The following is a 41,504-nucleotide window of genomic DNA, read 5'->3' as shown; positions in this document are numbered from 1 at the left end:
CTTGCCTCCCCACGCTGCGCTTCCACGACTGATTCCACGCGATGTGGAGCCCTTCTGTCCCGGCCGGAGATGCTACGAAGTCCTTACGATGCGGCTCGGGCACGCCATTGCGGCCGGCATAGCCGAGCAGGCGTTGATCGTGCCGCAGCATCGCGAGCAACAGCGCGGCGATCCGTCCTGGAGTCAGTGAGCGCACACGGGGGACGGGATCGCTTCAAGCGCGTCCGCAGCACGTCACAACTCTGTCTCCGCTGCAGCCCAAGCGCCCCGCCTGTCGCAGCATGTTCCTACTCGCATCACACCAGGGGGGATCATGCGCATCCGCGCCACCACCGCGGCCATCGCCGCCATACTCGCCGTCACCGTCGTTGGCTGCAGCAGTGACAAGGACAGCGACAGCAGGGCCGGCACCAGCAAGAGCGCCACATCCGAGGCGTCGAATACCGCGGACAACAGCGATGCCGCCAAGAACGCCGGCATGCCACCCGAGCCCACCGGCGCCAAGCGTGACGCCGTCCTCGCGGCCGTCATGGACGTCAACAGCAATCTCACCCATGACGAGGACAAGGCCATCAACGCGGCCCGCAACCAGTGCGCGGCCCTCGACGGCGACGCGACGAACCCGGACCACAGTGCTGCACAGCGGTTCTCCTACGACGGCGTCACGCTGACCGATGACGACGGACGTCACATCAACATCGGGCTGCGCAGAACGCTCTGCCCCGAATCCTGATCAGCCACCAGCTCTGGCCCGGCCGCGGGGTCTCGGGAACGTCCGCCGTGCCCCGTCGGGCATGGACTTCAGCCAGCAGACGACGCAGGGTGACACCCCGCAGGGGCCCTCTCTAGTGGCTTGTCACGCAGCCTTGGCCGGGTAATCGGTCCAGGTGCGGATCGGTGAGTCGGGGGCGAAGTTGGTTTTCGGGTCGGCGCGGGCGTTGTGCCAGCGGGGCCAGACCCACAGGAGGACTGCGCCGTACGAATCGCCGGGCCGATCGCCCCCGCTTGACACCCGAGGGCGGCCGAGTCGCTCAACTCCGAGCGACTCGGCCGCCCTCGGCGGGCTAGTACCTGCAACGGCCTTTCGCTTTAGCGCAGCGAGCGCAGGCCGGTGCGGAGCTCATCGACGAGGAGCTCCGGCTGCTCCCACGCGGCGAAGTGACCGCCCTTGGGAAGCCGGTTGTAGTGGATGAGGTTCGGGTACGCCTGCTCCGACCAGCTCTTAGGTGCCTCGTAGAGCTCCTCGGGGAAGACGCTTACCGCGACCGGGAGGGTGACACCCTTGGCCCCGAAGAAGGAGATCCCGGCCTTGATGTCCTCCCAGTACAGACGGGACGCGGAGATCGCTGTGTTGGTCAGCCAGAAGAGCGTGATGTTGTCCAGGACGTCGTCACGTGTCAGGCCCTCGGTGTGCCCTGCGAAGGAGCGGGTGATCAGGTCGAGGCTGTCCCGGTCGTGGTCGAGCAGGAAGGCCGCCAGACCGACGGGAGAGTCCGCGAGGGCCGTGAGCGACTGGGGACGCGACCCCATGATGAAGGCGTAGTAGGCGTGCCGGTACACAAAGTCCAGCTGGGCGACCGCGGCCTTCTCCTCGTCGTTGGCGAGGACGATGTCGGACGGCAGCGGGTTTCCGGCCGCGATCGCGGCCTCGACGGCGGGCGGGAAGATGCCGGGCATGTTGGTGTGGAGGCCTACCAAGCCTTCGGGCTGCTGAAGGGCCATGAGGTCCACGACGATCGAGCCCCAATCGCCGCCTTGGGCTGCGTACTTGGTGTAGCCCAGGCGCTGCATCAGCTCGATCCAGGCGCTGGCGACGCGTTCGGGGTTCCATCCGGAAGAGGTCGGCTTGCCCGAGAACCCGTAACCGGGCAGCGACGGAATCACCACGTGGAAGGCGTCCTCGGCGTTACCTCCATGTGCAGTGGGATCGGTGAGCGGCTCGATGATCTTCAGCTGTTCGATGATTGATCCCGGCCAGCCGTGCGTCACGATCAGCGGCAGCGCGTTCTCGTGCTTCGAGCGGACGTGGATGAAGTGGATGTCCAGCCCGTCGATCTCGGTGATGAAGTGCGGTACGGCCTTCAGCTTCGCCTCGACCTTGCGCCAGTCGTACTCCGATGCCCAGTAGCGCGCCAGTTCCTGCATCGTGGCCAGCTGCGTGCCCTGCGACTGGTCCGCGACTGTCTCCCTCTCCGGCCACCGCGTCGCCACGATGCGGGCCCGCAGATCCTCGAGCGCCGCGTCCGGGAACTCGAACGTGAACGGCCTGATCGCCGTCGATGCGGAAGTGTCAGACACTGTCCGTCTCCTTGTTTTCTCAGCCTAAAGCGGATTAAGAGCCACCTGGTATCCAGGGGTTCTTCACCGGGGGAATACCTCGCCCCGGTCGGCCGACACAGGGGCGTGCAAGCCGTCCTGCGCCGACGCCGTCAATGATGTTGCCGGGACGGGAACCTTGCGATCTGCTACATGACTTAGTTTTTCGTCGGGAGACTCCGATATTTCTAAGTAAGCTCGCACGGAGGTGACGCAAACAAGGAGAATCGCATGGGATTGTTGACTGAGAAAGGTAGATGAGGTGACCTAGTCGCAGCCGCATCGCGACCTTTCCCACGTGTCCGCGACTCTCCGCTGCCGCGAGGAGCATTGCGCGTGACGACCCCCAACGTCAGTTACAGAGTGTTCCCGCGGGCGGACTCAAGGTGGCCGTTCCCGTGGCTCTTACCTCGTCAGCGACTGTTCTGGCGCATACCGGAATAGGGGGCTTCACGTGGCGGCGCAGGACCGTGCCTCCGCTGCGTTCGGCCGTCCCGGCACCAGTGCGGGCATACCGGCACGAATAATGCGCAATACGATGGAAAAGTGCCTCGAGAGCCATCTCTCGGTGATCGTCAGGGACGGGAGCGACAGGTGGACGCCCTGGACGAACTCATTCGAAGGACTGATCCGTCGGCACTGCTGACTGCGGAGGGCGCTATTCGCTCCCTCAACGCCGCCATGGCCACAGTCCTGGCCAGGCCGGCGGAGCAGTGCCTGGGGCGCAGCTTTTGCGATCTGCTACCCGAAAGCCAGCGGGCTACGGCCGCGAGCCTTCTGGCTTACGGGGCCACGACGGAGACGGTGGCCATACGGGCGCTGGAGTTTGCAGGAGTGGGCTCGGCGTCGGTGGTCAGCCTCATCGAGGCTCGGCCGGTGAACGATCCTGCAGATGGTAAGCGGCTGGTGTGGCTGTACTCGGTGGACGCGCGCAACGACCTTAATGGCCTGCTCATTCCGTTCCGGCTGGCGGCCGAGGCCGCCGAGCTCGCCCTGTGCACATACTCACCCCTGGAGCACCGCTTGACATGGGTAAGCGGTCCACCAGCGCTTGCCGCGCTCTTCTCGGAGGCATCGGCTTCCATGGTCGGGGCGGTCCGGCGGGTTCACCCGGCCGACCGGGAAGCGTTGGGGCGGCTCCTGCGATCGACCGCCGCCCAGTCCCCGTGGGTCACATTGCGGTTCCATTCCGAGCAGGGCCGATGGCACCATTTGGCCTGCCAGGTCCGTCGGATTCAATTGGGCTACGGGGGGCCCGAGCAAGCCTTCGGGGTGATCCGCGATGACACCCGATTCGAGGCGCGCCGGCAAAGAGCACTGACCACGCTCATGGCCGAACGGCAGCGCACCGACGAGATCGCAGCCTTCGCCTCCGCCCTGATCACCGCCGCCACCGAGCAGGAGCTGAAGCAGGCCGTCCTCACACGGGTCGCCGCGACCTTCGGCGGCACTGGTGCCTATCTCGCACTCGTCGACGACCGCACGCGCCGCTTGCAAGTCTCGTCCGATGCCATGGTCGGTCCACAAGTGGCCGGTGCCATGCACGGCCTCTCACTGGACGAGTCGCATCCGCTGACCGACGTGATCGTTTCCGGTACGCCGCAATTCGTCGGCAGCCGGGAGGAGCTCATACGCCTCGCCCCCCAGGTTGTGGGTGCTCCGTGGCTCAAGTCCGTAGCCGCCGTGTCCATGGTCCCGCTCACTCCGGGCAGCGCCCAGCCGCTCGGCGCCTGGGGGGTCATCTACGACCGCCCGCACGAGTGGTCATCGGACGACCGCGCCCACATGAGTACCCTGGCCGACCTGGCCGGCCAGGCCCTGAAGCGCATTCGGCTGCAACAGGCCCGCGCCGAGTTGGCCGCGGCAATCCAGCAGAGCATGCTCCCCACTCTTCCCCAGCACCTCCCAAACCTGGAAGTCGCCGCCTGCTACCAGCCCAGCCGGGACGGGCTCGACATCGGTGGAGACTGGTACGACGCCTTTGTGACGTCAGACGGATGGGTGGCGGTGGAGATTGGTGACGTCCAGGGGCATGACGTTGATGCCGCCGCCTTCATGGGACAGGTGCGCGCTTCCCTGTGCGCGATCGCGGCCCACGAGTCGGACCCGGCGGCTGTGCTGACGCGCGCCAATGAATTGCTCGTCACGATGGACGCGACACGATTCGCCAGTTGCACCATGCTGTACATCGACCCGCACCACGGACAGGTCACCGGTGCCAGCGCCGGCCATGTGCCGTTGCTGTGCGTGCGCACCGACGGAAGCCACCGTGTCCACGAACTACCGGGCGGTCCGGTATTGGGCGTCCTGCCCGGCAACGACTATGCCGAGGAGACCTTCGCACTGGACCGGGACACCGCCCTGGTTCTGGTCACCGATGGTGTCGTTGAAGGACCATGTCTGACGCTGGAGGCGGGACTGGAGCGAGCAGGAACAGTCGCAGCGCAAGCGCTCCATGCCGGCCTGGACGCCGAGGCGACCGCCCACCAGATCCTCAACGCGGCGGTCGCAGTGGACCACCTCGACGACGTGGCCGTACTGGTCATCAGGCGCACATGACTCCCCCATCGGCTTCCTGTTTCAACGCCAGAGACACACAACGCCCAAATCAACTGGGCCGATCCGGCTGGCGGCCTCTTCGCCGAGCACTACAAAGCAGTCGGCTTCGGCAGGTCCACGGCTTTCGTCAGCCGAAGCGAACGTATACTCTACTACTACAAACAACATTATGCACTAGTGCAAAAGGACACCATATCTCTGCCCCGCCTTCGTCCTGTGGCGCCTACGCCGCCACCGAGCGCACCGTCCCGACCCGCAGCCGCGAGCGCGCCTCCTACGACCGCGACCTAATGCACGCCATCCTCGACGCGGACTACCTCTGCCACCTCGGCTTCGTCCGCGACGGAGCACCCGTCGTGCTGCCGACCCTCTACGCCCGCGTCGGCGAACGGCTGTATGTGCACGGCTCCACCGGCTCGCGTCCACTGCGCGGCGCCGGCGAGGACACCGGGCTCCCGGTGTGCCTGACCGTGACGCATCTGGACGGGCTCGTACTGGCCCGCTCGGCCTTCAACCACACGATCAACTACCGATCCGTGGTGGTGCACGGCGTCGCCCGCCAGGTCACCGACCCCGCCGAACGCGCCACCGCGCTGGACGCCCTGGTCGACCACATCGTGCCCGGCCGCTCCGCCGACGCGCGCCCCGCCAACGCCAGGGAACTCGCCGCCACCGCCGTGATCGCCCTCGACCTCCACGAGGTCTCGGCCAAGGTGCGCACCGGCGGCCCCGGCGACGACCCCGAGGACCTCGCGCTCCCCCACTGGGCGGGCGTGCTGCCGGTGACGCGCTCCTACGGCGCGCCCGAGCCCGCCGACGACCTCGATCCGTCCCTCCCCGTCCCCGGCTACCTCACGGCGCGCTGAAGGGATACAGCGCATGCTCATCCACCCCTGGGACGCCGCCCACGACGACGGCGCCCAAAGTGCCACGCACGACTTCGGCCGGCTGGCGCCAATGGCTGTCCGCTAGGAAAGCCGCTCTTCGTCCAGACGCTGCGCCCCTCCGGAGCTTGGTAGCGCGTCGTTGTCTTTCCTTCTCGGTCTACGCTCTCTGGCCGACAAACAGTAATGAATCGTGAAGTGATCGGTAGTACATCCCCCACATGCGGCACCGTCGGCTCTCTGATCGGTCGTGGAGGCGACCTGCAGCAGATCCGTGACCTTCTGGGCATGGGAGCTGGGGGTGGAGCGCTGCTGCTGTCGGGGGAGGCGGGAGTCGGCAAGACAGCGGTGCTGGACGCACTTGCCCAGCAGGGCCACGCGGAGGGGATCCGGGTTATACGGGCTTCCGGAGTGGAGTTCGAGGCGAACTGCACTTACTCGGGTCTCAATCAGGTCCTGTTTCCGTTCCAGGACGAGATTTGCGGGTTGGAGGAGCCCTTCCGGGATGCCCTGCGTGTCGCGCTCGGGTTCGAAAGCGGCCCGCCGCCGGAGCGGCTGGTGGTTTCCAACGCAGTGCTCCTCCTCCTACAGGCCATGGCCGCCGGTGGCCCGCTGTTGCTGGTGGTTGATGATCTCCCCTGGTTCGATCGGGTGAGTGCGGCCGTGCTGGGCTTCGTCGCGCGGCGAGCGGCTGGCATCCGCATGAGCTTTCTCGCAGCGTCGCGTTCCGGATCGCGGTGCCTGTTGGACGGCGGTGCTCTGCCCGAATACCGGCTGCAGCCGCTGGACAAGGAGTCGGCGACTCTTTTGGTCAACACAAGGTTCCCGGACCTTGCCGCCAGTTGTCGTCAGCGCCTGCTGACGGTGGCGAGCGGCAACCCGCTGGCTTTGCTGGAGCTACCGTCCGCGCTACCCAGGACAAGCGGTCCCGCCCCTGAGCAAGTCCCCACCGTACTGCCGTTGAGCCAGCGTCTGGAGGCAGTGTTCGGCTGCCGGGTCACCGGGCTGCCCAGACCGTCGCAGCGTCTGCTCCTGTTGGCCGCGCTGGAGGGCACGGGCGATCTCGGGGTGCTGCAGGCGGCCTCGCGGCAGGCGAACGACGGGTACGACTTGGAGGACCTGGCGCCCGCTGAGCGTGACCGACTGGTGGACGTTGACGAAGGGGAACGGCGACTGCAGTTCCGTCATCCACTGATCCGTTCCGCGGTGGTGGAGAACTCCACCAGCTGCGAACGGCGCGCGCTGCATGCAGTACTCGCCCGGGTGCTTGTGAACCAGCCCGAACGCCGGGCCTGGCATTTGGGCGAGGCAACGCTGGAACCGGATGAGGATGTGGCCGGCCTGCTGGAGCAAGCGGCGCGGATCACTTTGCGACGCGGTGACGCCGTGGGCAGCATGCGGACACTGATCCGCGCCGCAGACCTCAGCCCCGACGGGTCGGACTGCGGCCGCCGACTCGCCGAGGCGGCCTATATCGGTGCCGAGTCCACCGGTGCGCTGCCCAGCGCCCAAAGGCTCCTGGACGAAGCCAGGCACACAGCCACAGACCTGAAGGACTCCCTGCACTCGGCGGCAGCCGCCGCCCTGCTCGTTCTCAACGGCGACGGTGACGTAGACGCCGCGCACCGCTTGCTTGTCTGTGCGATTGAAACGGGAGCCCACGCGTACGACGCCCACGACCCGGCGCTCGTAGACGCTTTGCACACGCTTGCGCTGGTCGGCTTTTTCGGAGCCCGACCCGACCTGTGGCGGCCATACTTCCGGGCCGTGGAGCAGCTGAAGCCAAAGACGCCCCTGCTCCTGTCCGCGCTGGGCAAGACATTCTCCGATCCGGCGCGGACGGCAGCCGCAGCATCGGAAGAACTCGACGAGCTGGTCGCGGAACTGGCCGACACCACCGACCCCGTCCGACTCACACGTATCGGTACCGCAGCTGTGTACCTGGACCGTCTCGGCAGCGTCCGCGCGGCGTCATGGCGGGTGGTTCGCATGGGGCGCGATGGCGGCCCTGCCCGCCAATACCTGGCAGGGCTGATCCTCCTCTGCCTGGACGACTACCTCACCGGAGTATGGGACGAGGCAACGCAACTGGCGGACGAGGGAGCCCAGCTGTGCGAAATGCACGGCTACAGCGCATTCGCGTGGTACTTCCAGTACATCCAGGCCATCCTTGCTGGTGCCCGCGGGGAAGCGGACCAAGCAAGAGCAATAGCCGAGCGGATCATTCACTGGGCTACACCTCGCGGGGCATCCAGCGCCGCACACTACGGTCACCACGCGGCAGCAGTGGCGGCCTTGGGAAGCGGTGACTTCACCGGCGCCTACGAGCACGCATCTGCAGTCAGCCCGGCGGGGAGTCTTGCCTCGCACGTACCGCATGCCCTGTGGGTGGCGATGGACCTGGTTGAAGCTGCGGTACGGACGAACCGCCAATCCGAGGCGGCGGATCATGTCTGCGCGATGCGGGACGCCGACGTGGCCGCGATCTCATCACGACACGCCCTGCTGATGGAGGCCTCCGCCGCCCTGGCAACGACGGACGACGACGAAGCTCTGCAGCTGTTCACACAAGCCTTGGCGGTACCCAGTGCAGAGCGATGGCCGTTCGATTTCGCCCGCGTGCAATTGGCCTACGGCGAGCGGTTGAGACGCATCAAAGCAACCGCGCAATCCAGGAAACCGCTGGGCGCAGCGCTGACCACTTTCGAGCAACTCAAAGCTCAGCCCTGGGTGGAACGAACTGAGGCGGAACTGCGTGCCGCCGGCCTCGGCAGGCGGCACGACGGAACGCCAAGGGCTCATACCCTCACAACCCAGGAGCTGGAGATAGCCCGGCTGGTGGCCTCGGGACTGACAAATAAACAGGTTGCGGAGCGCATGTTCCTCTCCCACCGGACTGTCAGTGCCCATCTCTACCAGATCTACCCGAAGCTCGGAATCACCTCCCGCAGCATGCTGGGAGACGCTCTGAAATCCTGACACGGCCGGGTAACCATGTGATGCCCGCTGCTCGGCAAGCCCCCGGAGCCTTCCTCCAGGGGCCAGGAAGCGGAGGCGACTTCGAATCCGCGTCGGCGCCCATCCGGTTGGCAAGGTTGCGCAAGGCTACGGAAGAGGATGAGCCGGGTTCGGGTGTGCTCACGAACAATCACTGGTCCGGGTCGCAGGAAAGGCGAGAGTCTCGTAGTCCAGGCGACCTCGCTCGGCAAGGTATGCCGGCAGTGTCTGGTGCCGTGGGAGAATTCTTCCAAAATCGCCGAGCTTCTTGTTGCATTCCGAACGGGCCGACGCCTTGTCCATATGTCGAGGCTAACCCTCGACGCCCGATTCGGAAAGGCTCACGAAGACCGGTTTGGGGGCTCAATAAGATGAGCCCTCGAAGCGGTGGCCGAATCGGCATATGGGGTGCCATCGACTGCCGCTCCTTTTGATGTCGACACATATCTATGCTGAAGCTTTCACGGTCGCGGCATGGCCTGCACATGTCGAGGAATCGGGTCTGTGGAAGTTCCCGGGGAATCTCATACATTATTCACTGTGCCAGGCTGTGAAATTTTTTTGCAGTTCGCGAGTGTCGCCCGTCGTCGCATAGTCGAATCCGCTCTGCCGAAATCCAGGGTCAGTACATACCGCGACAAGCATGGGGGGCCTGGCAGTACCTGTACCAGCAGGCCAGGACCCAGGGAGGCCTCCATGACCGCCCCCACACGCCTCTGCGGCTGGTTCTCTGGAACTCACGAGACTCCACCTTTCCCGCATCGTGCATATGATGGGACAAGCTGCGATGACAACTACTGGCGAAACCGCAGTCGTTGAGCCGCTGAGGCCCTGCGAGATCACCGACGCCGCAATGGCGATGATCGACAACCAAGGGTTGGTGGTCGGGTGGACGCCAGCCGCGCAACGACTTGTCGGGTACTGCGCCAAGGAGGTGCTGGGCCGGTCCGCCGCGCGCGTGCTGCCATCCGTCGAGGAAGCGCTGGGAGTGTCGGCGTTCGGCGAACAATGCCGTGCCCGGGGTGGCTGGTCCGGTACCGCGGCGGTCCCCCACCGCGACGGCCGGTCACTCAACCTCAGCGTGCGTCTCTCGCTGCTTCGGGGGCCGGGCGCCACCCTCCGGTGGCTGGTATTCCTGACCGACATGGACGCGGTCTCCTCGGGGATGGCGAACGGACCGATGCGGCAGTCGCTGCTCATTCGCGCACCGATCGGCATCATCGTTCATGACCCGCAGCTACGTTGTACCTGGGTGAACGACGTCATGGAGCGCCACGATGGCATTCCCCGTGACCGTCGGCTCGGACATCGACTCACCGGTTCCATGCCCGGCTTCGAGACCCAGGCACTCGATGCAGTCATGCGGCAGGTGCTGGAAACCGGCACCACCGTGATCCACGAGTACCGGACGTGGCCGGCGGAGAATCCACGCCGCGAGCACGCATACTCCGTGTCCCTCTTCTGTCTCCAGAACGCAGACGGCCAGGCGGCGGAAGTGTGCTCCGTGATCGTGGACGTCACTGACACCCAGAACGTTTGCGAGCGCCGCGCCGTCCTCAACGAGGCCGGCACACGCATCGGCAACACCTTGGACCTCATGCAGACCGGGCAGGAACTGGCCGACGTTGCCGTGCCTCTACTGGCCGACCACGCAGTCGTCGACCTCGCAGATTCGGTTCCTTTCGGAGAAGAGTCCGCTCGTCGTAGCGACTCCACAAGCGGTCGCCCCTCCATATTGCGCCGTGTCGGTTTGGCCTCGGTTCATCCCGGTATCCCTAAGTCGCCGTGGATGCGTGGCGAGCCCGTCCTGGTTTCACCGACTTCACCGCTCGCAACAGTCCTGGGCACCGGCAGGTCTCACCTGGAGCCGGTGCTGGACACCTCGCCTGGGACGTGGATCGACCACGATGCGAGTCGGGCAGAGATCCGTGAGAACGGGGTGCACTCTTTGATGGTCGTGCCCATCCGCGCGCGACGCTCGGTGCTGGGCGTGGCGGTATTCGCACGTACCAAGAACCTGGTCCCGTTTCAGGAAGGCGACCTGCTCCTGGCCGAAGAACTGGTCAGCCGGGCCGCACTGTCATTGGACAATGCCCGCCAGTATGCTCGCGAACGCACCGCAGCCCTGACACTCCAACGCAACCTGCTGCCCCACCGGTTGAGGGGCGGAGTCGCGGTGGAGGCGGCCTCGCGCTACCTGCCGGCCGACATGGACGCCGGCGTCGGGGGCGACTGGTTCGACGTGATCCCACTGTCCGGCGCCCGGGTAGCCCTCGTCGTCGGCGATGTGGTCGGACACGGCATCAACGCCGCCGCAACCATGGGCCGACTCCGCACCGCCGTCCACACCCTCGCCGACCTGGAACTGCCCCCGGATGAACTGCTCGCTCACCTCGATGACACCGTCCGCAGGCTGACCGAGGAAGACGCCGACGCTACACAGGAGACACCCGCGGTGGTCGGTGCCACCTGTCTGTACGCCGTCTACGACCCAGTCACCCGAAAGTGCACCATGGCACGAGCCGGGCACCTCCCACCCGCAATCATCGACCCAAAGGGCCGGATCTCCTTTCCCGACCTGCCCACCGGAGCCCCGCTCGGCCTGGGCCTCGGGCTTGTTCCCTTCGGAGCCGTTGAAGTAGAGCTGCTCGAGGGAAGTCTGCTCGCGCTCTACACCGACGGCTTGGTCGAGTCCCGTGACGACGACATCGACGTCGGCATCCACCGCCTGGGCTCCGCCCTCACGCGGGCCGGCAGGCCCCTGGAAGACCTGTGCTCTGCCGTGATCGAAGCCTTGCCGACTCAGACACCATCGGACGATGTCACCTTGCTGCTCGTCCGGACCCGCACACTCAATGCGACCCAGATTGCCTCCTGGGACCTCCCCACCGAGCCGACCGCCGTGCGCACTGCCCGGCACATCGCCGCCCGCAAGCTCAGCGAATGGGGCCTGGATCATCTCGTGCCAAACACAGAACTGATCGTCAGCGAGCTAGTCACCAACGCCATCCGCCACGGCGCGGGCCCCATCCGTCTGCGACTCATCCAGCACCAAGTCCTGACCTGTGAAGTCTTCGACAGTGGAGGCTGCCACCCACGCCTGCGCCACGCTCGCACCGTCGACGAAAACGGCCGGGGCCTGTTCATGGTTGCTCGCCTGTCCCGCAGGTGGGGCTTCCGGTCCGCGCCCGGCGGCAAACTTGTCTGGGTCGATCAAGACCTGCCGTGTAAACCCCCGACAGACATGTGAGCCGCATAGGGGAACAACAAGCCGAAAGTCGCCTCAACTTCAAAGAACCCGAACTCGCCGCGGCTGCCGCCCGTGAATCCCTCCAACTCGCCCGCCGTATCGGCGCACCGTACTGCGTTTCCAACTCATCCAGACCTCGTCCCCGCCCTCCGCAGCTACCGCGAGCCCGAACTTGCCTATGCCCCGGGACCGTGAACGAACAGCATGGCGAAGGATTCCGGCGTGCCCTCCAGGGCTGAGCGGAACAGGTCCAGTTCGCGGGCGCGGCGGTCCATGAAGCCGCTCTCGCGGGCCTGGTCGAGTCGCCGGCCGAGGCTCAGCGGCGGGTTCATGGGGCCGATCATCCGCCGCAGGTTCGCCGGGTGTCTTGTTCTGGCAGGGCGCGTAGGGCGATGTCGACGACGCGGGCGAGGTCCTCCGCGGTGGAGCCGGCCGCGGCGTGCACGGCCAGGCCCTCGGAGACGACCATGATGTAGCGGGCCAGGTCGTCCGGAGTGATCCCGGGGACAAAGTCGCCCTCGTCGGCAGCGCGCCCGACGCCGGGTCGCCGCCGAGCACCGTGGACCTCTAGGTCGATGCCGCGGCCGCGCGCCGGATCCTCGAGGAGTTCCTCGCCGCGGCCGAGTCGGGGCGCACCGAGCGGCTGGTGGCGATGCTCACCGCCGACGTGACGGCGGTCTCCGACGGTGCCGGACTGGCCAGGCAGCTGCTGCGGTACCGGACGCGCGAGCGGGTCGCGTCCTTCGTGCGGGCCGGCTTCACACCCACCGCGGCGAAGCTGCGGTGGGTCGGCGGGCACCCCGCGTTCCACCTCGCCCAGGTCAACGGCTCCCCCACGGTCCTCGTTGCCGGACTCGATCGGCGAACTCCGACACGTGCGCGAGCTGTGGCTGCGCGGCAACGCCATCGAGCACCTCCCGCCGTCGACCGCCGAACTCCGCGAACTGCGCCACCTGGACCTACGGGAGAACGCCGTCGCCGAGCTCCCCGACCCCCTGGCCCGCCTTCCTCTCCTGAGGCAGATCGACCTGCGGAGCAACCGGCCCGGTCACCTCCCGGACCGGCTCACCGGGGATGCCGTCGCTGGAGAAGCCCGACCTGCCCTGGAACGACATCGACCCCGCCCTGCCTGTGCTGAAGCAACCGGACCGACAGGGATGCGCGGTCCTGGTGTAGGAGCTGATGCGGCGAGCTGCTCGGCTCCTTCGAGCCAGCCGCCGAAAGCACGCCAGGACGCGCCCGCGGCCGGCGGAGCACCCGCTGTGTATGCCTCGCTCAGCCCCCACCGGCCCCGGCCACGCCGCTCCTTGCAACCCCCTGCGCTCGCCGCGGCCGCGCGACCTGCCGGCGTACCCCGCCGGGTACGCCGCAGGCCCCCTGGAGCCAAGCGCGCACCGGCCCGGGCGCGGAAAGCCGAGTTTCGCCGCCGGCCAGGATCGGCGAGCCGCAACGGTGCATACGGTGCGCCACAACCATGTGAGTGCTTCGCGCGTCATACAGGTGCCCGTTCCTGTTTTCCCCTAGTGCTCCCTGGAGACACTCCGTGCGCCGCTTCCTCCCCCTCGCCGTTGCCGTCGCCTCCCTCGTGATCGGCCCCACGTTCACCGCGGGCGCGGCCGGAACCACTCGCGAGCCCGAATCGGTCACGGACTTCAACGCCGACGGTTACGCCGACCTGGCCATCGCGGCGCCGGGCGCCACCGTGGGAGGCAAGGACGACGCGGGCTACCTGACCGTCCTGTACGGGTCCCGGGCCGGCGTCCAGACCTCGCGCGCGCAGATGATCAGCCGTGCGACAGCGGGCGTCCCCGGGGCCCTGGAGAGCTACGACGCCTTCGGCCGCACCACCGCGGTCGGCGACTTCGACAGCGACGGCTACACCGACCTCGTCGTCCGTTCCGACAACGGGCCCACGATCGCGCTGTGGGGCTCGCCGACCGGACTCAAGGGCTCCGTGGCACTGTCCCTGCCCGCGCACAGCGGCCCACTGGCCGCCGGTGACATCAACGGCGACGGCCACGACGACCTGGTGCTCGGCACCGGCCTGGTGGGCGTGGAGTTCGGCCCGATCACCCGCGCGGGCGTCTCCGCCGGCCGCACGGTCGTCCCCTTCGAGGACGCGCCCACCGAGGAGCACAGGCAAGCTCGCTACGAGTTCATCGTGGGCGATGTGACGGGCGACGGAGCCGACGACATCATCACCACCCACGGCGCCGAGGACACCCTCTACGGCAGCCGCCTGTGGAAGGGCGGCAAGGACGGATCGGTCACCCGCGTCCCCGGGACGACGGCCCCGTCCTCGGGTGGTGTGATCGCCGACTTCGACCGCGACGGTCACGGCGACTACGCGACGCTCACCTTCGGCAGCGGAACCGCGGACACCCGGGCCGGCACCGTGGAAATCCACTACGGTACGGCCTCCGGCCTCTCCAAGCGCCGGACGACGATCACGCAGAACACGCCCGGCGTACCGGGTGCCGACGAGGCCGGGGACCAGTTCGGCCGGTCGCTGGCCGCAGGCGACGTCACCGGCGACGGCTACCCGGACCTCGCGGTGGGCGTGCCGGGAGAGGCCATCGGCAGCACGCACAGCGCGGGCAGCGTGGTCTTCCTCAAGGGCGGGCCCAAGGGCCCCACGGGCAGCGGGGCACTGGCGTTCTCGCAGTCCACCACCGGTGTGCCCGGGGCCTCGGAGACCGGCGACCACTTCGGTCAGCAGGTCCTGCTCGCCGATGTCAACGCCAACAACCGCGCGGACCTGATCGCCGCCGCCCCCTACGAGGACGCCCCGCAGACCGACTCCGGCGCCGCCTGGGTCCTGCGCGGCTCGAAGAACGGCCCCATCACCGGCAACATCGCCAACTTCACCCCCGGCAGCCTCCACACCCCCGCAGACGACGCCAACTTCGGCGCCGCCATCACCCGCTGACAGCAGGCAAGGGGTGGAGCTGGAAAAACCGGCGCGGACTGCCGAGTGCCCCAAGCGGAGCCCGGCGGTCAGCCCAGGGCCCCGGCAAGAACTGAGGACCTCGGCGTACTACGGCAGCCACGAGCCGCACAACGCACGGGACCGGCGACAGGCTCGCCGGTCCCGAACGCGTTTGCGGTCCGGTCCGCGTTTTCCCCTTCGCGTTTTCCGGTCAACGGCTCCCCGTCACCGGCCGCCAGTCACCGGCGCCAGTCCTCGGCCGGCAACCCGAGGATCATGTCCTGTCTCAACGAAGTCAGCCGACGCCGAGCATCAGACCAGGTGCGACCAACTTCGCTGAGACAGTCGCTCGCGGGCCGGGGCCGGAACTCCGTCCCGACGACCTGCGTCGACTGGGTTCGTTGAGACGAATCGGACGGCGACTCGGTTGGTTGAAACAGGACAGATCACCTCGACGCCCGGGGGCTGCCTGACCGTCAAAGCGCCCGACGCCGCCGGACTCGTACGCCACTGGAACCCGCACGAACCGAACCAGTCCTTCTGGATCGACGACCCGACAGCGGGAAGTACGCCGCGACCATGGCCGGCGACCGTGCCTTCGGCAACTCCGCCACCAGCGGCACCTCACCGACAACCGGGCCCGGCACATCAGGGAAGTCACGACCACCGTCCACGGCGAAGCAAAGGTCGACCTCACCTCACGCGACCACATCTACCGCGATGCCCGCCGCTACGTGAAGGAGTCCGCCTACCCTCTCCCGCACGAACAACAGATCGTCGCGGACGCCGCGCTGCTCTCGCCAAGTGACACTTCAGAGAAGCCGCCGAGCAGCGTCGATGCCGGCCGGGTGCTCACTCCGGTCAGGCAGGTTGATCTTGTGTCCTCCGCCCGCCGCAGCCCTCGGACAGCCTGCTTCGCGAAAGCGCAAGGTTGGGGCACCGTATGAATCCCGGGAGCTTCGTCGGCCGCAAAGGCATCGGTGCGTAGCGGAGATCCGCCGGCCGGAACAGCATCATGTACGACTGAGGGATTTCGGCAACTCCAGGCCGCCGACTGCGGCCTGCTGGCCGTAGCCGTGCACCGCCCCATCGGCGTCCGCCCGGTCCGCTGGGAAGCAGCGGGGCGCGCAGCCGCCGGAACCCGACTGGGCGGGGGCGAAGAGAAGCCCAGCCGGGTCCGTTTCGGCGGGCTCGGGGTCTTCGTCGTACACGTAGAGACACATGGCTGCTGTTCTTCCTGGAGCGCGGTGGACAGGCGACCCGGGCACGGCCCGCGTCCGGCCATGAGGCTATGCCCACAGGTCAGGCCGCGATCTCGCTCCACGGCAAACCCTGACGCCGCCCTGACAGTGAAAAGCCGCTCGCGTGGTCATGATGGAAAGCGCAGGACTCCGCCGGGCGTACGGGACCCCGGCATCGTGCCCGCTCCACCGGCCCGCCGAGGCCGGTTCCGGCCGGGTCTGGCGCTTGCCGCAGCCCAGTGGTGTAATAGCTGCATGCTCGGTTCATCACTTACATATGCGCCCGTCGTGAAGGACTGGGTGTCCGGCTGGGTGGTCTCGAGAGGGGCGTCCGATCCCGTGGCCCGACCGTGGGGCTGGACCATCGACGTAGGGCAGCCCGCGCAGGTGGCGCGGCATGTGGTCGTCGACGCGAACGAGGCACGCGTGCGCGAGGCCGCCGCGCAGGCGCGAGGGGAAGGCTGGTGGCTCAAGATCTTTCTGCCTGAGCCGTGCGATTCGCCGGAGGCGCAGGTCGGCACGTGGCTAGGACCGGAGTGGGTGTCCAACGGGGCGGCATTCCTGATGTCCCTCGAGCTGACGCCGGTCACGCTCGGTACGCTCCCGCCCGACTACACGCTGCGCAGCTGGACTCGGGGCGACGTCGTCCGCGTTTTGATCGCGGCTCCCGATGGAGCGCTTGCCGCGCGCGGGCAGATGAGCGTGGTGGGGAAGGTGGCGGTGGCGGACCAGATCCTCACCGCCCCGGCCCACCGGCGTCGTGGCCTCGGCTCCGTCGTCATGCGGGCGCTCCAGCAGCAGGCTCTGGCCTCGGGCGCCACCCGCGCCGTCCTCGGCTCGACGGCCCAGGGCCGCGCACTGTACGAGTCCCTCGGCTGGCGCACCCACACGGCCTTCGCCAGTCTCTATCGCACCACAAGGCCGGCGCAGGCCTAACCGTGCCCGGTCAGCGACGGTGTGACGGTGGATACGTCACGGTGGCAGATGAGGCAGGCACCGGCCCAGTTCACAAGCAGGGCCTGCAGATCACGGACGACCGTCGCGGATCTCGAAGTAGTCCTGCGCGCTGAGTCCTTCGGCCATACGGGTCTTGAGCGGCGCGTAGAGCGACGTTCTCCGCCTCCAACTGCATGGGCGGCTCGGCGGGCACCTTCACCCGGTAAAGTTCCCTCTGATCTTGGACAGCGGGTGCCTACGCTGCGGGGGTAAAGTCTTCCTGCAGCCTGGCTCGGGTTTCGAGCGGAGTGAGGTACCCGAACTCGGGATGCCCGCGGGGCCTGGTGCGGTTGTACTCGACCTCGATGAAGCGGAAGACGTCGGCGCGGGCAGCCTCGCCGCTCTCCCAAACGGTGGTGCCGATCTCACGGCGGACGCGGCGCAGCTCTTCCCGCTCATCGCCGGTCAGCGCACCGGCGGGCCCCTCGCCCCGGCCGGCTTTCACCTGCTTGACCCAGCCGCGCAGGCCCTCGGCACCGACGCCGAGCTCGTGGGCGACCTCGGTCACGGTCCGCCCGGACGACCGGACCAGCTCCACCGCGTCCCGCTTGAACTCCGCTACGAACGAAATCCCGGCAACTACCTGGCCTTTCTCGGACTCACCGCAGCACTCTGCTGCTACAAACGACTCGTGCGCCTCACCCTGGAGGACACGGTCTTAGGTGTATTGCCCGGTGAGGTTGGGGACGCGGCTGGCGGGTGGCTTGCCTGCGAGCGCGGTGTGTCCGCGGTGGTGATTGTGGGTGTGCAGCCAGGCGGGGAACGCGGCTCGTCGTTCGGTCTCTGAGCGGTAGGGCTGTGCGTAGGCCCACTCCTCGAGCAGGGTGCGGTTGAAGCGTTCGACCTTGCCGTTGGTCTGAGGCCGGTAGGGCCGGGTTCGCTTGTGGGCGATCCCGGCCGCTGCCAGGGCCTCGCGCCAGGCGCGGGAGCGGTAGCAGGATCCGTTGTCGGTCAGGACCCGCTCCACGGTGACACCGGCAGCGGTGAAGAACGCCTGGGCGCGGGCCCAGAACGCGGTGGCGGTCTCCTTCTTCTCGTCGGTGAGGATCTCGCTGTAGGCGAGGCGGGAATGGTCGTCGACGGCGGTGTGCAGGTAGCTGTAGCCGGTGCCGGACTTGTTCTTGCGACCCGCTGGACGGCCCAGCATCTTGTGGCCGCCGCCGTCGGGGATGTTGCAGAGCTTCTTGATGTCGACGTGGACCAGCTCGCCGGGCTTGTCGCGTTCGTAGCGGCGGATCGGGTGGCCTGTGGCGCGGTCCAGATGCGTCAGGCGGGCCAGTCCGAATCGAGTCAGCACGCGGTGCACGGTGGAGGGCACCAGGTTCAACAGGTGTGCGATGCGGGCTGGTCCCCAGCGGCGGGCGAGGCGGACCTTGATGATTCGGCGTTCGGTGCGGGTCGGGGTCCGGCGCGGGCTGTGGTGCGGGCGTGAGGAGCGGTCGGTCATGCCGGCCTCGCCCAGGGCGCGGTAGCGGTCGGCCCAGCGCTGGGCGGTGGTGGGCGAGAACTGGAAGCGTTCGGCGGCCCGGCGCAGCGGCCAGCCGTCCTCGACGACGCAGCGGGCCAGGCGCAGCCGTCCGGTCTCGGTCAGGGGTGCATTACGGTGTGGCACGAGGGCCTTTCTGGTCGCCGGTGCAGATGTCGCAATCCACACCAGGCCAGAAGGCCCTCACCCATTTCAAGATCCCTCAACCGAGACCTGCATCACCCGTCCACAACCTCCCCGGACAGAACACTTAGGTCGGACTACCCTGTTCCCTCGGAGTTGGAGCAGGCTCAACGAAAGCCCGCGTGTCGGACTCTCACCCGCCGATCCCGAAGGGCAGTCCATTTTCATCATTACTCAACGACCTGCGTATGGCATTGACCAGCTTCACCTGCGCCTGGGCGGGTGCCTGTCTGGCTTGCTCGAACTCCTCCGGACTCACCGGGTCACGCAGCGGGTCACGCGCCCGCGCCACTTGGTCCAGGAAGGAATTGATGGCGCTCCCGAAACGATCGATCTCGTTCGCGACTTCCGTAGGAGCGACCAGGCTCACGCGCATCAACGCCGCGCTCCACTCGCCCCAGTCGTAATCCCAGCCACGCCTGTCACTGTGCGCCCGCCTGAGTTCCATCGTGAACCTGGCGTAGTGAGTGAACAATTCGTCGTAGGCCGCAAGCTGCCGGTCCCGTAGCCACTGCCGGTCCTGGGCGCGGCGCGTGACGATACCTCCGACCAACACACCTACCGTGGCGGAAAGAGCCCCCGTAGCCGTCGTCACCAACGTGTCCAGCATCAGCCCCCCACACGCCCCGACCCTCGGCGAAACGAACGTACTGGCCATCAGCCCTTGACGGCAATGATCAGCCTTCGCTGACACCGAGTGGAGGTTGAAGAACAAGCCAAGACCGACCGGCGAACGGTGGGCTGCCTGGCGGCTGGTGGCTGGTGGCTACGAGACAGGCACGGGCCTGAGTGATCACGGAGTTCTCTACGCTCAGTGATCACCGCAGGGCCCATGCCTGCTGCTGCTCGAACCCCTGTGGGACCAGTTCGCCGCCCTGCTGCCCGCGCGCGATGACCATGCGCCCACCCGTTGGGCGCTCACCCACGCCGGGTCCCGGACCGGATCGTCATCGAGCACATCGTGCAGGCCCTGATCCACGGCACCGGATACGAACGCATCGCCGCTCCGGGCTGCTCCGACCGCGCCATCCGACGCCGCGTCACACTCTGGTCGCAGATGGGCATATCAAAGCAGGTCCACGCCCTGGCGCTGCAGGCGTACGACCAGATGATCGGCCTCTCACCGGCCGAGATCTCCGTGGACGGCTGCATCACGAAAGCTGTCTCGGCAGGCGGGAAAGCCGGACGCTCCCCAGCCGATCGGGGCAAACCGGGACTGAAGCGATCGGTGGCCTCTGACGCAGCCGGGGTCCCGCTGGGGATCGTCTCCGCAGGCGCCAACCGGCACGACTCACCACTCCTCGGCGCCACCCTCGAAGCCACGAAAGCCCAGGCAGGAGCACTCCCTGAGCAAGCGGACATCAACCTCGACCGCGGCTGTGACCGCGCCAAGACCCGTGCCCCGCCGGACGAGTTCGGCTTCACCGGCAAGATCGCCCGCAAGGACGTGCCCGCACCGATCCAGGCCGGCAAACGGTGGGTGGTCGAGCGGTCCGCGCTCGTGGATGAACGGCCACGGAAAGCTGCGGCGCTGCACCGAGAAGGACGGCAGCGCCGTGGACTTCCACCCCTGCCTCGCCGCTGCATTCGTCACGCTCCGCATGCTCATCCGACACTCAACGAGCCGCTACCGCAGCAACAGCCGCCCCACCACCCGACGCCTCAAGTGATCCACTTGCCGGTCGGTCTCAAGCCGACGGCTTCCGGTCGGTGCAGGCCCTGCGCTCTACTTCCTGCCCGAATTCCCCCAGAGGTTGCTTGAGCCCGCACTGGAGGCTTTCATGGGTGCGGCCCTTGTCCCAGGTCGTCACCGTCCCGCGGACCGTGCCGCCCGCGCAGGTGGCAGTGAACTCGCCCGTCTCGAGCGTGATTCCCACCGCCTCCACGAACCGGCCGCGAAGCGGGGCGTCCGTGTCGTTGGTCATCCTCGACGTGACGCGTGTGCCCGTCCCTGGAAGCGTCAGGTGCGTGCCGATCGGCTCCACACCAACCGCGATCTTGTCTTCCAGCGATGCCAGGACGTCGGCGGGGCGCACCCCGGCCGCGACGGCCGCGGCAGAAAGGCGAGCCGACATCGGGCGGATCAACCTCGGCTCGGGGGAACGTGCCGAGCCGTGTGCCGGAACCTCGATCTCCTCTGTGTCCGAGAGCCCCACCAAAACGGTTCGGTGCACAACGGACTGCCAGACATACCCATCGGCCTCGCACCTGGCCGGAGTCGAACGCGCCGGGGACGGTTCCCGGGCGCCGGCGGCGTGACGGGGGGATTGCCCCTGCGCAGCGCACGCAGTGAGCAGAACGACGGCACACGCCACCGACACGGCAGATCTCAACACGATTCCTAGCTCACACGACGGCCCATCGAGCCCGATGGCCACCTAGTCTGACAGGACGGACACCCCGCTCTTCGAGAGGACCCGGCACCGTCCCGCTCACGACAGCCCGCGCCTCCGCGCGCCACACCGGATGGTCGGTACGGCGCCCCTACCGGATGCGGTTGCAGCTACGCGCCCGTTTCGACTCCGTCGAGACTCGGAGCGTCCCGGTAGCGCACCACGGGGTGGCCCTGGGCGAGGTTCTCCAGGGCGACGTCCGCGGCTTCGTAGCGCAGGTCACCGCCTTCTGGGAGGAAGACCTCGGTGAGGTTGCGCACCAGGACCTGCTGCGGGCACTACAGGCTCTCGTTGTTGTCCTCGTCCACGTCGATCGGCATCGCGTGGCCGGCGATGTAGAAGCCGCCCTCGCTGTGCGGGATCGGGTCGCCCGCCAGGACTTCCTCCAGGTCCCAGTCACGGAACAGGCGCACCCCGAAGGTGTCGATCGTTCCGGCGCGCTGGCGCTTCTCGACGTAGGCGCGAGGGTGCTTCTCCAGCACGATGCAGCCGACGCCGTTGCCCGGCAGGAAGTTGCCGAGGGTCAGACCGGCGACGCCGGCCCCGATGATGACAACGGCCGTGTCGTCGCGTGTCTCAGTCATGCGTTCAGGCCCTTCATGATCCGTACGGTGGTCGGTACGCGCCGAACGCGTACATCGCGGCGCCAGCCATGAGGTCGGAGGCCGGCGCCCGCTCGCGTCCACTGTGAAAGACCCGACGGGCCGCAAACCGCTGGTAAGTCGACACTCGATACCGGAAACCCGCCAAGCCGATTCGGGCCGCGCTCACTGCACGCTCGATCAGCACACATCCGCCAGGACGGCTGAGCGGCTAGCGTCCGTGAATGCGGAGACCAGCCTGGTAACGGCCGGGCGTCTGACCGACGACCTCGGTGAAGGCGTCGATGAAAGTGGACGGGTTGGACCAGCCGCATGCGACCGCGGTCTCCGTCACCGTCATCCCATCGGTCAGGTGCGCCAGAGCGTGGTGGATGCGCAGGGTGGTCCGCCAGCGGTGGAAGCTCATGCTCAGCTCGGTGTGAAACAGGCGGCTGAGCGTGCGCTCGCCGGCTCCCACCGCCCGGCCCAGCTCGGCCAGGGTGGAAGGCCGGGCGGGGTCCGCGCGCAGCAGGTCGGTGGCGGCGCGGAGCCGGTCGTCACTGGCTTCGGGAAGGTGAACGGAGGTCTCGGCAGCGTCGGCCAGCTCGTCCACGATGACGGCGAGCAGGCGCCGGTGGGCGCCGGCCCGCCGTTCCGGTTCGTCGGTGAGCGCCAGAAGGGCCTCGCGCAGCAGCGGGCTCACCGCGAAGACGCTGGGGTGATCGATGAGCTCGGCGCACAGGTCGAGCGGTACGGACACCAGCCGTACGTCGGTCTGGCCGTAGAAGCGGTGAGAGTGGGCAAAGCGCGGGGGCGTCCAGGTGATCCGGTCCGCCGGGGCGACCCAGGTGCCGCGCTCCGTCGCCGTTGCCAGGGCGCCGGCGGCGGCGTAAACCAGCTGGCCCTGGACGTGGCTGTGGGGGTCGAGCCGGAAGCCGTGCGGCAGCCAGGCACCGCCTTGCAGGATCTCATCGTCTGCATCGGCGGGCGTCGGTGAAGGTTGGCGGGTTGTCGGCATCAGGCGTCAGTTTACCGGTGGTCTTGCACGATGCGCTGCGCCGACAGTGGTCGCATGACCACGATGAAGCTCAAGTCCCGTCCCCGGGGGAGGTAGCGGTGGCCTCCCGGATCCAGCGCCCGCGCAAGCGGCGGATGCTGTCGTTGACCGTGCGGGGAAGCGAGCAGCCCAGTGCGCACTTCATGACCGTCACACTGGGCGGCGAGGATGTCCAGCACCTTCAGCGGTCGGGCTTCGACCAGGCCGGACGTCTGTTCTTCGCCGACCCCGACGACGACGCCAAGAAGGTGTTCCTGCCCAGCAGCGAGCGGTGGATTCTCCAGCTCACGCTCCAGGGCGGCAAGCAGCGTCCGCGGGTGAGGACCTACTCGATCCGGCGCTTTCGGCCCGAGGCGTCGGAGTTCGACATCGAGATCTCGCTCCACGCTGCCGACAGCACCGGCGCGGCCGGCCCGGGCACCCGATGGGCGCGGGCCGCCGAGCCCGGCACCAGGGTCGCGTTCCTCGACGAGGGACACAGCTACGCGCCCGCCCCCGGCGCCGCCTGGCAGCTCCTGGTCGGTGACGAGAGCGCCCTGCCGGCGATCCTCGCCATCCTGGAGCAGTCCACAGCGACTCTGCCCGCCGAGGTCTTCCTGGAAGTCCCGTCACCCGAGGACATCCGCAGCCACGTCACGGCACCGCCGGGCAGCATCGTCCACTGGCTTCCCCGCACCGACACCGATGCGAAACCCGGTGCCCTCGCCCTGGACGCGGTGAAGCAGGCACGGCTTCCCGACGGCCCCTTCTACGCCTGGACAGCTGGCGAGTCCTCGATGGCCACCGGCATCCGCCGCCACCTCGTCAGTGAGCGCTACCTACCGAAGTCCGATATCTCCTTCCGCGGCTACTTCAGTCACGGGCGCGCCGGCCTCTAACCACCCCACCACACCTCATGGACCTCACCTGCCGTCAAGCGATCGTTTGACGACAGGCAGGCGGCGCGTCCGATGAACCCGTGCAATCAGGGGGTTCACGGCGGCGCGAATCCAATCGGATCCGATGGTGATTGCTGACAGGGTTTGACGACAGACAGGGTCCGATCCTCCGTACGGAAGGGGCCCCACGGTGGCGAACCTGGTCTACAAGCGGGTCTCGACCGACCAGCAGTCCACCGCCCCGCAGGACCTCGTCCTGGAGGAGGCCGGAATCGAGGACCCGGTCGTCTTCGAGGAAGACCCGGGCACCTCCGGCCGCCTCCACCCTCTCCAGCGGCCGAAGTTCGGCGAACTGCTCACCTACTCGCGGCCGGGCGACACCGTGCACATCTCCGCGATGTTCCGCCTCGTGCGCGGCAACCAGCACATCCTCGACGTGCTCGACGTCCTCCGTCGTGACCGCCTCGCCCTGCGCATCCACGACGGCGCGTTCCCCGCCATGGACCTCACCGCCCGCCACCCCGCAGCGGCGAGCTGTTGTCCACCGTGAAGTTCATGGTGCAGACCCTCGCCGCCGCCGGCGAACTCCAACGCGACCTCCAGCGCGAGCCGACCTACTACGGACTGCGCGCCGCCGAGGCCAAGGGCGACAAGGGCGGGCGCCGCCCCGCCGTGGCGGCCGCGAAGACCCCCGACGTACGCACCGCGTACCTGGAAGGCCGCTCGATCGCCGCCCTCGCCCGCGACCACCGTGTCAGCCGCGGCGCGATCCGCACAGCCGTCGCCGACCACATGCCCGACCACAACGCGGCCGCCGAAGACGTTCCGGCGCCGGAGCTGCCGGTCACCCTCGACATGCCGGGCAAGGTCGCCGCCGACTACCTCCGCACCACCGAGGTGGAGCCCGCCCAGCGCGCCGCGCTCGACCAGAAAACGACCGTACGACGCGGCCAGGGCTACACCCTGCGCGTCAGCGCCGTCCCCGCCGTACACCGCCAGCTCCTCGCCCGCCGCCGGCCGCTCGACGGCGGCCAGGGCGTCCCCGCGGTCCCGGCCCAGCGCAAGGCCCGCCGCGAGTAGGAGAACCGGGTCAGCGCACCCACACCCTGACCATGATCGTTCTCAGCGCCAACCGCTGTACCGATGTTCCCCGAGGCCGCTGAGGCCCGTGGGTTCAGGGGAACTGAAAGTTCCTCGTTGGGAACCCGAGGGTCTGGTGTCCTGATTCCCGGGTGTGGCCCCTTGGGTTCGTTGTGAACCCGCGTGTGTGACCTCGCTGATGTGGGGTGTTCCTGTCGTCCGGAATCGGTTTCACGCCTCGTCGCGGTGTATGAGGTGGCCGTCGGTCAGTCGCCAGTAGTGCTGGTGGTCAGTCAGTTGCCAGGTCTCGTCGGCGGCGATCGCCTGCGTGATCCATTCGTGGAGTTGCGGGAGGGCCTGCGCCCGTAGAACAGCGCGGGTGGCTGCACGTTCAGTGGCATCGACGGGGTGGACGTCAACGCGGAAGCCGACCGTGTCCGGGTGGATGCCACGGCCGTAGTTGCGGGGGTTCGGAGCGACCCACGCTGCTCCCAGGACGATGGTCCCGCTGTCATGCCCGGTGAGGAACCGCAGGTCCCTGACACGGGCCGTGTAAGAGCCGAGACACTCGTTGATGTCGGTGGTGGTCAGGGGCCAGGCACGATGCCGGGGCAGCCCTCGATTTCGTGCGGACATGGCCAGCAGAATGACAGAAGGTCACTGTCAGTTCTCGGGAGTTTGTTCGGCGGCCTGTTCCAGCAACGCCCGTGCGGAGTCCGCGTAGCGCATCGCGGTCTTCTCGTCGAGCCCGAAGACCTCGGCAAGGTGGAGCGAGTCAGGGCCTCTGACCATGGCCTCTTCGAGTTGCCGGTCGACGCGGAGTCTCTCCAGGGTCGCTTCCTGTCCCCGCATCGGAGCGCTGATCCAGTGATTGCTGGCCCGGCTCGTCGTGTTGGCGGTCTGGTTGTTGATCAGCAGGTGGAGGTTCGCGGTGGTCGGCCACCGGCGGCGCCGGTGCTCCAGCCAGTCCAGCAGCAGCTGCAAGGTGAGGTCGTCGAGTGGGCGGGCGCGTCCGGCGATGGTGAGCCGGCGGTGCCGAGGTCGAGGTCGTCGAGCATGAGGTCGGCGATCTGGGCGACCCGGGCGGCGTGGACCGCCGCGAGGGCGAGGATGAGCCGAGTCGCCGGGGTGGCGGCCGCCGCGACGGAGCGGTCGACCTGCGCGGGGACCAGCGGTTGCAGCACGGCGTACTCGTATTGCCCGACCTTGATCCGACTGGTGGGGTTGCGGAAGATCATCCCGTTCCGTTTGGCCCAGTTGAACAGCGAGCGCAGGGCGACGAGTTGGTCGTGGCGCTGGTGCCCGTGCAGTGTCGTGATGTAGGTGAGGACGTCGTCGCGGGTCACTTCGCGCAGGTGGTCGTAGGGGTTCGACCATTCCAGCAGGGCCGGGCGGACTCGGTTGAGGTAGAGCCAGACCGTGCCCTCCCGTCGCGGAAGGCTACGGGGACCGCCGTAGCGCAGGACGCGGGTCCAGCGCTCGGCCTCCGAGCGGATGCCGGGTGCGAGACCCTCCAGCCTCCCGGCGAGCCAGCGTTCGAAGGAGGGTTCGCTCGACGAGGCCGGCGTGGGCGTCGGAGACGACGAGCTGGACGCCTTTCAGGCCGCGGGCGATGAGTGAGCGCAGGAATGCCAGCCAGCCGGCTCCGTCCTCGGCGGTGGCGACGTCCAGGCCGAGGATCTCGCGGTGGCCGTCGGCGTTGACACCGACCGCGACCAGTGCGTGGACGTTGATGATGCGGCCGTCTTCGCGGACCTTCTGGGTCAGTGCGTCGACCCAGACGAACGCATACGGTCCGGCGTCCAGGGGCCGGTTGCGGAACGCGGCCACCTGTTCGTCCAGGTGCTTGGACATCGCGCTGACCTGGGACTTGGACAACTGGGTGACGCCGAGGGACTCGGCGAGTTTCTCGACCCGGCGGGTGGAGACCCCGAGCAGGTAGGCGGTGGCCACCACCGAGATCAGGGCCTGCTCGGCCCTGCGGCGTCGTTCCAGCAGCCAGTGCGGGAAGTAGCTGCCGCTGCGGAGCTTGGGGATGGCGAGCTCGACGGTGCCGGCCCTGGTGTCCCACTCGCGCGGGCGATATCCGTTGCGCTGGTTGACGCGTTCGTCGCTGACCTGCCCGTATTCGGCGTTGCACAGCGCATCGGCCTCCGCGGACATGAGCGCGTCGGCGAACGTCTTGACCATCGCGCGCAGCAGATCGGGACTCGCCGCAGCGAGGTTCTCCTCGGCGAGGGCGCGCAGGGGCAGACTGTCAGGTGCGGTCATCGTGCTGATCCCCTTCGAGGCTTCGACACTTCGAAGATCAGCCGGTGGCCGTTTGCCTATGCGGGCACCAACCCGGACGCCGGAGCAAACCCCCGCATCAGGTCCAACCCGCTACACCACTTCCAAGGACGCAACCGCTGAGGCAGGAGGAATGGGATCCCCTGGCGTCCGGGCGAAGTCCTGCTCTCCGGGGGACGGCGAGTGATCCCGGGCGGTCCGCCCCCGTTCGGCCGACAGCGCGGGCGGCGCCTGGCTCGTTGTGCGGAGGCGAACGACGAACCGAGGTTCCGGGACCGGCCGCCGTACCGGGCGGGACAGCACCGTCGCACGCTGAGGCTTGGCACCGATACTGCCCTCGCCCGGCGTCTGGGGGTGATAACCAGGCCGTCAGCGTAGCCCGATCCGGCGAACTTCCGGCGGGACCAGGCCGCGCGACGACTGGTGCCCGCTCGTAGGCTGCCGCCATGACCGAGATCCAGAACCCGATGCCTCGCGACGCCTTCGATCTGCTCATGGCCGGTAACCAGCGCTTCGTCTCCGGAACCCCCGAGCACCCGAACCAGGACGCCACCCGCCGCACCGAGATCGCACCGTCCCAGCAGCCCTTCGCCGTGCTGTTCGGGTGCTCCGACTCCCGGCTGGCCGCCGAGATCATCTTCGACCGCGGCCTGGGCGACCTGTTCGTGGTGCGCACCGCAGGGCACGTCGCCGGTGCAGAAGTCCTCGGTTCCATCGAGTACGGCGTGAGCGTGCTCGACGCCCCGCTCGTCGTTGTGCTCGGCCACGACTCGTGCGGGGCCATCGCAGCCGCCCGTGCCGCAGCCGACGGCGGCAGGGTGCCCGGCGGCTTCGTCCGCGACGTCGTAGAACGGGTCACCCCGAGCGTGCTGGCAGCCCGCGCGGCCGGACGCGACCAGGCCGACGAGATCCTGGCCGAGCACATCGAGCACACCGTGGACCTGCTGATGGAACGCTCCCGCGTCCTGGCCGAGCGGGTGGCCGCCGGCCGCCTCGGCGTGGTGGGGCTGTCCTACCGGCTGGCCGACGGCAGTGCACAGCTCGTCGCCACCCGCGGCCTCCACACAGCAGTCCCCGCCGCGTCCTGACCATCCCAGCCGTGGCTGCCCCCGATGTGCCCCGGTCGGAGGAGACCCGTATGCGTGGATAGGGAACGCACCGGGTTCACCGCTCGATCACCCCCGGAAGGGCAACCGCCCGATGGGTCACGGAGCCGACCACGCGCCCAGCTGTCGGCGTTCGCATGAAAACCGACGCCAGCACGGCCCTCCGCTCCAGCCTGGCGCGGGGGACGGGCTGCGAGGTGCCGAGGATGGGGAACGGTCGTCACCGACGACCGGCGGCACGAGCTGTGCCCGGCCCGCCAGACCGAAAAACTCAGCCGAACCCGTCACCGCACCCGGGATCAGCAAGGGCAGGGCGTCGGCTCTGGTCACACGGTGCTCCGGGGCCCCGCGGCACGACGGAGCCGGTTGGCGATCGCCAGCCCCAGTCCCTCCTCCGCCGGCAGTGACGCGACGATGAGGTCGCACCCCTTCTGGTCGAGCTCGCGCAGGAACCCGTACAGCCCCCACGCAAAGGCGGCCATCGAACCGGGGACCTGCACCACCGCCTGCGCCTTCACCTCAACACCCGCGAAAGCCGCAGGAACAAAGACACCCACCCGGTGCCCCAGCTCCTGCGCCAGCTCCGCCTCGGCGACCACCTTCTCCGGCTCGACCAGGACCACCCGCGCCCGCGGCGCGTAGTGCGACGGATGCTGGCCCGGCACCGGGATAGGGCTGGTCGAGGGCACCGCGAGCGGGAACCGCAGCACCGCTTCGAGATCCTCGCGCGTCACCCCGCCAGGCCGCAGGACGGCCGGGATCTCGCCCGTGGCGTCGACGATGGTCGACTCGACACCGACCTCGCAACGGCCGCCGTCCAACACGAAGTCGACGGCGCCGCCGAGTTCGGCACGGACGTCGTCCGCGGTCGTGGGGCTCACCGAGCCGAAGCGGTTGGCGGACGGGGCCGTGACACCGCCCCCGAAGACCGCAAGCAGCGCCAGTGCCACGGGGTGGTCCGGCACGCGCACCGCCACCGTCTCCAAGCCACCGGTCGCCTCCAGGGGCACCCGGCGACCGCGCCGCAGGACCAGCGTCAGCGGCCCCGGCCACAAGCGTTCGGCCAACAGGCGGGCCGTCGCGGGCACCTCCTGGACCCAGTCCTCCAGCAGCTCCACGCCGCCGATGTGAACGATCAGCGGATGCGAAGGCGGGCGTCCCTTGACCCGGAAGATACGCGAGACGGCCGCAGGGTCCTCAGCGTTGGCGCCCAAACCGTAGACGGTCTCAGTCGGAAGACCCACCAGGCCCCCGACACGCAGCACACCGGCCGCCTTCTCGATATCACTGGTACTCGCCGTCACCCTCACAATCCTAAGTGCGCCAAAGACCGGCGACGGTCTTGATCAATCTCAACACCAACCACGGGTCCCTTGACCCCCGGAGCCATTCAAGAACAACCGCTTGACACTGATGACTGTCCCGCTCTTCCCCGACGCCGAAAGACAGCTCCGCCCAGACACAGCAGCCCTACCCCAGGAAGGGAACTGCCGTTGAGCACCGAAGACATCCCTTCACCAAAAGCCAACAACCTTGGAAACGATTGAGGTCCGGGCATGCTGGCCTGGCGGTTCGGCTGGTGGTTGATCAGCAGGCGGTCTGCTGGACGAGCACCAGTTCGGTGCTCGGCTTGCGGTGAGTGAGCCGCCGGGCGGAGCGGTCGGAGACCAGGTCGGCAATGGCCAGGCGAGTCTCGGCGTAGGTCTCCCGGCGACCGGTGAACCGCTGCAGGGGTCGCCATTGCTTGTACTCGGCGTTGGCGTGCTCCACGAAGATCCTGGCGGAGGACTGACGGCGGCGCTGCTCGCGCCCGCCTCGGCCAAAGTGATGGCGACCGCCGTTGGAATGAAGGTCAGCCCCGCCCTGCCGCGCCCTCCCGGTGACCACCATCGACGACCACCCGTCCGTCCAAGAAGCCCTCCAGGCCGCCGAACTGGCCGAACACGACGCGCTCGCGCTGCTGGACCGGGCCCTTCGCCTGGCACGCCGGCTGACCTGTACCAAGTTGGGCAACCTTCGCCGGCCCTGGCCGCCGCTGGCCAACCGCGCGGTGAACCTCGCCCTCAGCCTCCACTACCGGGCCGAGCGCGCCACCCGGACCGTCGAGGACATGCTCGCCCACCTGGAAGGGAACGCGCGATGATCGACGGCGTCCAAGCGTTCTACGGACTCGAACGCCCGCCGTTCGGCCGTGCGCTGGCCCCGGGCATGCTGCACAAGCACGCCGTATCGAGCTGCTGCGGCGACAAGACGCAGACGAGGCTGAGAGCGCCTATCGGGCCTGCTACGACTTGGTGCTCGGACGCCCGGTGCGGAGCCGGCACCTCTTCGGCCTCGACGTCAGAGCCCTTGACCGTGCGCGCGGCAAGGTGGTGCAGCGAGCGCTTGGGGTGCTGCGGTATCGCTCGCAGGCGGCGCTGCTCGGTCTTTCGGTCGATGCAGCCGGCCCGGTCGGTGCGCTCGCCTTTGCTCGGGAAGTCGTCGCCGACTTCCCACGGTCGGTAGCCGCCGGGATGCTGCAGGCCGCAGAGATACTTGCGGCCGTAGACCCCGAAAACGCCTACCTCCAGCGGTTCGACGTGACCAGCCCTCTGTCCGAGGGCGATCTCATAGTCCTACTGCGGGTGACAGCAGCATGTAAACGCGGGGCCGGGTCGACGACCGTGCCGTCGAGTGTGCAGGGCTTCGCGGCGGCGGTTTCGGCGTTCCGTGAACGCACTCCGCTACGCAATCCGCGCACGCCGGTTCTGTGGATGCTCTTTCATGCTGTCGCTGGCGACCGGGGCGAGGGGGAACTGGCACGGATGGTGGAGGAGCTGGTTCGTGAGTGCTCACGGCACGGGGACCAACGGATGTACCGTGCCGTAACTGCCGTCGCCGCGGGCCGGGTCACGATACCGCCGATGCTCCCACCCGACGGCTGGGAGATTGCCGAGGTCCCTGACCCCGGGCAATTGATCGCCGGATTCACGGCGCTCGGCGAGGCACTGAAGGAAAAGAAGATCGGCCAAAGGCAGCGAGAGAGTATATGAAAATGAGAGTTCTCGACGCGATACGGATGCCCCCTGCCTTCGGGCTGTTCTACGCGTCCTTCGCGGTCTCGATGATGGGCGACTCATTCCGCCTTCTGGCCGTCAACGTCTGGCTGTTTGAAACGACCTCCGGCTCGATCGGTGCCCGGCTGCTCGTCGTACTGCTCGCCACTCTGCCCGGGATGCTGCTCGGCGGGGTCTCCGGTGTCATCGCGGACCGCTACGACAAGTATTCCGTGCTCGTGGTGGCGGATCTCATCCGCTTCGTCGTCGGCCTCGGCCTGGCCGGGTGCGCCGTTACGGGGAACGCCGCATGGGCGCTCGTGCTGGTCGCGTTGGGCAACGGCATCGGAGTGTTCTTCTCCTCATCCTCCTTCGCACTCCTGCCCAGGCTCGTACCGCAGGACCGACTGCCGCGCGCCAACGGTCTGATGGAGACCGGCCAGTGGGTGATGCAGATCGCCGGGCCCTCGCTTGCCGCGGTGACGCTGGCCTTCGGCGGGGCCAGTCGCGCTTTCCTCATCGACAGTGCCACCTTCGCCGTGTCGGCAGTCATCCTGTGGGTCCTGCGCCGGAAGCTGACCGCCGCCCCGGCCGAGGCCGCTGCGGGCGTCGATGGGGGCGGCGCCGTCGAGGACGGCGACGGAGACGGGACGCCAGACGCGAAGCCCTGGGCAGCCTTCGTCGACGGCACCCGGATCATCCTGCGCAACCCCCCGATCCGCTCCCTGCTGCTCGCCTCGTACGGCGTGGCCTTCCTGACCGCCTGCACCAACTACGGGCTGATCTTTTTGATCGCCCAGAGCCTGTTCCTAGGCCCGTCCTCGCTCGGCTACATCTACTCGCTCAACGGTGCTGTCGCCGTAGTGGCGGCCCTCGCGGTGACAGGGCTGGCAAAATCCACCCATCTCGGAAGGATCATGGCCCTGTCCATGCTGGGGCTCTGTGTGGCCCAGGTGGTCATGGGCACCGCTCCAAACGTCTATGTACTAGGCGTCGGCGTCGCCATTAGCGCTCTGTCCAACGCGCCCTACAACGTCGCGGTCAGCTCGCTCTACATGAGCAGGGTCCCGGCCGCCTACCTCGGCCGGGTCGAGGGCATCGACACGATGGTGGACAACTTCGCCAACATGCTCGGCTTTGTCGCGGCCTCACTGGCCGTCCTGTGGTGGAGCCCGCGCGGGAGCTTCCTGATATCGGCACTAGTCGCGGTACCGTGCGTGGTTCTTGCATTCACGAGCGTGGCCCGGAGTGGAGCCCCCGATGCGCCGCCCCACGGGAACGTCGAGGACCTCAAGGTCAAGGCATGACCATGTGAGCGGGCACGCTGGCGGCATCGGTTGGAGCTGCTGCAGCGCGCCGGACGAGTCGCCGGCGAGGCCCTGCACGAGGGCGTCAAGGATGATTGCCGGAGTGGTCATTCCTGGTCTCTCCGGTAGGTTACGGGAAGCCCGTGCGGTGGTCATTCCTCGTCGGATCCGACGGGGCGGGTGGCGCCGCAGCGGCAGGTGTCCCGGTCCGGGTACTGGTCGCCCCGCAGCCGGGGCAGCGCCACAGGAACCCGGCGCGGCAGGCAACGCGCGACAAGGCGTCATCTCGGTGGTGGTTTCGGCTGCGCCGAGCAACAGGGCGATTGCCCTGCTGCGGGTCTCGTCGTCCACGGGTTCTCCTTGGGTCGGTTCCGGCCGTGGCCGGTCGCGGTCGCCTAGTTCGTCGTGGCCGAACCGGAACACCGCGTATCCCCGCAACCTCAGGTCACGGTCGCCGGCCATGGTCGCGGCGTACTTCCCGCTGTCGGGCACGGCCGAGTTGTCGCGGGTGCAGTGCCGGCTGCCGTCGACCTCCAGCACCACGCGCCTGCTACCCGGCAACAGCAAGAAGAAGTCCATGCACAGGTTCTGCAGGGCGCTCTCACCGCATTCGCGGACGGTCTTGGGGTCCCAGTGCATCCGGATCTCCGGCAGGAGCGCCGACACCTCGTCCAACTGGTCGCATCATGCTCACCGCGTACAAGGCCTCCTGCGACCTCGCCGAGCGCCACGGCCCGCAATCGGCCTGGCCGCAGACCCGCCCGCCGCCTACCTTGCCGGCCGCCCGGGCATCAGCGCGCAGTCCATCGCCGCCATCCGCGACCAGCCACGCGCCCACCTGCGGACCCCGTCGACCCAGACATCCAGCCGCCTCCACCCGGAACTCGCCGCCACCACCCCGGCCGCGACCGGGATCCCGCCCGGTACCACCGCCCGCGCTCCCGCCTACCACCAGCACCGGCACCGGCACCGGCACCGGCACCGGCACCGGCACACCATCAAGCAGTCGCCAGACACGACGGCCCGACGTACGGACCGGGCAAGTGCGGGCCGCCTCCCCGCGGCCCGCCCCTTACGGGCCGCCATCCCACCGCCAGCCCAGCGCAGCGACTCCCGGGCCGCCCCGCGACGGCCAAGGGGCGGGCGCACCCGCGCAAGGGCCAGCCACGCCAGGCCAACGACTCCCCCCCCCACACAGGGAGAAGTCAGACCGGCAAGCACCCGAAAAAGCGGCTGTGACCAGGGCGAATACAGCTCGGCTCCCGGATTGTGTGCAACAGCTTTCGCAACGCCCGGCGCAACGGCCTTCGCAACGGCCTTCGCAACCCCTGCCGCAACGCCAAAGTCACCCGTTCGGCGTACAGGACTCGCCGCCTGGCCCACGCCGCCGTGTCATGGCTGTGACCGCATCCGCGTTCGAGTGGGAGGTGGCCGATGTACCACATGTGGGCCGAACCCATGGCAACCCAGACCGGGACCTGGCAGCGGTGGCACGTCATCAACCGCGACGGCAGCGCCCTGTGCGGACAATCCCTGAACGTGAAGACACCCCAGACACCAGACGCCGTACACGAGGACTACTGCCGCCCCTGCATGAACGCCGTGGCGGCCGCCACAGCAGCCGGCCGCACCTGAACCGACCAACAACCAGGAGACCCGCCCACCCCCCACTCCCCCGCCCACGCGCCCCCGCCCCGCGACGCGCGGGGCGGGGGCGGGGGCAGGCACCAGCTACGGGACCTCGCCCTCCAGCGCGTGGAGGAAGCTGCCGTGTTCGCGGCGAGGCTGCCGCAGTGCGCCGCCGCCCTGTACGAGGACGAGGTGTCCGCGTACGCGCTGACCGAAGCAGACGCCCGCCTGGCGTCCGCGATCGGCACCGAGGCCGGCGACCTCCCGGCGCCCCGGACCGGGTCCGGACTGATCGGCTGCGCGGGGGCCATCTGGTGGCAGGGCGGTGTCATCCCGTCAGCCTCTGCCCCACACAGCCGCACCAGCCCGCCCGTGCCGGGCCGGCAGGCCCGGCACCCGGCGGCGGTCCGTCCTGCCTGCGCGCAGGCGTCCTGACCCAGGCATCAGCCCATCACGCCACCACGGCTTTGTCGCTGCGGACTGCTGGGCCTCGGCTACAGGACTCCGGCTTGTGTCGCGCGGTCGCGCAGGGTCCGCAGGCTGACGCGTGCTCCTGTCTCGTCTTCGACGTGCCATTCGTTCATACCCTGGCAGGTCTTGGTGCCGCGGGCGATGGCACCGGCTTCGTCGACCCGGCCGTAGGGGGTGCCTCCGGTCGCGGCAAGGACGATGCCGCCGTTTTCGTCGATGGTGGCCCAGTGCTCGGTGGAACGGTAGGTCAGGACAATCTGCGTGCCGGCCTTCAGCACCTGAGCGTCGAGCATTCTGGCAACGTCCGTCCGCCGGCCGCCCGTAGGGGATCTGCGCTGCGTCGGCGGCGGACGGAGGAGACCGGCTGTCGGCGCCGTGGCGTCCTGCTCGGGTGGCGTGGTGGTGGGCAGGCCGAGGCGGTCGGGGTGCCAGATGTGTTCGAACAGGCGCAGGTACAGCTCCTGCCGTGTCTGCACAACGGTGGTCATGGTCTCCCGAGGGGAGAACGGCCTGAGGATCTTGTCGAGTCGGTGGGTCTTGATGAACTCGCGCAGCACCGGATTGCGGTGGTCGTAGCCGGGGGCGATGATGCCCAGCAGGACATTGCTGCGGGCGTAATAGGGGGCTTTGTCGCCCAGGGGCAGGTCGTTGATGCTGGAGTTCTCGCGGCCCATCAGCAGGCCGAGGCCGCCGAGTTGGTTGCGCCGGCTGCGGAAGACGACGGCGTCGGGTATCTCGCGTTTCACTCGGTGATGGTGGTTCGCCCAGAGGTGCTCGATGTGGAATCGGTCCCGGTCCAGGTAGGCGAGCACGTCGTGTGGCCGCTGGCAGGCGTCTTCGGCGTAGGCGGTGGCGCGGGCCAGCAGGTAGCGGATCTGGTGGGCGTTGTTGCCCCGCAGTCCCAGGGTGACCGCTTCGCGTATGGAGCCTGCGTCCGCATCGACGAGGCCGCCGAGCGCGGATGCGACCTCCTCCAGTGTGCGGCAGCGGCGCAGCAGCGGTACGAGTCTGCCGTGGACCAGTGTGTCGGTGTCGGTTGACTGGACAGGGAGGTCCTGTAGGACCCGCAGGGCGTACCAGCGGTCGATGTACGCGGCGACCAGGCGGCCCTTGTCCTTGGCCTGGGATGGCTGGTCGTCGGGGTGGAGGGCGGCGAGGATGGCGACCGTTTGGGTGGTGAGGCCGTTGCGTTCGTTGAACAGGACGGTCTCGAGGCGGTCGCCGTCCTTTTTGAGTTCGCGTCCGGCTGCGAGGAAAGGCCGGTACAGTCTCGCGGTCTTCAGTAGATCCTGGACGAACTGCAGGAAATTGTCGGGGCGTCCTGGGACCAGCCCGAGGTGGGCGGCGTTGTGGCGGACCCACACGTTGAGATTGGTCGCGATCTGACGACGGTCGCCGTCCTCGCCCTGGCGTGCGCAGCGGGCGAGGAGGTAAGCCTTGATGAAGCGGGAGGCGGCGGTGGGGTCCTCGCGGTCGGTGGCCAGTTCTCGGAGCATCTGTTGCCACTGGGTGTTCAGTTGGTCCTCGCCGGCGCCGACGTTGGACAGCAGATGGCTCTTGAGGAGGTCAACAGCGGTCAGGCGGGCGCCGCGGTCGTTCATTGTCTCGAACATGCGGTAGCCGTGATCACGGCCGGCCGCCCGGATCCCGACCAGGACAACCCGGTCCAGCAGCCACTCGGTGAACTGGTGGAGTTCGTCTGCGTCGAGCTCTTCCGTCAGCTGGGACTCCATCTGCTGACTGCGCGCCCACAGATTACGGCGGGAGAGCGAATCCCCCGGGCCCGGTTCGTATGCGCGGCCTTCGGTGACCGCCCGCAGGACGGGTTCGTGATCGGTGATGCCGACCGAGAAGTGCTCTCCGTCGGTCGTGATCACCCGGTTGAGGCGGTCCACTGCCTTGGGGTGTCCGGCATCCCGAGCCCACAGCCGGAGCTGCACGAAGATCAGGTGCAGTGTGACGAACCGTTGTTGCCCGTCCACCAGGTAGCGCTGGCGGGTCGATGGCTGGTGATAGACGAAGGGGCCCAGGAAATACTGTGGCGCAGTGTGCGGCCGGCGTAGAAAGCCCAGGTTGGTCGACCAGTCCCTAAACGAGTCGCACAGATCCCGTAGCAGGGTGCGTACCTCGTCCTCGCCCCAGGTGTAGTCGCGCTGGTAGAAGTCGATCTCATACGTCAAGCCACTGAACAGTTCGTTCAGGCTGAAGCCCTGGGATTCGATCTCGTCTGCGGCCATGCACCACTCCCCCACTGCCCGGCGTGCCTGTTCATGCTCCCAACTCACCCCGGTGCCGTACAGACAACCGGCAAGCGGTCGTGGGCTGAATACCGTGTGGCGCGTGGCCTGTACCCGGGTGCGGTATCCCGGCGTCGGGGCGCGGATGCCGGCAACGGCCGGCCGACGCGCTGCGGGAAGCCCCCCGTGGCTACAGCCCCGGGCACGGCCTCAGGGTCTCGTCGGCATCCGGAGCAGTCGCCTCCCGACCGTGTGTGCCCGCCCGGCAGGCATACCAAGCGCATGTCCTGGCGGGGTTCAGCCGCGTAGCCAGCCGAACAGTGCGCTGCCGCGGCGTTCGCGTTCACACTCGGCCTGCGCCGCCGCTTGTTCCCGGTCACGGCGCACACGCTCACTGCGGCAGGACGGGCATTCTGCTCCGGGCACGGGGGTTTGGCCGTCGTCCTGCCCGCGGTCGTAGTCGTCGGGATGGACGTCGGTGCCGCAGACCGGGCAGGGCCATGCCTGTTCGCGTCGGCGGCGCTGTTCTTCCCTGCGTTGCTGCCTGCGGGCCTGTTTGGCCGCGGCGCGGGCTTGTTCGGCGGCCTGGCGGGCGGCACGCCGCTGCTCATCCCGCTGCCAGCAGGCGCGGCGGTCGTCGGGGTTGTCCAGGGCGGCGATCAGCGGCTGGTGGGTGTCGTGGCCAAAACGCCACCACACCGGCCCGTGCGGGCCGTCGGCTGCCAGATGGTCCAAGGAGGTGGTCAGGACCGGTACCGTGCGGTCGTAGTCGCGCCAGCCGTCCGGCTCCCCCGAGGAGGTCGGGTAGGGGGCGGTGTGCCAGGTGCCCTGCCAGTACAGGCGTGAGAGCCGGGCCACCTCGTCCATGCGGCGCTGCAGCACCTGGGGGTTGACCCGCCGGGTGAAGACGATCGCCACCGGCGGATAGCCCCCGCGACCAGAGTCCTCCCACCGCATCGACCACAGCGGGACCTGGTCCTCCACGCGGTGGCCGGTCGTGGTGCGCTGGAAGAAGCGGTGATAGCGGGCGATCTTGTCGGCCACCACGGCAGCCGGCTCGGTGTGGTTGTCGACCTCCACGAACAGCACCGGAACCTGATCCTGTGGTGCGGTCAGCACCGCGTCCGCGCGCAGGCTGCCCCGACCCGGCGCGGTGAAGGTACCGGTGACCGGGAGGACCACCTCCGTCGTCCAGCCACGCAGCGTCCCCAGGCCACCAGGCCGAACCGACACCGACACCGGCCGCGGCTGCGGCTGCGGCTGCGGCTGCGGCTGCGGCTGCGGCTGCGCCATCGGGCCGGACCCGGCCCCGGTGGCAGGCCCGGCCCTGGTGACAGGCCCTGCGTTTGGGGCAGGGGTTTGCGCAAGCGCGGGCCCGGTGCCGGTGCCGGTGCCGGTGCCGGTGCCGGTGCCGGTGCCGGTGCCGGTGCCGGTGCCGGTGCCGGTGCCGGTGCCGGCTGCGAGTTTGGCTTCGCCGGCCACGCGGGGACGGCGCGCGAGGGGGTGGGTGGGCTGTGGTGGCATCTGGCGGAACGCGTCGATGGTGTCGGTCACCTTCAACGCGTGCGCGGCACCGGCCTTCGCCGCCTCCCGGGCCGTGCCGCCCATCTCCTTCGGCAGGCGGCCCAGTTCGCAGGCGGCCGCCGCCAACCCGGCCCTGGTCAGGTTCCACACCTGCTCCGCCACCGCCCTGCCCGACCGGCCCGGCCGGCTGGCCGAGCCCACCGACTCCACCAGCCCCGCCGCCCGCAGATCCTTGCACGCATTGCGGACCGTCTGCACATCCGCCGTCCCCGGCAGCACCAACTGCCGCAACTGCCCGGCCGTGGCGACCTTCACCACACCCAGCGCCAGCAACACCAGGCCCCGCACCCGGGCCGTCGACCCGTACGGCCACCGCCTGCTCCCCGTCACCCCACACCCACCCCCCACCGCTCCCGTATCCCACCGGCCCCCCGCAGGGAGCCGCACCGGCTCCCCGCCCGGCCCCGGGGCGCGGCCAACAGGCCGCGCACGCACACCCCCAGGGCCGGGCGGGCACCCCAGGCCCACCGGCAAGCCCGCAACGACCACTCCACCACCCACCACTGACACACAAACCACGAGAGCAAAGGGCTGTCGGCACCACCACCACCCCCACACATGCCGCCTGACCTGCACAAACACCACACCGGGCAGGGAAGGTCACCGTAGGGGACGGCATAGGGGAAAACGTAGGGAACGGCGCAGGGCCGACCCGGCACGGACACACCCCGGACACCCGCCCACACACACCGACACCACCCCAGGCACCACCCCGGGCACCCTCAGCCGCGGCAAGCCCATGAGCCGAAGGACAGCAACCGCGGGGCCGACCTCGCGGGGCCGGTCGCCGCTGTCGCGCGGCCGTCTTCGGGGGGTCCTGGCATGCGCGGGCACCGAGGGCGGCTTTGTCCACGAGAACGGGCAGCAGATGCTCACCACTTCGGGAGGCATCAGAGCCCGCCGAGGATGCGAACGGTGATGCTCGGCATCGTGGCTGTGCTTCGGCCCCACAGCGAATGGAAAACACGTTGGCCGGTCTGCCACGGAACTGCGACGATGCCCCCTGTTTCCCGAGCGGAGGACGTTTGTTCGTTTTCGTCTGTGTGCGGTGTGGCACCGAGCTGACCGCCCCGTTGTCCCAGGTCGCCCTGCCGGCCCACGCTCGTCAGCAGTACGGGAACGGGCTTCAGCTCCCGGTGCTCATGGCATCGGGGACGTTCGCCGTGGAACTGGAGCCCTGGGGGCCGCCGTGGCGAAGGTGGGAGGAGACCGATCCGGACGAGGCGGCTGCCCGCGGCATCTACGCGCCGGTCCACGCCCTGTCCGACAGCGCGCCAGGCGCGGTCGTCATCGCACCGGGAGACACCCGTGGCACTGTGCTGATCCCGGAGAGGCGCGGCAGCGCCTGCTGCGGCTTCGACGGGGGTGACGGCCCCAACACGGCCTGCGCGGCATGCGGTCTTCTCGTGGCGAGCAGGATCGACGACTGCTCACTCTGGCAGGCCGTGTGGCTCGCCCCGAACGCCGTACGCCGCCTTCCCGTCGAAGGCGCCGACACCGGGCTGCTGTCCTGGGCGGACCTGCTCGCGGAAGGGGCGGGCGTGCCCCCGTCCGAGCCGATCGCCCCGTGGGGCCAGCCGTTCCGGGCGAGCGACCGGTGGCACTGGAGCCCCCAGTGGGTAGCGGCAGCCGGGCAGGCGCTCGCCCACCTCCTGGTGGCCTCGCAAGGCCGGGCAGTAGCCGTTCAGGACGGCCTGACCGCAAAAATGTTCCAACACGCCCTCGACACCCTCCTCCCGGCCGGCCCACCGACGCGGCGCGCCGTCCTGACCGGACCCGGACAACCCGCCCGCGACACTGACGCCGACATCCTCCTCGTGCCATCCCACCCGCAGACCGGCACGACATGGACCCCGACCGCCCCCGCCGCCCCGACCGCCCCCGCCTACCTTGTGCCGCTGCCGTTCGGGGTGTGGCTCCCGCTGGTCTCCCCCGAACCACAGCTACCCGTCCCCGCATCCGGGCCGATACCCGACGGCGTCCTTCGCGACGACCCACCCACGCCGAATGTCCACGACGCGTTCCGCATCGACTGGACAGTCTTCCAACGAACCCTGACCCGGCTGCCCGCCGTCCGCACCCCATGGCTACGCGAAATCCACGACAACCTCACCCAGCACATACCCACCGGCCTCCTCTAGCCGACTGTTGAGCGACGTTGAAGATGTGCACAAAGGCGACGTGGTCGCTGTGGATGAGGCAGCGTGAAGTGCCCCCGGCGGCCGTCAGGCCGTCGGGGGCACGGTGAACGCTGTGTCGGCTTCATGCTCACGATGTCGTGTGGGTCTTCGTGGCGGCCGTCACTGCTCGGAGTCGTCCGTAAGGCCAAACATCGGGTGCGTCAGAGCCGTCTCGTGGTGAAGAGAGTGGTCCCGTGCACCGCGTCCACTTCCTTCCGCTCGGTCTCGGTGAACCCGACCTTGGCCAGCACACGGCGAGAAGCGGTGTTCCAGTCCCAGACCGTGGCCCACAGACGTTCGTATCCGGATGATCTCGCCCAGTCCAGAACCGCCAACGAGGCCTCGGTCGCATATCCCTGACGCCAAACCCGGCGGAGCAGCTCGAACGCCAGTTCCGGTTCCCCTTCCGATCCTCGCCAGCTGTCAACCAGCCCGCAGTAGCCAATGACGTCGCGAGAGGCCTTCCGCTCGATCGCCAGCAATCCGGTCGACCAGATCTGGTTGGTGCGGATCGAATCCTCGAGCTCCGCGACCGTGGGGTGTCCTGCCGCGTCGATTCGGCGGTGTGGCGGCACTCGTGGATCACGTTCGGTCCACAGCTCACGTTGGACGACAGCCTCGGCTACCCGCCAAGGCCTGAGCAGCAGGCGACTCGTGTCGAGTACAACTTCGCCGCCCTCAGTCGCGCCATCTGTCATGGCAGAAACCTTCTCACAGGCGAACACACTGCCGTGCCGGGGTGCGGTCATGTCCGTTGGAGTGGTGTATCGACGGCCACTCGGTGATCTCTTCTTTGAGGCTATGCGGTGAGTTCGGTGGGCAGGGCGGTGTCGTCG

Annotated in this window: 36 protein-coding genes and 5 pseudogenes; 21 read left to right on the top strand and 20 right to left on the bottom strand. The window is 68.5% G+C overall.

Going from position 1 to position 41,504, the window contains the following annotated elements; genetic code table 11:
• A pseudogene (locus AB0F62_RS34700) lies at window positions 1–196 on the bottom strand (hypothetical protein); the annotation flags it as partial.
• A gap of 117 nt (window positions 197–313) precedes the next feature.
• On the opposite strand from AB0F62_RS34700, the gene AB0F62_RS34695 reads away from it, so the two are divergent.
• The gene (locus tag AB0F62_RS34695; RefSeq protein WP_361808804.1) at window positions 314–733 is read left to right on the top strand and encodes a hypothetical protein; all 420 of its coding nucleotides are present in this window, start codon (window positions 314–316) and stop codon (window positions 731–733) included.
• 356 nt (window positions 734–1,089) lie between these two features.
• Here AB0F62_RS34695 and AB0F62_RS34690 read toward each other — a convergent pair whose 3' ends face one another.
• Window positions 1,090–2,298, bottom strand: coding sequence for an epoxide hydrolase family protein (locus tag AB0F62_RS34690; protein WP_361808801.1), 1,209 nt, complete (start codon window positions 2,296–2,298; stop codon window positions 1,090–1,092).
• A 612-nt stretch (window positions 2,299–2,910) separates the two neighbouring features.
• On the opposite strand from AB0F62_RS34690, the gene AB0F62_RS34685 reads away from it, so the two are divergent.
• The 4 genes from AB0F62_RS34685 to AB0F62_RS34670 all read left to right on the top strand — a co-directional run bounded on the left by AB0F62_RS34685 (window position 2,911) and on the right by AB0F62_RS34670 (window position 12,006).
• Window positions 2,911–4,875, top strand: coding sequence for a SpoIIE family protein phosphatase (locus AB0F62_RS34685; protein ID WP_361808798.1), 1,965 nt, complete (start codon window positions 2,911–2,913; stop codon window positions 4,873–4,875).
• A 194-nt stretch (window positions 4,876–5,069) separates the two neighbouring features.
• Window positions 5,070–5,741 carry a pyridoxamine 5'-phosphate oxidase family protein gene (locus tag AB0F62_RS34680; protein ID WP_361808810.1) on the top strand — a complete coding sequence of 224 codons (672 nt, stop codon included), beginning with the start codon at window positions 5,070–5,072 and terminating at the stop codon, window positions 5,739–5,741.
• Between the two features lie 204 nt (window positions 5,742–5,945).
• Window positions 5,946–8,738: an AAA family ATPase gene (locus tag AB0F62_RS34675; RefSeq protein ID WP_361808795.1), complete on the top strand. Its 2,793-nt coding sequence runs from the start codon at window positions 5,946–5,948 to the stop codon at window positions 8,736–8,738.
• 787 nt (window positions 8,739–9,525) lie between these two features.
• Entirely contained in the window at window positions 9,526–12,006 is a 2,481-nt protein-coding gene (locus AB0F62_RS34670; RefSeq protein WP_361808807.1) for a SpoIIE family protein phosphatase, read from the top strand.
• Between the two features lie 176 nt (window positions 12,007–12,182).
• Here AB0F62_RS34670 and AB0F62_RS34665 read toward each other — a convergent pair whose 3' ends face one another.
• Both AB0F62_RS34665 and AB0F62_RS34660 read right to left on the bottom strand, forming a co-directional pair.
• Window positions 12,183–12,338, bottom strand: coding sequence for a hypothetical protein (locus tag AB0F62_RS34665; protein WP_361808792.1), 156 nt, complete (start codon window positions 12,336–12,338; stop codon window positions 12,183–12,185).
• Between the two features lie 8 nt (window positions 12,339–12,346).
• The gene (locus AB0F62_RS34660; protein WP_361808789.1) at window positions 12,347–12,475 is read right to left on the bottom strand and encodes a hypothetical protein; all 129 of its coding nucleotides are present in this window, start codon (window positions 12,473–12,475) and stop codon (window positions 12,347–12,349) included.
• Window positions 12,476–12,534: 59 nt separating this feature from the next.
• On the opposite strand from AB0F62_RS34660, the pseudogene AB0F62_RS34655 reads away from it, so the two are divergent.
• From AB0F62_RS34655 to AB0F62_RS34640, 4 genes and pseudogenes are all read left to right on the top strand, one after another.
• A pseudogene (locus AB0F62_RS34655) lies at window positions 12,535–12,850 on the top strand (RNA polymerase subunit sigma-70); the annotation flags it as partial.
• Window positions 12,851–12,881: 31 nt separating this feature from the next.
• The gene (locus tag AB0F62_RS34650; RefSeq protein ID WP_361808786.1) at window positions 12,882–13,595 is read left to right on the top strand and encodes a leucine-rich repeat domain-containing protein; all 714 of its coding nucleotides are present in this window, start codon (window positions 12,882–12,884) and stop codon (window positions 13,593–13,595) included.
• The gene (locus AB0F62_RS34645) at window positions 13,550–14,935 is read left to right on the top strand and encodes an FG-GAP and VCBS repeat-containing protein (RefSeq protein ID WP_361808783.1); all 1,386 of its coding nucleotides are present in this window, start codon (window positions 13,550–13,552) and stop codon (window positions 14,933–14,935) included. The genes AB0F62_RS34650 and AB0F62_RS34645 overlap by 46 nt, the downstream gene beginning before the upstream one ends.
• Before the next feature lie 1,529 nt (window positions 14,936–16,464).
• On the top strand, window positions 16,465–17,112 hold the full coding sequence (locus AB0F62_RS34640; RefSeq protein WP_361808780.1) for a GNAT family N-acetyltransferase: 648 nt from the start codon (window positions 16,465–16,467) through the stop codon (window positions 17,110–17,112).
• Window positions 17,113–17,368: 256 nt separating this feature from the next.
• Here AB0F62_RS34640 and AB0F62_RS34635 read toward each other — a convergent pair whose 3' ends face one another.
• Entirely contained in the window at window positions 17,369–17,680 is a 312-nt protein-coding gene (locus AB0F62_RS34635; RefSeq protein WP_361808777.1) for a transposase, read from the bottom strand.
• A gap of 48 nt (window positions 17,681–17,728) precedes the next feature.
• On the opposite strand from AB0F62_RS34635, the pseudogene AB0F62_RS34630 reads away from it, so the two are divergent.
• A pseudogene (locus AB0F62_RS34630) lies at window positions 17,729–17,815 on the top strand (IS5/IS1182 family transposase); the annotation flags it as partial.
• A gap of 15 nt (window positions 17,816–17,830) precedes the next feature.
• Here the strand turns inward: AB0F62_RS34630 and AB0F62_RS34625 are convergent.
• Both AB0F62_RS34625 and AB0F62_RS34620 read right to left on the bottom strand, forming a co-directional pair.
• A complete protein-coding gene (locus tag AB0F62_RS34625; protein ID WP_361808774.1) occupies window positions 17,831–18,784 on the bottom strand; it encodes an IS481 family transposase in 954 nt (317 codons plus the stop codon).
• A 190-nt stretch (window positions 18,785–18,974) separates the two neighbouring features.
• The gene (locus tag AB0F62_RS34620) at window positions 18,975–19,451 is read right to left on the bottom strand and encodes a hypothetical protein (protein ID WP_361808771.1); all 477 of its coding nucleotides are present in this window, start codon (window positions 19,449–19,451) and stop codon (window positions 18,975–18,977) included.
• A gap of 226 nt (window positions 19,452–19,677) precedes the next feature.
• On the opposite strand from AB0F62_RS34620, the pseudogene AB0F62_RS34615 reads away from it, so the two are divergent.
• Window positions 19,678–20,511: pseudogene (locus tag AB0F62_RS34615) on the top strand (transposase).
• An 18-nt stretch (window positions 20,512–20,529) separates the two neighbouring features.
• Here AB0F62_RS34615 and AB0F62_RS34610 read toward each other — a convergent pair.
• From AB0F62_RS34610 to AB0F62_RS34595, 4 genes are all read right to left on the bottom strand, one after another.
• Entirely contained in the window at window positions 20,530–20,916 is a 387-nt protein-coding gene (locus AB0F62_RS34610; protein ID WP_361808768.1) for a hypothetical protein, read from the bottom strand.
• Between the two features lie 428 nt (window positions 20,917–21,344).
• On the bottom strand, window positions 21,345–21,494 hold the full coding sequence (locus AB0F62_RS34605) for a hypothetical protein (RefSeq protein WP_361808765.1): 150 nt from the start codon (window positions 21,492–21,494) through the stop codon (window positions 21,345–21,347).
• A gap of 18 nt (window positions 21,495–21,512) precedes the next feature.
• A complete protein-coding gene (locus AB0F62_RS34600; protein ID WP_361808762.1) occupies window positions 21,513–21,818 on the bottom strand; it encodes an FAD-dependent monooxygenase in 306 nt (101 codons plus the stop codon).
• A 229-nt stretch (window positions 21,819–22,047) separates the two neighbouring features.
• On the bottom strand, window positions 22,048–22,833 hold the full coding sequence (locus AB0F62_RS34595; protein ID WP_361808759.1) for an AraC family transcriptional regulator: 786 nt from the start codon (window positions 22,831–22,833) through the stop codon (window positions 22,048–22,050).
• A gap of 98 nt (window positions 22,834–22,931) precedes the next feature.
• Between AB0F62_RS34595 and AB0F62_RS34590 the strand changes: the two genes are divergently transcribed.
• From AB0F62_RS34590 to AB0F62_RS34580, 3 genes are all read left to right on the top strand, one after another.
• Window positions 22,932–23,750 carry a siderophore-interacting protein gene (locus tag AB0F62_RS34590; protein WP_361808756.1) on the top strand — a complete coding sequence of 273 codons (819 nt, stop codon included), beginning with the start codon at window positions 22,932–22,934 and terminating at the stop codon, window positions 23,748–23,750.
• A gap of 190 nt (window positions 23,751–23,940) precedes the next feature.
• Window positions 23,941–24,300: a recombinase family protein gene (locus AB0F62_RS34585; protein ID WP_361808753.1), complete on the top strand. Its 360-nt coding sequence runs from the start codon at window positions 23,941–23,943 to the stop codon at window positions 24,298–24,300.
• A gap of 5 nt (window positions 24,301–24,305) precedes the next feature.
• Window positions 24,306–24,830: a hypothetical protein gene (locus AB0F62_RS34580; RefSeq protein WP_361808750.1), complete on the top strand. Its 525-nt coding sequence runs from the start codon at window positions 24,306–24,308 to the stop codon at window positions 24,828–24,830.
• A gap of 231 nt (window positions 24,831–25,061) precedes the next feature.
• Here AB0F62_RS34580 and AB0F62_RS34575 read toward each other — a convergent pair whose 3' ends face one another.
• The 4 genes and pseudogenes from AB0F62_RS34575 to AB0F62_RS34560 form a co-directional block, all read right to left on the bottom strand.
• Window positions 25,062–25,466, bottom strand: a complete 405-nt coding sequence (locus AB0F62_RS34575; protein WP_361808747.1) for a hypothetical protein — start codon at window positions 25,464–25,466, stop codon at window positions 25,062–25,064.
• A gap of 27 nt (window positions 25,467–25,493) precedes the next feature.
• On the bottom strand, window positions 25,494–25,814 hold the full coding sequence (locus AB0F62_RS34570) for a hypothetical protein (protein ID WP_361808744.1): 321 nt from the start codon (window positions 25,812–25,814) through the stop codon (window positions 25,494–25,496).
• Window positions 25,742–26,176 (bottom strand): hypothetical protein, encoded by a 435-nt coding sequence (locus tag AB0F62_RS34565; RefSeq protein ID WP_361808741.1) that lies wholly within the window; start codon window positions 26,174–26,176, stop codon window positions 25,742–25,744. Before AB0F62_RS34565 ends, AB0F62_RS34570 begins: the two co-directional genes overlap by 73 nt.
• A gap of 208 nt (window positions 26,177–26,384) precedes the next feature.
• Window positions 26,385–27,101: pseudogene (locus AB0F62_RS34560) on the bottom strand (IS256 family transposase); the annotation flags it as partial.
• 464 nt (window positions 27,102–27,565) lie between these two features.
• Here AB0F62_RS34560 and AB0F62_RS34555 point away from each other — a divergent pair.
• A complete protein-coding gene (locus tag AB0F62_RS34555) occupies window positions 27,566–28,207 on the top strand; it encodes a carbonic anhydrase (protein ID WP_361808738.1) in 642 nt (213 codons plus the stop codon).
• Window positions 28,208–28,551: 344 nt separating this feature from the next.
• Here the strand turns inward: AB0F62_RS34555 and AB0F62_RS34550 are convergent, their stop codons facing one another.
• Both AB0F62_RS34550 and AB0F62_RS34545 read right to left on the bottom strand, forming a co-directional pair.
• Complete coding sequence (locus tag AB0F62_RS34550; protein ID WP_361808735.1) at window positions 28,552–29,529, bottom strand: L-threonylcarbamoyladenylate synthase; 978 nt, start codon at window positions 29,527–29,529, stop codon at window positions 28,552–28,554.
• A gap of 283 nt (window positions 29,530–29,812) precedes the next feature.
• Window positions 29,813–29,995, bottom strand: coding sequence for a hypothetical protein (locus AB0F62_RS34545; RefSeq protein WP_361808732.1), 183 nt, complete (start codon window positions 29,993–29,995; stop codon window positions 29,813–29,815).
• Between the two features lie 109 nt (window positions 29,996–30,104).
• Here AB0F62_RS34545 and AB0F62_RS34540 point away from each other — a divergent pair, with 109 nt between their 5' ends.
• From AB0F62_RS34540 to AB0F62_RS34520, 5 genes are all read left to right on the top strand, one after another.
• Window positions 30,105–30,368 carry a hypothetical protein gene (locus tag AB0F62_RS34540; RefSeq protein WP_361808729.1) on the top strand — a complete coding sequence of 88 codons (264 nt, stop codon included), beginning with the start codon at window positions 30,105–30,107 and terminating at the stop codon, window positions 30,366–30,368.
• 166 nt (window positions 30,369–30,534) lie between these two features.
• Window positions 30,535–31,257, top strand: a complete 723-nt coding sequence (locus tag AB0F62_RS34535) for a hypothetical protein (protein WP_361808726.1) — start codon at window positions 30,535–30,537, stop codon at window positions 31,255–31,257.
• A gap of 2 nt (window positions 31,258–31,259) precedes the next feature.
• Window positions 31,260–32,567 (top strand): MFS transporter, encoded by a 1,308-nt coding sequence (locus AB0F62_RS34530; protein ID WP_361808723.1) that lies wholly within the window; start codon window positions 31,260–31,262, stop codon window positions 32,565–32,567.
• Between the two features lie 1,458 nt (window positions 32,568–34,025).
• Entirely contained in the window at window positions 34,026–34,202 is a 177-nt protein-coding gene (locus AB0F62_RS34525) for a hypothetical protein (protein ID WP_361808720.1), read from the top strand.
• 135 nt (window positions 34,203–34,337) lie between these two features.
• Window positions 34,338–34,631 (top strand): hypothetical protein, encoded by a 294-nt coding sequence (locus AB0F62_RS34520; protein ID WP_361808717.1) that lies wholly within the window; start codon window positions 34,338–34,340, stop codon window positions 34,629–34,631.
• A gap of 59 nt (window positions 34,632–34,690) precedes the next feature.
• On the opposite strand, the gene AB0F62_RS34515 is transcribed toward AB0F62_RS34520, so the two are convergent.
• Together AB0F62_RS34515 and AB0F62_RS34510 are read right to left on the bottom strand one after the other, a co-directional pair.
• Entirely contained in the window at window positions 34,691–36,904 is a 2,214-nt protein-coding gene (locus AB0F62_RS34515) for a DUF262 domain-containing protein (protein WP_361808714.1), read from the bottom strand.
• A 297-nt stretch (window positions 36,905–37,201) separates the two neighbouring features.
• Window positions 37,202–38,818: a replication-relaxation family protein gene (locus AB0F62_RS34510; RefSeq protein ID WP_361808711.1), complete on the bottom strand. Its 1,617-nt coding sequence runs from the start codon at window positions 38,816–38,818 to the stop codon at window positions 37,202–37,204.
• Between the two features lie 695 nt (window positions 38,819–39,513).
• Here AB0F62_RS34510 and AB0F62_RS34505 point away from each other — a divergent pair.
• Window positions 39,514–40,629 carry a hypothetical protein gene (locus tag AB0F62_RS34505; protein WP_361808708.1) on the top strand — a complete coding sequence of 372 codons (1,116 nt, stop codon included), beginning with the start codon at window positions 39,514–39,516 and terminating at the stop codon, window positions 40,627–40,629.
• Between the two features lie 200 nt (window positions 40,630–40,829).
• On the opposite strand, the gene AB0F62_RS34500 is transcribed toward AB0F62_RS34505, so the two are convergent.
• Window positions 40,830–41,417, bottom strand: a complete 588-nt coding sequence (locus tag AB0F62_RS34500; protein ID WP_361808705.1) for a GNAT family N-acetyltransferase — start codon at window positions 41,415–41,417, stop codon at window positions 40,830–40,832.
• Window positions 41,418–41,504: the final 87 nt, after the last annotated feature.

It is taken from the genome of Streptomyces sp. NPDC026673 (assembly GCF_040638135.1).
GTDB lineage: Bacteria > Actinomycetota > Actinomycetes > Streptomycetales > Streptomycetaceae > Actinacidiphila.
The sequence above is the reverse complement of the archived record's forward strand: the minus strand, read 5'-3'. Positions and strand labels throughout refer to the sequence as shown.

Excerpts from the sequence above, each read along its gene's own strand:
- AB0F62_RS34695 (WP_361808804.1), top strand. The coding sequence starts at position 314 with ATGCGCATCCGCGCCACCACCGCGGCCATCGCCGCCATACTCGCCGTC.
- AB0F62_RS34675 (WP_361808795.1), top strand. The coding sequence starts at position 5,946 with ATGAATCGTGAAGTGATCGGTAGTACATCCCCCACATGCGGCACCGTC.
- AB0F62_RS34670 (WP_361808807.1), top strand. The coding sequence starts at position 9,526 with ATGATGGGACAAGCTGCGATGACAACTACTGGCGAAACCGCAGTCGTT.
- AB0F62_RS34665 (WP_361808792.1), bottom strand. The coding sequence starts at position 12,338 with ATGAACCCGCCGCTGAGCCTCGGCCGGCGACTCGACCAGGCCCGCGAG.
- AB0F62_RS34660 (WP_361808789.1), bottom strand. The coding sequence starts at position 12,475 with ATGGTCGTCTCCGAGGGCCTGGCCGTGCACGCCGCGGCCGGCTCCACC.
- AB0F62_RS34620 (WP_361808771.1), bottom strand. The coding sequence starts at position 19,451 with ATGCTGGACACGTTGGTGACGACGGCTACGGGGGCTCTTTCCGCCACG.
- AB0F62_RS34610 (WP_361808768.1), bottom strand. The coding sequence starts at position 20,916 with ATGTCGGCTCGCCTTTCTGCCGCGGCCGTCGCGGCCGGGGTGCGCCCC.
- AB0F62_RS34600 (WP_361808762.1), bottom strand. The coding sequence starts at position 21,818 with ATGACTGAGACACGCGACGACACGGCCGTTGTCATCATCGGGGCCGGC.
- AB0F62_RS34595 (WP_361808759.1), bottom strand. The coding sequence starts at position 22,833 with ATGCCGACAACCCGCCAACCTTCACCGACGCCCGCCGATGCAGACGAT.
- AB0F62_RS34580 (WP_361808750.1), top strand. The coding sequence starts at position 24,306 with ATGGTGCAGACCCTCGCCGCCGCCGGCGAACTCCAACGCGACCTCCAG.
- AB0F62_RS34575 (WP_361808747.1), bottom strand. The coding sequence starts at position 25,466 with ATGTCCGCACGAAATCGAGGGCTGCCCCGGCATCGTGCCTGGCCCCTG.
- AB0F62_RS34555 (WP_361808738.1), top strand. The coding sequence starts at position 27,566 with ATGACCGAGATCCAGAACCCGATGCCTCGCGACGCCTTCGATCTGCTC.
- AB0F62_RS34530 (WP_361808723.1), top strand. The coding sequence starts at position 31,260 with ATGAGAGTTCTCGACGCGATACGGATGCCCCCTGCCTTCGGGCTGTTC.
- AB0F62_RS34525 (WP_361808720.1), top strand. The coding sequence starts at position 34,026 with ATGGCAACCCAGACCGGGACCTGGCAGCGGTGGCACGTCATCAACCGC.
- AB0F62_RS34515 (WP_361808714.1), bottom strand. The coding sequence starts at position 36,904 with ATGGCCGCAGACGAGATCGAATCCCAGGGCTTCAGCCTGAACGAACTG.
- AB0F62_RS34500 (WP_361808705.1), bottom strand. The coding sequence starts at position 41,417 with ATGACCGCACCCCGGCACGGCAGTGTGTTCGCCTGTGAGAAGGTTTCT.